This is a genomic window from Sphingomonas sp. SORGH_AS_0789, from assembly GCF_031453055.1.
In the GTDB taxonomy this organism is placed as follows: Bacteria; Pseudomonadota; Alphaproteobacteria; order Sphingomonadales; family Sphingomonadaceae; genus Sphingomonas.
The window spans coordinates 3,679,643-3,737,313 of record NZ_JAVIYV010000001.1 but is presented as its reverse complement, the minus strand read 5'-3'; the positions used below and the strand labels follow the sequence as shown (position 1 = coordinate 3,737,313).

Annotated in this window: 47 protein-coding genes and 1 tRNA gene (2 of these 48 running past the window's edge); 24 read left to right on the top strand and 24 right to left on the bottom strand. The window is 68.1% G+C overall.

All coding sequences use genetic code 11. From position 1 onward, the window contains the following. Both QE360_RS16855 and QE360_RS16850 read left to right on the top strand, forming a co-directional pair. Nucleotides 1–709: the 3' portion of a DUF3857 domain-containing protein gene (locus tag QE360_RS16855; RefSeq protein WP_309704219.1), read on the top strand. The gene continues 2,060 nt to the left of window position 1, outside the view; 709 of the gene's 2,769 nt are visible here — the last part of the coding sequence; its start codon lies off the left edge, out of view; it ends in the stop codon at nt 707–709. Between the two features lie 203 nt (nt 710–912). Beyond that, entirely contained in the window at nt 913–3,852 is a 2,940-nt protein-coding gene (locus tag QE360_RS16850) for a TonB-dependent receptor domain-containing protein (RefSeq protein ID WP_309703426.1), read from the top strand. Between the two features lie 117 nt (nt 3,853–3,969). Here QE360_RS16850 and QE360_RS16845 read toward each other — a convergent pair whose 3' ends face one another. The 3 genes from QE360_RS16845 to QE360_RS16835 form a co-directional block, all read right to left on the bottom strand. Continuing rightward, on the bottom strand, nt 3,970–7,116 hold the full coding sequence (locus tag QE360_RS16845; protein WP_307098017.1) for a TonB-dependent receptor: 3,147 nt from the start codon (nt 7,114–7,116) through the stop codon (nt 3,970–3,972). Then, the gene (locus QE360_RS16840) at nt 7,113–7,268 is read right to left on the bottom strand and encodes a hypothetical protein (protein WP_309703423.1); all 156 of its coding nucleotides are present in this window, start codon (nt 7,266–7,268) and stop codon (nt 7,113–7,115) included. The genes QE360_RS16845 and QE360_RS16840 overlap by 4 nt, the downstream gene beginning before the upstream one ends. A gap of 308 nt (nt 7,269–7,576) precedes the next feature. Then, a complete protein-coding gene (locus tag QE360_RS16835; protein ID WP_309703421.1) occupies nt 7,577–9,670 on the bottom strand; it encodes an alpha-glucuronidase family glycosyl hydrolase in 2,094 nt (697 codons plus the stop codon). Nucleotides 9,671–9,872: 202 nt separating this feature from the next. On the opposite strand from QE360_RS16835, the gene manD reads away from it, so the two are divergent. The 3 genes from manD to QE360_RS16820 all read left to right on the top strand — a co-directional run bounded on the left by manD (nt 9,873) and on the right by QE360_RS16820 (nt 13,604). After that, complete coding sequence (gene manD, locus QE360_RS16830) at nt 9,873–11,084, top strand: D-mannonate dehydratase ManD (RefSeq protein WP_309703419.1); 1,212 nt, start codon at nt 9,873–9,875, stop codon at nt 11,082–11,084. 10 nt (nt 11,085–11,094) lie between these two features. Continuing rightward, nucleotides 11,095–12,411: an MFS transporter gene (locus QE360_RS16825; RefSeq protein WP_309704216.1), complete on the top strand. Its 1,317-nt coding sequence runs from the start codon at nt 11,095–11,097 to the stop codon at nt 12,409–12,411. Between the two features lie 137 nt (nt 12,412–12,548). Beyond that, nucleotides 12,549–13,604 (top strand): patatin-like phospholipase family protein, encoded by a 1,056-nt coding sequence (locus tag QE360_RS16820; RefSeq protein ID WP_309703415.1) that lies wholly within the window; start codon nt 12,549–12,551, stop codon nt 13,602–13,604. A gap of 31 nt (nt 13,605–13,635) precedes the next feature. Here QE360_RS16820 and QE360_RS16815 read toward each other — a convergent pair whose 3' ends face one another. Beyond that, nucleotides 13,636–14,424, bottom strand: a complete 789-nt coding sequence (locus tag QE360_RS16815) for a DUF1206 domain-containing protein (protein WP_309703413.1) — start codon at nt 14,422–14,424, stop codon at nt 13,636–13,638. A 252-nt stretch (nt 14,425–14,676) separates the two neighbouring features. Between QE360_RS16815 and QE360_RS16810 the strand changes: the two genes are divergently transcribed. The 4 genes from QE360_RS16810 to katG all read left to right on the top strand — a co-directional run bounded on the left by QE360_RS16810 (nt 14,677) and on the right by katG (nt 20,207). Continuing rightward, nucleotides 14,677–15,453, top strand: coding sequence for a response regulator transcription factor (locus QE360_RS16810; protein WP_309703411.1), 777 nt, complete (start codon nt 14,677–14,679; stop codon nt 15,451–15,453). Beyond that, on the top strand, nt 15,437–16,786 hold the full coding sequence (locus QE360_RS16805; protein WP_309703409.1) for an ATP-binding protein: 1,350 nt from the start codon (nt 15,437–15,439) through the stop codon (nt 16,784–16,786). Before QE360_RS16810 ends, QE360_RS16805 begins: the two co-directional genes overlap by 17 nt. An 89-nt stretch (nt 16,787–16,875) precedes the next feature. Beyond that, nucleotides 16,876–17,757, top strand: a complete 882-nt coding sequence (locus QE360_RS16800; protein WP_309703405.1) for an intradiol ring-cleavage dioxygenase — start codon at nt 16,876–16,878, stop codon at nt 17,755–17,757. A 224-nt stretch (nt 17,758–17,981) separates the two neighbouring features. Next, complete coding sequence (gene katG, locus QE360_RS16795) at nt 17,982–20,207, top strand: catalase/peroxidase HPI (RefSeq protein ID WP_309703403.1); 2,226 nt, start codon at nt 17,982–17,984, stop codon at nt 20,205–20,207. 117 nt (nt 20,208–20,324) lie between these two features. Here katG and QE360_RS16790 read toward each other — a convergent pair whose 3' ends face one another. From QE360_RS16790 to QE360_RS16770, 5 genes are read right to left on the bottom strand one after another with little or no spacing between them, the layout of a single operon-like run. After that, the gene (locus tag QE360_RS16790; RefSeq protein WP_309703401.1) at nt 20,325–20,981 is read right to left on the bottom strand and encodes an alpha/beta fold hydrolase; all 657 of its coding nucleotides are present in this window, start codon (nt 20,979–20,981) and stop codon (nt 20,325–20,327) included. Continuing rightward, the gene (locus QE360_RS16785; RefSeq protein WP_309703399.1) at nt 20,978–21,667 is read right to left on the bottom strand and encodes a YjbE family putative metal transport protein; all 690 of its coding nucleotides are present in this window, start codon (nt 21,665–21,667) and stop codon (nt 20,978–20,980) included. The genes QE360_RS16790 and QE360_RS16785 overlap by 4 nt, the downstream gene beginning before the upstream one ends. Nucleotides 21,668–21,671: 4 nt before the next feature. Beyond that, complete coding sequence (locus QE360_RS16780; protein WP_309703398.1) at nt 21,672–22,973, bottom strand: CitMHS family transporter; 1,302 nt, start codon at nt 22,971–22,973, stop codon at nt 21,672–21,674. Nucleotides 22,974–23,005: 32 nt separating this feature from the next. Next, a complete protein-coding gene (locus tag QE360_RS16775; RefSeq protein ID WP_309703397.1) occupies nt 23,006–24,511 on the bottom strand; it encodes a porin in 1,506 nt (501 codons plus the stop codon). Further along, complete coding sequence (locus QE360_RS16770) at nt 24,508–25,590, bottom strand: ABC transporter substrate-binding protein (RefSeq protein ID WP_309703396.1); 1,083 nt, start codon at nt 25,588–25,590, stop codon at nt 24,508–24,510. Before QE360_RS16770 ends, QE360_RS16775 begins: the two co-directional genes overlap by 4 nt. A gap of 97 nt (nt 25,591–25,687) precedes the next feature. Here QE360_RS16770 and QE360_RS16765 point away from each other — a divergent pair, with 97 nt between their 5' ends. Both QE360_RS16765 and QE360_RS16760 read left to right on the top strand, forming a co-directional pair. Then, on the top strand, nt 25,688–26,353 hold the full coding sequence (locus QE360_RS16765; RefSeq protein ID WP_309703395.1) for a response regulator transcription factor: 666 nt from the start codon (nt 25,688–25,690) through the stop codon (nt 26,351–26,353). Continuing rightward, a complete protein-coding gene (locus tag QE360_RS16760) occupies nt 26,343–27,758 on the top strand; it encodes a sensor histidine kinase N-terminal domain-containing protein (protein WP_309703393.1) in 1,416 nt (471 codons plus the stop codon). Before QE360_RS16765 ends, QE360_RS16760 begins: the two co-directional genes overlap by 11 nt. Here QE360_RS16760 and QE360_RS16755 read toward each other — a convergent pair. The 7 genes from QE360_RS16755 to QE360_RS16725 all read right to left on the bottom strand — a co-directional run bounded on the left by QE360_RS16755 (nt 27,746) and on the right by QE360_RS16725 (nt 38,191). Continuing rightward, nucleotides 27,746–28,600: a MipA/OmpV family protein gene (locus QE360_RS16755; RefSeq protein ID WP_309703391.1), complete on the bottom strand. Its 855-nt coding sequence runs from the start codon at nt 28,598–28,600 to the stop codon at nt 27,746–27,748. The genes QE360_RS16760 and QE360_RS16755 overlap by 13 nt on opposite strands. A gap of 16 nt (nt 28,601–28,616) precedes the next feature. Further along, nucleotides 28,617–30,041, bottom strand: coding sequence for an efflux transporter outer membrane subunit (locus QE360_RS16750; protein WP_309703389.1), 1,425 nt, complete (start codon nt 30,039–30,041; stop codon nt 28,617–28,619). After that, entirely contained in the window at nt 30,034–33,075 is a 3,042-nt protein-coding gene (locus QE360_RS16745; protein ID WP_309703387.1) for an efflux RND transporter permease subunit, read from the bottom strand. The genes QE360_RS16750 and QE360_RS16745 overlap by 8 nt, the downstream gene beginning before the upstream one ends. Before the next feature lie 3 nt (nt 33,076–33,078). Further along, entirely contained in the window at nt 33,079–34,161 is a 1,083-nt protein-coding gene (locus tag QE360_RS16740) for an efflux RND transporter periplasmic adaptor subunit (RefSeq protein ID WP_309703384.1), read from the bottom strand. 96 nt (nt 34,162–34,257) lie between these two features. Then, nucleotides 34,258–35,319, bottom strand: coding sequence for an AraC family transcriptional regulator (locus QE360_RS16735; RefSeq protein WP_309703381.1), 1,062 nt, complete (start codon nt 35,317–35,319; stop codon nt 34,258–34,260). A gap of 328 nt (nt 35,320–35,647) precedes the next feature. Next, nucleotides 35,648–37,645 carry an EAL domain-containing protein gene (locus QE360_RS16730; protein WP_309703378.1) on the bottom strand — a complete coding sequence of 666 codons (1,998 nt, stop codon included), beginning with the start codon at nt 37,643–37,645 and terminating at the stop codon, nt 35,648–35,650. Between the two features lie 456 nt (nt 37,646–38,101). Then, nucleotides 38,102–38,191: transfer RNA gene (locus tag QE360_RS16725), tRNA-Ser, on the bottom strand. A 159-nt stretch (nt 38,192–38,350) separates the two neighbouring features. On the opposite strand from QE360_RS16725, the gene QE360_RS16720 reads away from it, so the two are divergent. The 4 genes from QE360_RS16720 to QE360_RS16705 are packed head-to-tail and all read left to right on the top strand — an operon-like array spanning nt 38,351 to nt 42,229. Then, nucleotides 38,351–39,394: a lytic transglycosylase domain-containing protein gene (locus tag QE360_RS16720; protein ID WP_405052634.1), complete on the top strand. Its 1,044-nt coding sequence runs from the start codon at nt 38,351–38,353 to the stop codon at nt 39,392–39,394. Then, entirely contained in the window at nt 39,378–40,046 is a 669-nt protein-coding gene (locus QE360_RS16715; protein WP_309703376.1) for a septal ring lytic transglycosylase RlpA family protein, read from the top strand. The genes QE360_RS16720 and QE360_RS16715 overlap by 17 nt, the downstream gene beginning before the upstream one ends. 31 nt (nt 40,047–40,077) lie before the next feature. Then, on the top strand, nt 40,078–41,250 hold the full coding sequence (locus tag QE360_RS16710) for a D-alanyl-D-alanine carboxypeptidase family protein (RefSeq protein ID WP_309703374.1): 1,173 nt from the start codon (nt 40,078–40,080) through the stop codon (nt 41,248–41,250). Between the two features lie 4 nt (nt 41,251–41,254). Then, a complete protein-coding gene (locus QE360_RS16705) occupies nt 41,255–42,229 on the top strand; it encodes an AAA family ATPase (protein ID WP_309703372.1) in 975 nt (324 codons plus the stop codon). A 121-nt stretch (nt 42,230–42,350) separates the two neighbouring features. Here the strand turns inward: QE360_RS16705 and QE360_RS16700 are convergent, their stop codons facing one another. Both QE360_RS16700 and purF read right to left on the bottom strand, forming a co-directional pair. Beyond that, entirely contained in the window at nt 42,351–43,061 is a 711-nt protein-coding gene (locus tag QE360_RS16700) for an SDR family NAD(P)-dependent oxidoreductase (protein WP_309703370.1), read from the bottom strand. Further along, complete coding sequence (gene purF, locus QE360_RS16695; protein WP_307098048.1) at nt 43,061–44,512, bottom strand: amidophosphoribosyltransferase; 1,452 nt, start codon at nt 44,510–44,512, stop codon at nt 43,061–43,063. The genes QE360_RS16700 and purF overlap by 1 nt, the downstream gene beginning before the upstream one ends. A gap of 144 nt (nt 44,513–44,656) precedes the next feature. Between purF and QE360_RS16690 the strand changes: the two genes are divergently transcribed. From QE360_RS16690 to QE360_RS16675, 4 genes are read left to right on the top strand one after another with little or no spacing between them, the layout of a single operon-like run. Further along, entirely contained in the window at nt 44,657–44,908 is a 252-nt protein-coding gene (locus tag QE360_RS16690; protein WP_307098049.1) for a Rho termination factor, read from the top strand. 41 nt (nt 44,909–44,949) lie between these two features. Beyond that, the gene (gene hisI / locus QE360_RS16685) at nt 44,950–45,312 is read left to right on the top strand and encodes a phosphoribosyl-AMP cyclohydrolase (protein ID WP_309703368.1); all 363 of its coding nucleotides are present in this window, start codon (nt 44,950–44,952) and stop codon (nt 45,310–45,312) included. Beyond that, a complete protein-coding gene (locus QE360_RS16680) occupies nt 45,309–45,818 on the top strand; it encodes a hypothetical protein (RefSeq protein ID WP_309703366.1) in 510 nt (169 codons plus the stop codon). Before hisI ends, QE360_RS16680 begins: the two co-directional genes overlap by 4 nt. A 33-nt stretch (nt 45,819–45,851) precedes the next feature. Then, the gene (locus tag QE360_RS16675) at nt 45,852–46,262 is read left to right on the top strand and encodes a MerR family DNA-binding transcriptional regulator (protein WP_309694627.1); all 411 of its coding nucleotides are present in this window, start codon (nt 45,852–45,854) and stop codon (nt 46,260–46,262) included. A 234-nt stretch (nt 46,263–46,496) separates the two neighbouring features. On the opposite strand, the gene QE360_RS16670 is transcribed toward QE360_RS16675, so the two are convergent. Genes QE360_RS16670 through QE360_RS16660 form a run of 3 tightly spaced genes read right to left on the bottom strand, consistent with a single transcriptional unit; the run spans nt 46,497 to nt 50,034 of the window. Next, nucleotides 46,497–47,768, bottom strand: coding sequence for a cell wall hydrolase (locus QE360_RS16670; protein ID WP_309703364.1), 1,272 nt, complete (start codon nt 47,766–47,768; stop codon nt 46,497–46,499). Continuing rightward, nucleotides 47,765–48,685, bottom strand: a complete 921-nt coding sequence (gene cysK, locus QE360_RS16665; protein ID WP_294235727.1) for a cysteine synthase A — start codon at nt 48,683–48,685, stop codon at nt 47,765–47,767. The genes QE360_RS16670 and cysK overlap by 4 nt, the downstream gene beginning before the upstream one ends. After that, a complete protein-coding gene (locus QE360_RS16660) occupies nt 48,682–50,034 on the bottom strand; it encodes an MFS transporter (protein WP_309703362.1) in 1,353 nt (450 codons plus the stop codon). Before QE360_RS16660 ends, cysK begins: the two co-directional genes overlap by 4 nt. Nucleotides 50,035–50,205: 171 nt before the next feature. Here QE360_RS16660 and pdhA point away from each other — a divergent pair, with 171 nt between their 5' ends. The 4 genes from pdhA to QE360_RS16640 all read left to right on the top strand — a co-directional run bounded on the left by pdhA (nt 50,206) and on the right by QE360_RS16640 (nt 54,228). Continuing rightward, the gene (gene pdhA, locus QE360_RS16655; RefSeq protein ID WP_294235726.1) at nt 50,206–51,249 is read left to right on the top strand and encodes a pyruvate dehydrogenase (acetyl-transferring) E1 component subunit alpha; all 1,044 of its coding nucleotides are present in this window, start codon (nt 50,206–50,208) and stop codon (nt 51,247–51,249) included. 1 nt (nt 51,250) lies between these two features. Continuing rightward, nucleotides 51,251–52,681 (top strand): pyruvate dehydrogenase complex E1 component subunit beta, encoded by a 1,431-nt coding sequence (locus tag QE360_RS16650; RefSeq protein WP_309703360.1) that lies wholly within the window; start codon nt 51,251–51,253, stop codon nt 52,679–52,681. Between the two features lie 88 nt (nt 52,682–52,769). Continuing rightward, a complete protein-coding gene (locus QE360_RS16645) occupies nt 52,770–53,462 on the top strand; it encodes a squalene/phytoene synthase family protein (protein ID WP_309703358.1) in 693 nt (230 codons plus the stop codon). Nucleotides 53,463–53,742: 280 nt separating this feature from the next. Further along, complete coding sequence (locus QE360_RS16640; protein WP_309703355.1) at nt 53,743–54,228, top strand: EF-hand domain-containing protein; 486 nt, start codon at nt 53,743–53,745, stop codon at nt 54,226–54,228. Here QE360_RS16640 and trmFO read toward each other — a convergent pair. Next, nucleotides 54,140–55,531, bottom strand: a complete 1,392-nt coding sequence (trmFO, locus tag QE360_RS16635) for a methylenetetrahydrofolate--tRNA-(uracil(54)-C(5))-methyltransferase (FADH(2)-oxidizing) TrmFO (RefSeq protein ID WP_309703352.1) — start codon at nt 55,529–55,531, stop codon at nt 54,140–54,142. The two genes, QE360_RS16640 and trmFO, sit on opposite strands and share 89 nt — an antisense overlap. Before the next feature lie 75 nt (nt 55,532–55,606). Between trmFO and QE360_RS16630 the strand changes: the two genes are divergently transcribed. Beyond that, complete coding sequence (locus QE360_RS16630) at nt 55,607–56,041, top strand: DUF488 domain-containing protein (RefSeq protein WP_309703347.1); 435 nt, start codon at nt 55,607–55,609, stop codon at nt 56,039–56,041. Here the strand turns inward: QE360_RS16630 and QE360_RS16625 are convergent, their stop codons facing one another. Beyond that, nucleotides 56,042–57,325 carry a methyl-accepting chemotaxis protein gene (locus QE360_RS16625; RefSeq protein WP_309703345.1) on the bottom strand — a complete coding sequence of 428 codons (1,284 nt, stop codon included), beginning with the start codon at nt 57,323–57,325 and terminating at the stop codon, nt 56,042–56,044. Nucleotides 57,326–57,412: 87 nt separating this feature from the next. Further along, on the bottom strand, nt 57,413–57,671 hold the 3' portion of the coding sequence (locus QE360_RS16620; protein ID WP_309704214.1) for a DUF952 domain-containing protein. Its footprint extends 47 nt past the window's final position; 259 of the gene's 306 nt are visible here — the last part of the coding sequence; its start codon lies beyond the right edge, outside the window — the gene reads right to left on this strand; the stop codon is at nt 57,413–57,415.

Below are 57,671 nucleotides of genomic sequence, written 5' to 3'. Positions count from 1 at the left end.
CCGCCAGCAGGCGCTGGCCGACTGGAACAAGGCGATCGCCATCCAGGCGAGCGCGCCCTATCTCTTCGACCGGGCCAATGTGCATCTGGCGCTGGGCGATCGGGCGGCGGCCATCGCCGACCTGAAGGCGGCGCGCGATCTGGACCCCGGCAATATCGGTTATCTCCAGCGTCTGGGCCTGGTGATGGCGCGGGCGGGGCAGGGCGATGCCGCGCTCGCGATGATCGAGCCGCAGGTCGAGGAAGGCGGCGAGAACCTGACCGGCGTCCTGATGGCCAAGGCCGAGGTGCTGGCGGCGGCGGGCAAGGGCGACGCCGCGCTGGCCGCGATCGACCAGGCGATGGAGCGCGAGCCCGACAATGGCCGCCTGCTCAACGAACGCTGCTGGACGGCGGGGACGCTGAACTTCGGGCTGGAAACCGCGCTGGCCAACTGCAATCGCGCGATCGAGATGGGCGGACAGATCAGCGCGATGGCGCTCGACAGCCGGGCGATGGTGTATTTCCGCCAGAACGACCAGGCGCGCGCGCTGACCGACCTGAACGCCGCGCTCGACCAGCGTCCCGAGAGCGCGGAGAGCCTGTTCATGCGCGGCGTCGTCCTGACCCGGCTGGGCAAGGCGAGCGAGGCCGCCGCCGATCTGCGCGACGCCCGGCTGCTCGATCCGCAGGTCGATGCGACCTATGCCCGCTGGGGGATCAAGCCCTGAACCTGAAACAGCGGGTCGGGCCTCCGCCATCGACCCGCCCCGCAACGCCGACAGCGTTTCTTCCAAGCCGGACGGTCCGCCGTCCGGCTTTTTTCGTGCATTCACCAATAAATAAAGAAATTTTCGATTGACTGAATATCGTATAATGTAGTTGGCAGAAACGGGAGAACAGACGCAAAATTGCTCGGAAGGGGGCATCTAACATGGTATATGGCAGAAACTGGCGGCGATCGGCCGCTTTGGTTGCGCTGGCGACCGGATTGGTGACGGCGAACGGCGCGGCGGCGCAGCAGACGCGGTTGAGCAATCCCGATGACGCGGCGGCGGGCGAGGACGTCGTCGTCACCGGCACGCGCATCAAGCGCCCGGACCTGACCAGCAACAGCCCGCTGACCAGCGTCAGCTCGCAGGAACTGACCCTTCAGGGCACCAACAATATCGAGAACGCGCTGAACCGCCTGCCGCAGTTCACGGCGGACGCGAACGAGAATGTCTCGAACGGGTCGAACGGCACCGCGCAGATCAACCTGCGCAACCTCGGCTCGAACCGCGTGCTGACGCTGGTCAACGGCCAGCGCCTGTTGCCGACCCAGGCGATGGACCTCAACTTCATCCCCTCCGCCATCGTGGAGCGGGTCGATGTCGTCACCGGCGGCGCGTCGGCGGTCTATGGTTCGGACGCGCTGTCGGGCGTGGTCAATTTCATCCTGCGCGACAAGCTGGACGGCTTCCGCCTGGATGCGCAGACCAGCATCGCCGACCACACCAACGACAACCAGTTCCTGCGCGGGATCGTGTCGGCGCGCGGCTATCAGACCGCACCCGAACATGTGTTCGACGGCGCCAAGCAGGACATCAACGCCGCGTTCGGCAAGACCATGCTCGACGGGCGGCTGAACATCACCGTCTTCGGCGGCTATCGCCATACCGAGCCGGTGCTCCAGTCGACCCGCGACGTGTCGGCCTGCGCGCTCAACAGCGAACTGACGACCTTCAGCTGCGGCGGGTCGAGCAACACACCCTATGGCACCTTCACGCCGCTCGCCGGTCCGCTGGCGGGGCAGAAGCTGACCAACAGCAAGGACGGCACCAAGACCTGGGTGCCCTATGACAACAGCTACACCTATAATTACGCGCCGCTGAACTATATCCAGCGCAGCGGCGAGCGGTACAATGCCGGTGCGTTCCTCCACCTCGACATCTCGAAGGCGGCGGAAATTTATGGCAGCTTCATGTACATGGACGACCGCAGCTTCTCGCAGGTCGCGCCCTCGGCGCTCTGGTTCGGCCAGACCTATGCCGTGACCTGCAACAACCCGCTGATGAGCGCCAGCCAGCAACAGGCGCTGTGCGGCGCCGCCGCCGGCACCGCGACGACGCAGAACACGCTGGTCGGCTATCGCCTCGGCGGCAGCGGCACCCTGCCGCGTCGCGACGACCTCCAGCATCATTATTACCGCTCGATGGTCGGCGTGCGCGGCGATATCGGCCACGGCTTCAACTATGACGTCAGCGTGCTGCGCTCGGCCGCGCATTATGACGAACAGTATATGAACGACGTCAATGTCGTGAAGGCGCAGCGCGCGCTGCTCGCCGTGCCGGACGGCAAGGGTGGGGCGGTCTGCCAGTCGGTGCTCAACGGCACCGATACGGCCTGTACTCCGATCAACGTCTTCCAGGCGGGCGGGCTGACCGGCCAGCAGGCGCAGTATCTCTACGCGCCGACGACGACCTGGGGCCGCTATGGCCTGAACGTCGTCTCGGGCTCGATCTCGGGCGATCTGGGTACGTTCGGCATCACCAGCCCCTGGGCGCAGGACGGCGTCGGCATCGTGCTGGGCGGCGAGCATCGTCGCGAGACGCTGTACTTCACCGGCGACGAGGTGGCCAAGCAGGCGGGCACGCAGGACTCGGACGGCATCATCGCGGTCAATGAGGGCTTCGGCGAGATCGAGGTTCCGATCGCGCAGGACTCCGCGATCGGCAAGTCGCTGACGCTGAACGGCGGTTTCCGCTATTCGGCCTATAAGAACAACCAGCGTTCGACCGGCTATTCGTCGCGGTACAATGCCTTCACCTACAAGGGCGAGCTGAGCTGGCAGGTGATCGATCCGATCCGCCTGCGCGCCAGCTTCAACCATGCGATCCGCGCGCCCAATATCAGCGAGCTGTTCTCCAACCTGTCGCTGGGCAACGTCAACGCCCAGGACCCGTGCGCTGGTGCGAAGCCGACTGCCTCACTGTCCGCCTGCCAGCTGACCGGCGTGACCGCGGCGCAGTATAACAGCCGCCTCGTGATCGAATGTCCGTCGGACCAGTGCACCGGCCAGTCGGGCGGCAACCGCAACCTGAAGCCGGAATCCGCCGACACCTATACGGCGGGCATCGTCCTGACGCCGGGCGGCGGGCGTAACCTGTCGGTGTCGATCGATTACTTCAACATCAAGGTGAAGGACTATATCGGCACGATCGATACGAACACGATCATCAGCCAGTGCTTCTCGACCGGCAGCCCCTATTATTGCGGGCTGTTCCACCGCGATCCGCTGACCGGTTCGATCTTCGGCACGGGCTATGTCACCTCGACGACGCTCAACACCGGCTATCTGCGCACCTCGGGTCTCGACCTGGCGGCCAATGCGATGGTGCCGATCGGCAATCTGGGTCGCCTCTATGCCGACTTCATCGGCACCTATCTGTTCGAACAGGCGACGCAGCCGCTGCCGACCGGCGACAGCTATGACTGCAAGGGGCTGTTCGGCTATGCCTGCGGCCAGCCCAATCCGGTCTGGCGGCACAATCTGCGCGTGACGTGGAAGCCCGACGCCAAGACCAGCCTGTCGTTCAACTGGCGCTACATCGACAAGACCAAGCTGTCGACGACCTCCAGCAACAGCTTCCTGACCGGCGCGGCCGATCCGATCGACTCGCGTCTGCCCGCCTATAGCTATTTCGACCTGACGGCGGGGGTCGAGGTCGATCGCAACCTGACGCTGCGGATCGGTGCGAACAACCTGCTGGACAAGAGCCCGCCCGCCCTTGCTTCGGGCGTGCTGAACCTGTTCGGCAACGGCAACACCTATCCGGGCGTCTATGACGTGCTGGGCCGCCGCATCTTCGTGGGGGCGACCGTCAAGTTCTGACGATCGTCTTTGCCGGAATAAGAACGGGCTCCTTCCACCGATGTGGAAGGAGCCCGAAGTTTGTCGGGAGAGGATGGCGGAGCCGATCGGCTCCGCCGGGCCTGCCGAAGCAGAGGGTCAGAACGTTCCGCGCAGACCGATCAGGAACTGGCGGCCGGGCTTGTACTGGGTGAAGGTGGCGTTCTCGAACTGGAAATAGGACCGCAGCGTCGCGTTGGTGAAGTTGGCGACGTTGATGGTCAGCTGCGGCGCGCCGGGCATGCCGAACAGCTTGTCCAAGTCGAAGGACGACGAGAAGTCATAGGTGGTGAAGTCGGTGCCGAACAGCGCGGCATTGGGAATGCCGTTCTGCGCCGCGCCGCTGTTCTGCGCGCCCTGACGCGAGGTGGTGGCGACGCGCAGCATCACGCCGTTCTTCTCGTAATAGCCGGTGATGTTGTAGGTGAAGGGCGCGACGCCGAACGCCACGGCGGGGCCGTCGCTGCGCTGGTCGACGATGGTGGCGTTGGCGTTGAAGCCGAAGCCGGTGATGCCGATCGCACGGGTCAGGAAGTCGAGCGGCTGGACCCACTGGAATTCCAGGCCGTTGATGGTCAGCTTGTTGGGCACGTTGACCTGCGAGGTGACCTGCACCTGCGCCTGGTTGGGCCCGCCGCGCGCGTTGATCGCGATCTGCTGCGTCGAGTTCAGCGTGTCATAGGTGATGCCGTACTGCGCCAGGTTCGAGAAGGGCACCGTCGAGATCGCGGTCGTCGTGAAGCCCTCGATCGACTTGCGGAAGGCGTTGAAGCTGATCACGCCCTCCCGCCCGGTATAATATTCGAAGCCCAGGTCCAGATTGGTCGACAGATAGGGCGCCAGCGCCGGATTGCCGATCGAGGCCTGGTCGGCCGAGGGCGCGCCGAAGTTGACGCCCGGCAGCTGCGCCGAGGGATCGGGGCGGGTCATCGTCCGCGAGCCCGCGACACGCACCACCGCATGCTCGCCAATGTCATAGGCCAGCGTCGCGGCGGGCAGCCATTCCGAATAGACGTTGCGCGTGTTGGCGATGTTCACGATGCTGGGATAGCGGCTGCCATCGGGCAGCGAGGCGCCCGAGGCGGTCGTGTTGCGCGGATCGGGCAGCGAGACGCGGCCCGAAATCGTCTGGATCGTGTTGACGTAGCGCACGCCGACATTGAAGCGCAGCGTGTTGCCGCCCAGTTCCTGCGCGCCGTTGACGGTCGCGAAGGCCGACTTGACGATCTCGCGGATATAGCCCGCGCTCGCGCCGGTGTTCGCGCCGCCATTTTCGGGGGCGTTGTCGTGATAGAATTGATAGTTGCTCGCCTTGGCGAAGGCGGGCCAGTTGACCGTCACGAACCCGGCCGGTCCCGGCATCAGATAGCTCGACGCCGCGCTGTTGGGGATCAGCGACCCGCCATAGCTGACCGGCCCGCTCATCCCTGCCGTATAGCCGGTGCCATAGCCCGGATAGGTGGGATAGCCGGCGGGGGCCGCGCCGGGCGCGTTCAGGCCCTCGCAGGGCGGCTGCGAATTGGGGGAGGGGACCGCGACGTTGGGATTGTTGCCGCACACCGCGTTCTGCCAATATTGGCTGTTGTCGAAGCCCCGGATGCGGCGCGCGGTATTGTCGAACGCACCGCCGATCTTCACGTTGAGCGCGGTGTCGCCCCAGGTCAGGTCGCCGCGCATCCCCTTGTTGATGTACAGCCGCCGCTCGTCCTGGAGGTTGACGCGGCTGCCCGCATTCCAGCCGAAATTCTTCGGATCGTTCAGGTCGAGCGCGCTGGTGATCGTCGGGATGCCGCCGTCGTTCGAATAGGTGACGGTGTTGCCAGCGCCCAGCGGCGTGGTCATGCCGACGGTCGGGCTTTCGCGGTGGAAGGTCGAGCGCGCGTAATTGCCCTGGATGTTCAGCTTGAGCTTGTCGTTGATCTCCCACTCGCCGCCGGGATTGACGCTGAACAGGTGCGTCGTCTCGGTATAGGGGCGGAATTCGTTGAAGAACTGGACATTGGCGAAGGTGCCGCCGGTCACGGTGCAGCCCGCGCTGCAATCCGCCTTGTCGAAGGTCAGGTTGGTCGGGATGATCGCGCCGTTGCGGACGATCCAGGCCATGTTCTCGCGCGTCAGCTCGTTCTTCTTGAAGCCGTACAGGCCGTCAATGTAGAAATGCAGCTGGTCGGTGGGGCGATATTCGGCGCTGACGATCGCGTTGATGCGGTCGCGCGGCCCGCGGATGCTGGTGACGCGGCCCAGGCGCGGCAGCAGGCCGTTGTCGATCTGCTGGATGGTCGCGCCCGGATTGTTGGCGAGCAGGAAGTTGCGGTCGATCGTCGTCCCCGCCACCAGACCGCCGCCCGCGCCCGCGGGCACGACCGACGGGATCGTCCAGTTGCCGCCGCCGGTGCTGTTGCATCCGCTGGTCGCGCCGCACTGCGCGGCGGTCAGCGCGGGGTTGGTATAGCCGATCGTCTCGAAGCCGCGCGTGTCGGTGAACAGCCGCTGCGCCGAGACGCCCGCCAGGATGCCGACGGTGTCGTTGCGCCAGCTGCCGATCAGCGATCCGCGCGCACCGATCCGGTCCTCGGGCGTCTGGTTGGACGCCTGGACGTTATAGGCGACGAACGAGGTCTGGCGATCGAAGGGCCGCGCCGAACGCAGGTCGATATTGCCCGCCGCGCCGCCTTCGAGCAGGTCGGCGGTATAGCTCTTGTTCACGGTCAGCTTGGTGAACAGGTCGGTCGGGAAGAAGCTGAGGTCGACCGAGCGGTCGGTGCCTTGCGCGTCGGTCGCGCCCGAGGAGGCGACGGCAATCGGCGCACCGTTCAGCGTGACGTTGGTGAAGTTAGACCCCAGGCCGCGAATGGCGACGTTGGTGCCTTCGCCGGTTACGTCGCGGGTGATGGTCACGCCCGGAATGCGGTTGAAGGACTCGGCGATATTGGTGTCGGGGAACTTGCCGATATCCTCGGCGAAGATCGAATCGGTAAAGCCGGTCGAGGCGCGCTTGGCGTTGGTCGACTTGGCCAGGCTCGAGCGATAGCCGGTGACGACGATGTCCTCGCTCGTCGTGCCCTGGGTCTGGTCGGTCTGCGGCGCGGGGGGCGTCGACGGGCCATTGTCCTGGCCGTCGGCGGGAACCTGTTCCTGGGGCGGCGGCACCGCCTGGGCAAGCGCGGTCGACGCGCTCATGGCACCGGCGGCGGTCGCGCACAGCAGGGCCAGGCGGCGCAGGCGGATGGGGGGCACAGTCCTCATGTCAGGTCCTCTCGGTCGGTCCGCTGCCCTTCGCCGGGACATGCGGCTATTCGAATGTTGATGGCGGTCGGGGCGATCAGGCGTCGGGCGAGCGGTGCGGCAAGGCGGCGGCCGATGATGCGGCCCGCGTGACGCCCGATCGGGTCGGGCATGATGATGCCATGGATGTCATTCCGCTTCCCCTCACAACCGTCTGATGCGGCTTCGTTGATAGCGGTATCGTCAGGCCTATTGGTCTGTAAGTCAAATGAAATTGGCTAGACCAAAGCGTCCCGGCGAAGATTCTTGCCCATCTGCAAGCTGTTATCGATTGCGGGCCGGCGTTCGCGGGTCCCTTGGTCGCGGTGCGGCCGTTACAGGAATCTGCAAGGCAGGCCGGTCATGCCGTCCGCTCGCGCCGACGCCCTACAGGCGGCCGGACCAAAGGCGTCGCGATGGTCCGGCCTCGCTCCGCCTCCGGTCAGTGCGCCTGGCCCGGCGCGTAGGGAAAGCTCCGCGCCTTGTACCAGGCCAGGTCATGCTCGGGCGCACGGACCCCGGCGGGGAGGGGGCGATGGTTGACCGACATCCAATAGGCCAGGCTCGCGTCGCGCCACCACCGGGCTTCCTTCTCCTGGATGGCGAGATAGGTCGCGGTCTTCTGCCAGCGTTCGGCATCGATTTTGGGACGCAGCGTGTCCCATTGCCGCTGCATCTGGCCGACATAGGCGACGCCGCGATCATAATGCGCGACCATTTCGTCCCACAAAGTGCGCCCGCTCGTCATGCGATGATCCCAGGGCAGGTGGTGGAACCAGAGCAGCATCGACTCGGGCGTCGTCGCCGGGTCGGCAAAGGTTCTGGCGACCGGCGCGGCATATTGGCCGACCGCGTTGCTTCCCTTCGCGGTCCGGTCGAAGCCGATACCGCTCGCGTCGGCGCGGTGATAATAGGCCGGGTTCCATTCGGGGCGCGCCAGATCGGCCACCCATGGCCCCGGCCCGTAATGATGGCCGGTCGCCATCAGATGCGCGAGGCCGAGCGGGCCGGTATAGTCGACCACCGCCTCGCGCGATCCCATCATCATCGCGGTGACCGTATCGACCACCTGGCGGTCGGTGCCGAAGGTCTGCTCGGTCCAGTCGCGCGCAATGGCCTGTGCCGACAGGTCGGGGTCCCAGGCGAGGCGGCCGAAGGCGTACCAATTGGCCTGGTTGAAGGTCGATCCGCTCCAGTCGCGGTCGCGCCCGATATTGGCGACGCCCGCCATGCCCGAAAGCGCATGATGCTCCGCCGCGCCGTCGACCACATCGGCGACCGTCTCGCCCGGCTTCCACCCGGTCTTCGCGTCGAGGACCTCGGTGAACAGCGGGCCGAGATAGGCGAGATGGGTCGCGAAGCCGAGATATTCCTTGGTGATCTGGAACTCGATCATCAGGGGCGTGCGCGGCATCGCGCCGAACAGCGGGTGGAAGGGCTCGCGCGGCTGGAAGTCGATCGCGCCGTTCTTCACCTGCACCAGCACATTGTCGGCGAACTTGCCGTCCAGCGGCTTGAACTCGGTATAGGCCTGTTTGGCGCGATCTTCGGGATCGGTCTCGGCATAGACGAAGGCGCGCCACATCACGATGCCGCCATGGGGTTTGACGGCGGCGGCCAGCATGTTGGCGCCGTCAGCATGGCTGGCCCCGTAATCGCGCGGGCCCGGCTGCCCCTCGCTATTGGCCTTGACCAGGAAGCCGCCGAAATCGGGGATGGCGCGATAGATTTCGTCCGCCTTGGCCTTCCACCAGGCCGCCACCGCCGGATCGCGCGGGTCGGCGGTCGTCAGTCCGCCCAGTTCGATCGGTGCGGAGAATTTGACCGAGAGATAGACACGGATGCCCCAGGGGCGGAAGACATCGGCCAGCGCCGCCGCCTTGGCGATATAGGGCGCGGTCAGGCTGTCGGCCTTGGCGTTGACGTTGTTCAGGACGGTGCCGTTGATCCCGATCGAGGCGTTGGCGCGGGCATAGTCGGTATAGCGCGGATCGCGGAAGTCGGGCAGCGTCCACCAGTCCCACAGCGACTGGCCCGCATAGCCGCGCTCGATCGAGCCATCGAGATTGTCCCAATGGTTCAGCACGCGCAGCTTCACCTTGGGCGCGGACCGCAGCTCGACCCGATCGGCCGTTCCGCCAGTGGCAAGATGGCGGAGCAGCGCGAAGGCACCATAGAGCGCGCCGCGATCGCTGTTGCCCGCGACCAGAAGCATGGTCCGGCCCTGCAACGTCACCGGGCGGACCAGATACCCTTCCTCGCCCAGCCCGCCGAAATTCAGCCGCAGCGTGCGCAGGGCCGGGTCCGATGCGGTTGCCACCATGACGGGCGGCGTGCCCGAGGGGAGGGCGCGCCTCAGTTCGGAGCCCGCCAGTTCCAGCGTCGGAGACGTGCCCGACACCCTGACATCGGCCTGCCCGACCGTCGGTGCGGCGGTGCGCAGCCACAGCGCATAGCCATCATCCGCCATCGCCGGAAAGGGCAACGCCACCAAGGATAGGGACAGCGCGGTGGCCCATGCGCGAATCCGTTTCATGCCATGCTCTCCCGATGTGTCGGCGATTGACAAGCCGACGCTTGACCCGCACGTTACCGCTATCAGACCAATTGGCAAGTCCGGTCAGACCGGCTGCCTGACAGGAGAGGGCCGTCATGAGCCGCAGGCATCGAATGATTCGCCATGCCGTTTTGCGCAGCCATCCTTCTGTCGCGCTTCTGGTCGCCTGAAGGACGCCGCCATGCCCAAGATCGTTTCCGCCCGCCTGATCGTGACCTCTCCGGGGCGCAACTTCGTCACGCTGAAGATCGAGTGCGACGACGGCACCACCGGCCTGGGCGACGCGACGCTCAACGGCCGCGAACTCAGCGTCGCCAGCTATCTGCAGGATCACGTCATCCCCTGCCTGATCGGGCGCGACGCGCACCGGATCGAGGATATCTGGCAATATCTCTACAAGGGCGCCTATTGGCGGCGCGGCCCGGTGACGATGACCGCGATCGCGGCGGTCGACATGGCGCTGTGGGACATCAAGGGCAAGATCGCCGGACTGCCCGTCTATCAGTTGCTGGGCGGCGCGGCGCGCGACGGCTGCCTCGTCTATTGCCACGCCAACGGCACCAGCATCGAAGATACGATCGCCACCGCGATCCGCCACCGCGACGAAGGCTATCGCGCGATCCGCCTGCAATGCGGGGTGCCGGGGCTGGCCTCCACCTATGGCGTCGCCAAGGCGGGACAGCGTTACGAGCCCGCCGATGCCGACCTGCCCAGCGAGAGCGTCTGGTCGACCGAGAAATATCTGCGCATCGTCCCCGAACTGTTCGCCGCCGCGCGCGAGGCGCTGGGCTGGGACGTGCACCTGCTCCACGACGTCCACCACCGGCTGACCCCGATCGAGGCGGCGCGGTTGGGCAAGGATCTGGAGCCCTATCGCCCCTTCTGGATCGAGGATGCGACCCCGGCCGAGAACCAGGACGCGTTCCGCCTGATCCGCGAGCATACGACGACGCCGATCGCGGTGGGCGAGATCTTCAACTCGATCTGGGACGCCAAACATCTGATCGAGAACCAGCTGATCGACTATGTCCGCGCCACCGTCGTCCATGCCGGGGGGCTGACCCATTTGCGCCGGATCGCCGCGCTCGCCGATCTGTATCAGGTCCGCACCGGCTGCCACGGCGCGACCGACCTGTCGCCCGTCACCATGGCGGCGGCGCTGCACTTCGGGTTGTCGGTGCCCAATTTCGGCATTCAGGAGCATATGCCGCACACGGACGAGACCGACGCGGTCTTCCCGCATCATTACCGGTTCGAGGACGGCATGATGCATCCGGGCGATGCGCCGGGGCTGGGCGTCGAGATCGACGAGGCACTGGCGGAAACCTATCCCTATAAACGCGCCTATCTGCCGGTGAACCGGCTGGAGGACGGCACCCTGTGGAGCTGGTGAGATGAGCGACATGGCCAACGCCGCCGCGACCGCCCCCGAAACCGCCGCGCACGCCGTGCCGCCGCCGCGCGGGCGGGTCCGCTGGGTGATTTGCGGCCTGCTCTTCGCCGCCGTGGTGCTCAGCTATATCGACCGGCTGGTGCTGGGCGTGCTCAAGCCGCAGCTGACCGCGCTCTATGGCTGGACCAATAGCGGTTACGGCGACATCACCGGCTATTTCCAGGTCGCCTATGGCATCGGCTTCCTGTTGTTCGGCTGGCTGATCGACCGGATCGGGCCGCGCGCCGGGTATCTGCTGGCGATGGGCAGCTGGACCATCGGGCATTTCGCGCAGACGCTGGTCACCTCGACCACCGGCTTCGTGATCGCCCGCATCCCGCTGGCCTTCGGGGAGGCGGGGACCTATCCCTCGGCGCTCGCCGCCGCGTCGCAATGGTTTCCCAAGAAGGAACGGGCGCTGGCCATCGGCATCTTCAACGCCGGGGCCAATGTCGGGGCGGTGGTGACGCCGCTGCTGATCGGCTTCATCGTCGCCGATCTGGTGCTCGACTGGCGCTGGGCGTTCATCATCACCGGGCTGTTCAACCTCGTCTGGCTGGCGGCCTGGTGGCGGCTCTATCACCCGCCCCATGCCCATCCGCGCATCACGCCCGAGGAGCGCGCCTGGATCGAGACCGAGCCCGCCGAGACGAGCGGCCGCGCCGGGTTTCTCACCGTCCTGCGCCACCGCGAGGCCTGGTCCTATATGACCGGGCGCTTTCTGATCGATCCGGTCTGGTGGACCTTCCTGTTCTGGCTGCCCGATTTCTTCCACAGCCGTTACGGCTATGATCTCAAGAGCTTCGGGCCGCCTCTTGTCGCCATCTATATCATGGCGGATGTCGGCGCGATCGTCGGCGGCTGGTATTCGTCGCGGCTGCTGAAGGCCGGGGTGGCGACCGGGCGGGCGCGCAAGCGGGCGATGTTCTTCTGCGCACTGTTCGCGCTGCCGGTAATGTTCGCGGCACAGGCGAGCAGCATCTGGATCGCGGTGGCGATGATCGGTCTGGCCTGCGCGGCGCATCAGGGCTTCTCGACCAACCTCTTCGCGCTGCCCGGCGACCAGTTCCCCCGTTATGCGCAAGGTACGCTGATCGGGCTGGGCGGTTTTGCCGGGGCGACCGGCGGCTTCATCGCGTCGAAGGCGCTGGGCATGTTGCTCGACCGGGTGGGCAGCTACCAGCCCTTCTTCATCGCCTGCGGCCTGGCCTATCTGGTCGCGCTCTTGGTCTTCCACCTGCTCAACCCGCGCTATCGGGACGTCCGGATCGGGAGGACACGCGACTGACGCGGGACGCGGCGTGACCGCCCCGGCCATGGGCCGGTTTCATGCTGCACTGCATCCAAATCCGGCGGCGTTCGTTGCATCCCCAAGCGGACCATGGGTCGTCGCAGACCCGTGAGGACGCCTTTCGGGAGCCCGCCATGACCGACACCGCATCGCCTTCGACCTCTTCCGCTCGTCCTCGGCTGGCGCTGGCCTTGCAGGGGGGCGGGGCGCACGGCGCCTATGGTTGGGGCGTGATCGAGCGTCTGCTGGAGGAGGAGATCGACATCGTCGCGGTCAGCGGGGCGAGCGCCGGGGCGTTGAACGGCACCGCGCTGGTCGCGGGACTGGCCATCGGCGGCCGGGACGGTGCGCTGGCGGGGCTGGAGCGGCTGTGGAGGGCGGTGTCGCACGGATCGCCGCTACGCGCCTTCGATCACCAATGGGGCGGGCCGCTGTTCGAGCCGTGGTTCCGGCGCTCGCTCGAAATGTCGAAGATGATGAGCCGCTATCTGGCGCATCTGTCTCCACAACTGCGCGAGATGCGGGCGCTGCGCCAGGTGGTGTCGTCGAGCATCGATCTGAGCGCCCTGACGCGCGACGGGGCGCTGCCGCTCTATATCGCCGCAACTGCGGTGTCGAACGGCGCGGCGCGTCTGTTCCGCAACGACGAGATCACGGTCGATGCGATCATGGCGTCGGCCTGCTTGCCCGATCTGTTCGCGGCGGTGACGATCGATGGCGAGGACTATTGGGACGGCGGCTTTTCCGCCAACCCCGCGCTGGAGCCGCTGATCTTCGACCATCATGGCGCGACCGACCTGTTGATCGTGCAGATCACCCCCTTCGGTGTGGACGAGGCGCCGACCTCGCTGGGCGGGATCATCGGGCGGATGAGCGATATCGGCTTCAACGCCTGCCTGTTGCGCGATCTGAAGGCACTGACCGAGGTGCAGGCCATTGCCCGCAGCGCGGGCTCGTCCGATCCGGCTATGCAGGCGCTGGCCGCGACCAATCTGCACATGATGGCCGCCCCGACCGCGCTGGCTGAACGCGGCTCGGCGAGCAAGCTCGACACCCGCTGGTCCAAGATCCAGGAACTGCGCGATCTGGGGCGGGCGACGGCGGCGGCGTGGCTGGATGAGAATGCCGGTCAGTTCCGCCGGTCCTCGACCCTGACCGATGACGACCTGCCCGAGGCGGTGGCGGCCTGATCCCCCCATCGCTGCGTGGGACGCGGACCGATCAATGCCAGCTGGTCGCCCGCCGGATCGCCGCGCCGACGGGCACGTCATGCAGCCGCCGATAGCGCGCCTCGACAAGGCTGAAGAGTCCGAACGCCAGCAACCCTGCGCCGACGATCAGGTCGAACGGGTTGGTCAGCCATGACAGGACCCGCGCCATGCCGCCGGCCTCGCCCGCCTGTTCCTCGATCCCGGCCCGTGCGAGCAGATAGCCGCTGATCAGGAACACCAGCCCGCGCGCGGCATATCCCGCGCGACCGCTCCACTGCACCCAGCGTTGCCGCGCGACCGAGGCGTCCAGATAGCGCAGGAAGGACCCCTTCGTCGCCTTGACCAGCTGGACCGCACCCAGCGCCGCCAGCACCACCGCCCCGACCAGCACGAGCGCCCAGCCGCCGGGCAGTTGAAGCGCCGTTCGCGCGCCTTCGCGCGTGCCGTCCCCGGACAGGGCCGCGCCCCGCATCACCGCGACGGCCTGCCACGCCAGGAAAAGGTGCACCACGCCGCTGACCCCCGCGCCGACCCGCTCCATCACGCCCTTGCGATCGGTGCCGTGACGCTCGATGTCGAGCGCGGCGTCGGCCAGGCGCCAGATGCCATAGGCCACCAGACCGACGGCGATGATCCCCAGCAGGATCTGGCCGCCGCCCCGCCCGAGATACGCGATGGCGCCGCTGGGGTCCTCGGCCCTGCCGGTGCGAAGGATGAGAAAAGCGATGACGAGATAGAGCAGGCCGCGCGTTGCAAAGCCGATCCGGGTGAGGGCGGTCAGGCGCGAATTGGCGTTCATGCGATCTCCTTTGCCCACGAAAACAAGGGCAAGGCGATCTCGTTCCCGGATCGGAACGACGTATTCGGGTCAGGGCGGCTCCAGCACTTACCCATCCTGACGACAGGGTGATCGAACGCTCCGGTCCGCGCCCCGCGACGAAGGTCGGGTCGGCCCGATCCCGGTGTGGCGCCCCGGCCACAGTCCGGTCCCGTTCTGGCGATGTTGCAGCGCTGCAATCCGCGCGATACACCGGGACGGCATCCGGGCGTCATGCAGACCGTCGCCCGTCCTGAACCGATCGAGACCATGGACCTCGAAACCCGCCTTCTCATCGTCGACGACGATCCCGGCATTCGCGAGCTGACGGCGGCGTTCCTCGCCGACCATGGCTATGTCGTCGATGTCGCCGAGGATGCGGCGGCGATGCGGGCGGCGCTGGTGCGCCATGCCTATGCGCTGGTCGTTCTCGACGTGATGATGCCGGGGGAGGACGGGCTGTCGGTGCTTCGCAGCCTCGACCGTGCGACCGCGCCGCCGGTCATCATCCTGTCGGTGATCGGCGAAGAGGTCGACCGGATCGTCGGACTGGAAATGGGCGCCGACGATTATATCGCCAAGCCCGCCAATCCCCGCGAACTGCTGGCCCGCATCCGCTCGGTCCTGCGTCGCAACCAGGGGCGGCCGGCCGCGATCGGCTCGGTCCAGACGGCATTGCCGGAGCGTGCGTATCTGCGTTTCGCGGGCTGGCGGCTCGATCCGTTGGGACGGCAGCTGTTCGATCCGGACGAGGTCCTCATCAACCTGTCCGATGGCGAGTTCCGCCTGTTGATCGTACTGGTCGAGCATCCGCGCCGCGTCCTGACCCGCGACTTCCTGCTCGACCAGTCGCGCGGGGCCAATGCCGAGCATTTCGACCGCGCGATCGACGTCCAGATCAGCCGGTTGCGCCGCAAGCTGCAACGATCCGACGGGCGCGGCGGCGACGATCTGGTCCGCACCGTGCGCAACGAAGGCTATCTGTTCACGGCCGATGTCGAGCGTCGCTGACCGGCGACGCGACCGGCGCGGGGCCTCGATCGCGGCGCCGATCTTCCTGCTGGTCATCGTCTCCGTCCTGGTGGCGACGGCGATCTCGTTCGTGGTCACCTTTTCCGGGCCGCCGCCCTTCGACTTTCCCAGCAGCCTGCGCTCGATCGCGATGACGCTGGAAGGCAAGGGGCCGCCGCCCTTCGACCGGGGCGGCCCGCCGCTCGGCGTGGCGCAAGCGGCCGATGGCCAGGATCCCGGACCGGGGCCGCCACGGCGTCGAAGGGAACGGGCCCCGCCCATGGCCCGTAGCGGGGAAGTCGCCGATCCCACCGCCCGTCGTCGCCTCGCTGCCGAGTTGGGCGTCTCGCCCGCCGCGGTCCTGGCCTTTACCGAAACGGCGGGCAAGACGGAGCGCGATGCCTTTGTCGGCAGCTTCACCTTCGCCTGGCATGAGGGAGCGGGCTGGTGGGTCGTGCGCAGCCATGTGCCGCCCTATCTGACGCGCTGGCACGTCCGCACCATGCTGGCGATGCTGGTCGCGATCCTGCTGCTGTCCCTGCCGGCATGGTCCATCGCCCGCGCGCTGACCCGGCCCCTGCGCCGCCTCGCCAGCGCCGCCGATCAGGCGGGCACCGGCGCTGCGCTGCCCGCGCTGCCGGGGGGCAGTCGTGAGGTGCGCGATCTGGCGCGTGCGGTGACGACGATGCACGCCCGTCTGGCGCACCATGCCGAGGCGCGCACCGCGATGCTGGCGGGGATCGCGCATGACCTCGGCACGCCGCTGTCGCGGCTCGCCTTTCGTGTCGAACAGCTGCCCGAGGACGCGCGCGCCCGTGCCGCCGCCGATATCGGCGAGATGCGCGCGATGATCGCCGCCACGCTGGCCTTCACTCGGGACGAGGCGGTCCAGGCCGACGCGCGCCGCCTCGACCTGGCCAGCCTGCTCGACAGTCTGGTCCAAGACATGGCCGATGCCGGTCAGCCCGTGACGCTGATGCCCGGCCCGCGTGCGGTCGTGCGCGGCGATACGGCGGCGTTGCGGCGGCTGTTTTCCAATCTGATCGAGAATGCGGTGCGCTATGGCGAGCGGGCGACGATCGGGTGGGAGGTCGCGGGCGGGAATGTCGGCATATGGGTGGCCGACGACGGACCCGGCATCGATCCGACGCAGGCGGAACGACTGTTCCAGCCATTCGTGCGCGGCGACCCCTCACGCAACCGCGCCACCGGCGGCACCGGGCTGGGTCTCGCCATCGTTCGGTCGATCGCGACGCGGCACGGCGGCGCGGCGACGCTGGAAAATGGCGATCGCGGCGCGATGGCGCGTGTGGTGCTGCCGCTGGCGAGCTGACACACGCTGCAACATCATGGCGGCATCCCGACATAGCCGGGCAATCCGCCACGCCGACATGCTCCTTCTGTCCGAAGGAGTATGAGTGCATGTCCGACCGCCATCCCGACCACGCCCACAGCCTGGCCGACGATCTGAAGGTCATGGAGACGCTGATGGCGCGCCGTCGCGCGCTAAAGTGGTTTGCCGGTGCGGGCACCGCCGCGCTGGTCGCGGGTTGCGGCGGCAGCGACGCGGCGCCGGGCAGCGTCGCGGTGGTGAGCGGCTCGACCGCCAGCGCCACCCCCACGCCGACCGCCAGCGGCACGAGCGCGGCGTGCATCGCCGACCCGGCCGAAACCGCCGGTCCCTATCCCGGCGACGGCACCAACACCGCCTCCGGGGGGACGTCCAACATCCTCACCGTGAGCGGCGTCGTGCGCAGCGACATCCGCCCCAGCTTCCTATCGACCACCACGGTCGCGACCGGCGTCCTGCTGAAGATCACGCTGACCCTGGTCGACGTCAACGCCACCTGCGCACCGCTGGCCGGTTATGCGGTCTATCTGTGGCATTGCGACCGGCAGGGGCTCTATTCGCTCTATACCGCCCCGGCGGAAAGCTATCTGCGCGGGGTCCAGGTGACCGATGCCAATGGCCAGGTCAGCTTCACCACCATCTTCCCCGGCTGCTATGACGGGCGCTGGCCGCATATGCATTTCGAGGTCTTCTCCAGCCTCTCCAATGCGCTGGGCGGTCGTTATGCGGTCCTGACCTCGCAGCTGGCGATGCCGAGCGCCGCCTGCTCGGCGGTCTATGCCGATGCCACGACCTATCCGTCGAGCGCCGCGAAGTTCGCGCGCATTTCGCTGTCCAGCGACGGCATCTTCGGCGACAACAGCGCGGCGCAGGTCGCGCAGCAGACGCCGGTGTTCAGCGGCAACGTCGCGGCGGGTTACGATGCGACCACTCTGATCGGTATCGCCCGCTGAACTTCGTCGTGCAAAAGCATTTGGCCGATGCTTTTGCACGCTATGCCGCAGCGGCTCCGGCGGGTCGAAGCCGGTCGCGGCGACAGGCATTGAGCCGAGAGGCGCGATACCGGTAGTGATCGAGTATCATGATCTATCCGTCCCGAATAATCGATTGGACAGATTGCCTGCGGGCGCGGCACTATCATGTGGTGAAGTGACATCGGTAGGAAGAGGACACCGAGATGGCCGATTACGAAAAGCCCAAGAGCGGCGGTTGCCCGATGGGTGGCAAGGGCGGCGGCGAGGTCAAGGCCCGGTCGCTGCTGGGACGGACCAACAAGGACTGGTGGCCCGACGCGCTGCCGATCGACATGCTGCACCAGCACGGCATCTCGCCCGACCCGATGGGCGAGGGCTTCGACTATGCCGAGGCGTTCAACGCGCTCGACTATGCCGCGGTCAAGGCCGACCTGCTCGCGCTGATGACCGACAGCAAGCCGTGGTGGCCCGCCGATTACGGCCATTACGGCCCCTTCATGATCCGCATGGCGTGGCACGCCGCCGGCACCTATCGCGTGACCGATGGGCGCGGTGGTTCGTCCTCGGGGCAGCAGCGTTTCGAGCCGCTGAACTCGTGGCCGGACAATGGCAATCTCGACAAGGCGCGGCGCCTGTTGTGGCCGATCAAGCAGAAATACGGCAAGCATATCAGCTGGGCCGATCTGTTCATCCTGGCGGGCAATGTCGCGATCGAGAGCATGGGCGGGCCGACCTTCGGCTTCGCGGGCGGCCGCAAGGACGTCTATGCGTCGGAGGGCGATACCTTCTGGGGCGCCGAGGAGCTGTGGGTCGATGAAGGCGCGCAGACCCGCATCACCGAGGAGACGCCCGAGCTCGAAGGACCGCTCGCCGCGATCCAGATGGGCCTTATCTACGTCAATCCCGAAGGGCCCGGCGGCAATCCCGACCCGCTGACCTCCGCGCGCGACATGAAGGCGACGTTCCGGCGGATGGCGATGAACTCCGAGGAGACGGTGGCGCTGACGGCGGGTGGCCATGCGTTCGGCAAGGCGCATGGCGCCAAGCCCGCCCCGCACTTCAAGAACCCGGCGGCGGAAGCGGTGCACCAGCAGGGGCTGGGCTGGCTGACCGACAGCGAGGAGATCGGCCAGGGGCATATCACCACCTCCGGCATCGAGGGCGCATGGTCGAACAATCCGACCAAGTGGACCGGCGACTATCTGCGCCTGCTGTTCAAATATGACTATGAACTGACGCAGAGCCCGGCAGGCGCCAAGCAGTGGACTCCGGTCAATCCCGACCCCGAGGACATGGCCCCCGACGCGCGCGATCCCAACAAGCGCGTGCCGACCATGATGACCACCGCCGACATGGCGCTGAAGATGGACCCCGAGTTCCGCGAGATCGCGCTGCGCTTCCGCGAGGATCAGGCGGCGCTGGACGACGCCTTTGCCCGCGCCTGGTTCAAGCTGACCCATCGCGACATGGGTCCCAAGATCCGCTATCTCGGCCCCGAAGTGCCCGAAGAGACGCTGATCTGGCAGGACCCCGTGCCCGAAGGCACCATGCCGTCGGATGCGGCCGTGGCGGCGTTCAAGGAGGCGGTGCTCTCCAGCGGGTTGACGGTCGGACAGTTGGTCAAGACCGCCTGGGCCTCGGCCTCGACCTATCGCCGGTCGGACCATCGCGGCGGCGCGAACGGCGCGCGCATCGCGCTGGCCCCGCAGAAGGACTGGGCGGTCAACGAACCCGAACAGCTTCAGCAGGTCCTGGCCAAGCTGAACGAGCTGCGCGGCGACATGTCGCTGGCCGATGCGATCGTGCTGGCGGGTTCGGCGGCGGTCGAGAAGGCGGCGCGCGATGCCGGGTTCGACGTGGCGGTCCCGTTCCTGGGCGGTCGCGGCGACGCGACGCAGGAATGGACCGATGTCGAGAGCTTCATCTGGATGGAGCCGCAGGCCGATGGTTTCCGCAACTATCTGAAGACCCGCAACCCGGTGAAGACCGAGGAGCTGCTGCTCGACCGGGCCTCGCTGCTCGGGCTGTCCGCGCCGGAAATGACGGTGCTGGTGGGCGGCCTGCGCGTGCTGGGCGCGAACTTCGGCGATGCGCCGGAGGGCGTGCTGACCGACCGTCCGGGGCAGCTGACCAACGACTTCTTCGTCAACCTGCTCGACAATGACACCTTCTGGGATCTGGTCGATGCGTCGAGCGACGAGAAGTTCATCGGTTACGACCGTGGCGGCCGCCAGGAAAAGTGGCGCGCGACCCGGACCGACCTGATCTTCGGTTCCAACTCGCAGCTGCGCGCGACCGCCGAGGTCTATGCCGAGAACGGGCACGAGGAGAAGTTCGTGCGCGACTTCGTGCGGGCATGGGTGAAGGTGATGAACGCCGATCGCTTCGACGTGACCGCCAAGCCGGTATCGGCCAACCAGGCCAGCTAATCACACTTAGGGCGACAAAGGGGGCGCGGTGCCCGGACTCAGGTCCGGGTCGCCGCGCCCCTTTTTCATGTCGTCCGGATCGCGCGGCCGTGCCGCACCGGCGGCGTGCCGGACCGTTCAGCCTTGCAGCCAGTCCCGCAACAACTGGGTGACCTCGCCGGGGCGCTCCAGCGGGGCCAGATGCCCGCAATTGCGGATCTCGTGGAGCCGCGCGCCCGGAATCCGGTCGGCCAGCTCGCGCGCCTCGGCGGGCAGGCATATGCGGTCATATTCGCCCACCGCCACCAGCGTCGGCACCCGCACCGCCGCGATGGCCGCGCTGATGTCCGGCCGGGCGAGCATGGCGCGCTGCTGGCGTTCGAACACGGCCGCGCCGACGCGCTCGGTCATCGCCTGGACGGGGCCGCTGACGATCGGGGTCAGCGTCGGGTCGGCATGGGGTGCGGTGGCGAGCAGGCCCTGCTCGGCGACGGTGCGTGGGCGCATCCGCATCGACGCGCGGGTGCCGAACAGCGCCACCCGCTGCACCCGCTCGGGGGCCTGGCGGATCACCTCCAGCGCGACATAGCCGCCCAGGCTGACCCCGGCGACCGCGAAGCGCGGCGGGGCATGGGCCAGCACCCGCGCGGCCATCGCCTCCAGCGTGTCGTCGACGGTCAGATCGCCGAGCATCGGATGGGTGACGTCGCTCAGGTCGATCACCTGCCTGGCCCAGAGTTGGCCGTCGCAACCCATGGCGGGCAGCAGGATGAGGGGCGGCGCGTGGCGGATCATGGCAATCTCTCCCGATAAGGGGGCGTGGGGTGGGATGGGTCAGGCGAACAGGTCAGCAGTCCGCGCGCCGGGTCGGTCAGGCCTTCCCAGATCATCTTGCCCGCGACCCACAGGATGACGAGCAGCCCGACATAGGCGAGCCAGCGATAGCGCTCGATCACGCGGGCGAGGATATTGGCGGCCAGCCCCATCAGCGCGACCGACAGGATCAGACCGATGGCGAGGATGCCGGGATGGTCCCGCGCGGCCCCCGCGACCGCCAGCACATTGTCGAGGCTCATCGATATGTCGGCGACCGCGACCGCCCAGGCGGCGGCCCAGAAGCGGCGCGGGGCCTGGTGCGCCAGCGCATCGTCGTCGCCATAGCCACCGCGCAGTTCGCGCCACATCTTCCACGCGACCCAGACCAGCAACAGCCCGCCCGCCAGCACTAGTCCGACGACCTGAAGCAGCTGGGTCACGACCAGCGCGAAACCGATGCGCAGGACCAACGCGGCGACCACGCCGACGAGAATCACCTTGCGCCGCATCGCCGGGGGCAGCCCCGCCGCCAGCGCGCCGACGACGATGGCGTTGTCGGCGGCGAGCAGCACGTCGATCAGGACGACCTGGGCAAAGGCCGCCAGCGCTGCTGGCGTGCCGATCGCGGCGAAGTCGGCGACGATATGCTGCCAGAGCGTCTCCATCGGATCAGCCCATCAGCGGGAAGGCGAGCACCGCCATCCCGACCAGCGTCATGACCGCGCAGACCATCGCGGCGGGGACCAGGGTGAAACGCTGGTGATCGGCCAGGTCGACGCCCGCCAGGCTGACCAGCAGATAGGTCGACGGCACCAGCGGGCTGAGCAGATGGACCGGCTGGCCCATCAGCGAGGCGCGGGCGATCGCTATCGGCGACACGCCATAATGCGTCCCCGCCTCGGCCAGGATCGGCAGCATGCCGAAATAGAAGGCGTCGTTGGAGATGAAGAAGGTGAAGGGCAGGCTGAGCGCGGCGGTGATCGGCGCCATATACGGCCCCAGCACCGGCGGAATCCAGCCGACGACCTCCTTGCTCATCGCCTCGACCATGCCGGTGCCCGACAGGATGCCGGTGAAGATGCCCGCCGCGAAGATCAGCGAGACGACCGACAGGACATTGCCCGCATGGGCGGCGATCCGCTCCTTCTGCTCGGCGACCTGCGGATAGTTGACGATCATGGCGACCGCAAAGGCCAGCATCATCAGCACCGACAGCGGCAGGATGCCCGAGACCAGCCCCGCGATCAGCGCGATGGTCAGCGCGGCGTTGAACCCGCGCAGGTGCGGGCGGCGCGCCTCGGGAAATTGCGACACGGCCATGCCGGTGAAGGCGGTCGGCTCATTGGCCTTCACATGGCCGATGCGGCGACGCTCCTTGCGGCCGAACCAGATCGCCAGCCCGATCAGGAAGGCGAGCCCGGCGATCATGCCGGGGATCAGCGGCAGGAACAGCGTGGCGGGGTCGAGCTTCAGCGCGCTCGCGGCGCGGGCGGTCGGGCCGCCCCAGGGGGTCAGGTTCATGATCCCGCTGGTGCTCATCAGCAGGCAGCACAGATACAGCCGGTTCATGTCGTACCGCTTGTAGAGCGGCAGCAGCGCGGCGATGGTGATGATGTAGGTGGTCGACCCGTCGCCATCCAGGCTGACGATCGCGCACAGCACAACCGTGCCGATCAAGATGGCCAGCGGATCGCCGTGCACCACGCGCAGCAGCCGGTTGACCAGCGGATCGAACAGCCCGGTATCGGTCATGATCGAGAAGAACAGGATCGCGAAGAGCAGCATGACGCCGGTCGGCGCGAGATTCTTGATGCCGTCGATCATCATGTCGCCCAGGCCGGAGGCGAAACCGGCGATCAGCGCGAAGGCGGTCGGCACGACGATCAGCGCGACCAGCGGGGTCATCCGCTTCGTCATGATGAGCGTCATGAAGGTGGCGACCATCAGGAAGCCAAGCAGGGCAAGATCCATCGAAGGATGCTCCGTGAGGGGAGGAGGGTGTCTTAGAAGGTGACGGCGATGCGCGTGCCGATCGTCTCGCCGCTGTCGGGGCCGGTGAAGGCGCCTGCGCGATTGTCGGTGTCCCAATGGACCCAGTTGAACTGGAGCCGGGTGAAGCTATTGAGGTACCAGTTGGCGCCGACCGTCGCGGCCCAGCCGCGCCCGCCGGTCAACAGGCTGGTATAGTCCAGATTTTCGTAGCGCGCGGTCAGCTCGATCGCGCCGGGTCCGCCCTCGAAGATCGGTTTCAGCACGCGCGGCTGGCCGAAGCTGCCCAGGCGCGGGTTATAGGGGGGCAGGTCGCCGGTGACGAACCAGCCGCCCGACAGGCTCCATGCCTTGCTGAGAAAGTCGGGGCGGTCGCCGGTCAGGCGCGCGCGCCGCTCGCCCGCCTCGGCCATGACCCAGACCGGGCCGACATAGCCGCCCAGCTCCGCGCCATAGCCGGTGGTGCTGCGCCCGCCGAGCAGGGCGCCGGTCGACACCCGCAACGCGCCGTTGAAGCGGCCGCCGATCACCGTGTTGCGGGTCAGGGTGGTCGCCGCCGAGGACAGCGCCTCGTCAAAGCCCCACAGGCCGACATGGAGGACCGAACGCTCGCCCTTGATCGGGTTCCAGTGCGCGCGGGCCAGCACGGTGCGGCTGTCATTGGCGGCCTGGCTGCCGTCGATCCGGTCGCCGGTCAGCGTCAGCGAGGCGTGGCCCGTCTTCCAGAACAGGCGCGGCATGATGCCGACGCCGTAGAAGCCGCGCTGCGGGATGATCGCGGTGGCGACGACGGTGCGTTCCATGAATGGCGTCGAGTCCGATCCGGTCGAGCCCTCGAACCCGCGATCGTTGAACAGATGCCCGGCGCGCAGGTCGTAATCCAGGCCCGGCCGGATACGGTTACGCCACCCGATGAAGGCGGTGACGATGTCGACGTCATTTTCGGAAAAGTCGGTTTCGAACTGGTAGAAGAAATGGGTGCCGACCCCGCCTTCCAGGCCCAGGCGCAGCGCGCGCATGCCGGTCGTGGTGATGTTGCGCCCGTCATAGCGCGACCCGAAGCTGGAGCTGACATCGGCCAGGATGCGGCCGCGCGGCTTGAAGGTGTAGATGCCGTCCGCCGAGTGGAAGACGGGCAGCCCCGCCCCCCATTCGGTCGTCACGCCCGCCGCATTGGCCTGCCGCGCCTGCGCCACGTCGCGCTCGGCGGGGCCGGGAGGGACGAGCTGCGGCGCGAAGGGGCGGGTGACGGTGTCGCGGCCGGTCGTGTCGTTCTGCGCCAGTTGCGATGCGGGCGTCGCCGCCGCTGCCGCCGGGGTGGTGGTGGCGGGCATGGTGCCGGCGATCGGGGCGGGGGCCTGCGTCCCCTCCAGCCGGTCGAGCCGGGCGCGCAGCGTCGCGATCTCGGCGGCCTGCTGGCGGACCAGCGCGGCGAGGTCGTCGTTGCTGGGCGTCTGGGCCAGCGCGGGGGTGGCGGCCAGCAGCGCGACCAGCGCGGTCGCGGTTCGGTACGGGATCATCGGGTTCGGGCCCCTTCGGCTAGAGTGGCGCGCCAGTCGGCCAGGAAGCGGCGGCGCTTGATCGTATCGAGATTGACGAGAAGCTGCGGCCCGACGCGGATCGGGCGTTGCTGTTCGGACGACAGGCGGGGCGCGCGGACATCGCTGCGCACCGGCAACAGCCATTGCCGCGCGAGGAGCGTCTGTCCGGTGCGCGACAACAGGAAGTCGAGGAACAGCCGCGCCGCCGCCGGATGCCGCGCATCGCGGGTGATGAAGGCGACGCGCGAGGCGATGATCGTATAGTCGCGCGGAAACACCACCCGGATGCGCGGGTCGCGCAGCGCGCGGGTCAGCGCATAGGGGCCGACCACATTATAGGCGATGGCGATCCGCCCCGCCGCCACCGCGTCCAGCATCGGCTCGGTGGTGCGCGACAGCATCGGCCGGGTCGCCGCGATCGCCTGGACCAGCGAACGGGTGTCGCGGGTGATCGCATGATCCTCGATCAGATAGAGATAGCCGACATTGGACCGGGCGGGGTCATAGGTGGCGACCTTGCCCGTCAGCGCGGCGCGACGGCCGCGCAGCAATTGCTCGAACGCCTCATGGGTGCGCGGCACCTGTGCCGCCGGGATGAGGCGGCGGTTGACGACGAAGGCGACCGGCTCGGCGGTGACGCCGTAGCCCATGTTCTTCCAGACGGCCGTGGCGGGCAAGGCGGGCTTTTCGGGGCTGAGATAGCCTTGCGCATAGCCGTCGTTGATCAGCTTGGCCTGGAGATCCATCGCCGAGGACCAGACCAGATCGGCCCCCGCCGTGCCTTGCCGCGCCTCGGCGACGACGCGGTCGTAGATGGTGCTCGATTCCAGGTCGTCATAGCGGACCGTGACGCCGGGATAGGTGCGGCGAAAGGCGGCGATCAGTGGCTGCATCGCGGCGGTGTCGGCATTGCCATAGACGCGCAGGCCGCCCTCGGCGCGCGCATCGGCGACCAGCGCGTCATAGGAGCGGGGATAGCCGACCGGGCGATGCGGCGCGCTGCCTTGCGCGAACGCCGGGGCGCCCAGCAGCAGCATCGATAGAATCAGGATTCGCATCGTTCAGGTCCTCTCGCTTCCCGCCTCTGAGTTCGGGTAAGCTCATGGACATGAACTATGCCGGCAAGCTGTCATCCACCTTTCACCGGGCGGTGCGATGCGGATTCTGATCGTCGAGGACGATGCGGCGCTGGCGCGCGGGATCGTCGCGCTGCTGCGGGCCTCTGGCCATGCGGTCGATCACGTCGCCAGCGGCGAGGATGCGCTGATGGTGATCGCGGACGAGGCCTATGCGCTGGTCGTGCTCGATGTCGGGTTGCCGGGGATGGACGGTTTCTCGGTGCTGGAGGCGCTGCGGCGGCGAGGTGCGCGCGTGCCGGTGCTGATGCTGACCGCCCGCGACGCGCTGGACGACCGGGTGCGCGGGCTGGACCTGGGCGCGGACGATTATCTGCGCAAGCCCTTCGCCCCCGCCGAGCTGGAGGCGCGGATCCGCGCGCTGGGGCGGCGGCGCGGCGGCGATCCGACCCCGGCGCTGGTCGTCGGCGCGCTGGTGCTTGACCGTTCGCGCGGCGAGGCGCGGGTCGGCGAGCGGGCGCTGGACCTGCGCCGCCGCGAATGGGCGGTGCTCGACTCGCTCGCCACCCGCGCCGGACAGATCGTGCCGCGCGAGACGTTGCAGTCCGAGGTGTTCGGCTATGACGAGCCGGTCGGCCCCAATGCGATCGAGGTGAACATCACCCGCCTGCGCGGCAAGCTGGCCCCCGACGGCCCGGCGATCCGCACGGTGCGCGGGGTCGGCTATATGCTCCATGCCGATTGAGCGCGCGCGCGGCGGCGCGCTGGCGCTGCGCACCCGGCTGCTCGCGGCGATGCTGGCGCCGATGCTGGCGATCGCGGTGCTGCTGGGGCTGGCGGGGGCGACGCTGATCGCCGATGTCGTCCGCCGCACCAACGACCGCGTGCTCGGCGGGGCGCTGGGCGCGGTGGCGGAGACGGTGCAGGTCGAGCGGGGCGAGGTGACGCTAGACCTGCCCGCCGCGGCATTCGGGATGCTGGAGAATAGCGAGCGCGACAATGTCTATTACCGGATCGCGGTGGGGGGGCGCCTGCTGACCGGCTATGGCGACCTGCCCGCGCCGCATGTCGCGGAACTGGCGCTCGACACGCCGCGCTTCCGCTTCGCCCGCTATCGCGGCCAGGATATCCGCGTCGCCGAGGTGCGCCGCGCGCTGCCCCGCATCGACGCGCCGGTGGTGGTGCAGGTGGCCGAGACCCTTGACGGTCGCCGGGCGCTGCAACGGCGGTTGGTGATCGCGCTGGTGCTGGGCGAGATCCTGCTGGTGGGGGTCGCCATGCTGCTGATCCGCCCGGCGCTCGCCTGGAGCCTGCGCCCGCTGGCGGGCCTGCGGGGGGCGGTGTCGGCCCGCGACCGGCGCGCGACGCCGGACCTTTCGCCGCTGGATACCGGCCCCTTGCCGGTCGAGCTTCGTTCGCTGGCCGATGCGTTCAACCATCTGCTCGCCCGGCTGGACAGCGCGACGGCGGGAATGCGGCGCTTTACCGCCGATGCCTCGCACCAGATGCGCACCCCGCTGGCGGTGCTGAAGGTGCAGGTCGCGCTGGCCAGGCGCGGCAGCCCGACCGCCATGGGCGAGATCGCCGATGCGGCCGACCGACTGGAACATCTGGTGACGCAGCTGCTGGCGCTGGCCCGTGCCGAGGAAGCGGGCGTCGCGCCCCCGCGCGAGCGGGTCGACCTGCGGGAAGTCGCGGTCGCCGTCATCAACCGCCGGATCGCGCAGGCGATCGAGGCGGGGGTCGAAATCCATCTCGATGCCCCGGCCGATCTGGTGATCGCCAGCCATCGCACGCTGGTTTTCGAAATCCTGTCCAACCTGCTCGATAATGCGATCCGCTATAATCGTCGCGGCGGCCAGGTGATGATGACCATCTCGGGCGAGCAAGGGACGGGGGCCAGGATCGTGGTGGCCGATGACGGCCCCGGCCTGCCCGATGCCGACCTGGCCCGTCTGGGCGAACGCTTCACCCGCCTTTCGACCGCGCGCGACAGCCAGGGCAGCGGCCTTGGCCTCGCCATCGTCCGCTCTGCGGCGTCGCGCCTCGATGCGTCGCTGGAGATCGTCAGCACCCGACCCGGCCTGCGGGTCACGCTGGGCTTCGGGGCGGCCGGAATGATCGGCAGCGACGGCGATCAGAAGCTGTAGGCCAGCCCCAGCGCCCCCAGCCATTGCTGGCGCGACCCCGCCTGCGCGACGATCGGGCTGTCGCCGATGCTGCCGATCATGCCGCCAAAGGTGCCGAGCGCGACGAGGTGCACGCCGTGCAGCAGATCGCCGTGCAACGTGCGAACCCCGACAAGGCCGATCGTCCAGTTCTCAATCCCGCCCTTGGCATCGTAGACGGGCAGGCCGCTGCGGAGGCTTTGGGCGGGCGAGACGCTGTAATAGGTTCGCGCATAGCGATCCTCGGCTATGTCGACCGCCGCCGTGAACGCCACCGCCATATGAAGCGATAGCGGCGTGAAATAGGTCAGGCCGGGCTGCCACAGCCCCGCATCATGGATTCCGGCTACATCGTGCCGATAGGACAGGGTGAGGGACAGCGTGTCATAGGGGCTGGTCACGACGCCCGTTTTCTGGACCCCGACATAGCCGCCCAGTTCGATGGCGGTGCCCAGCGCGCCGAGCGCGCGGACGCGGGGATCGTGGATGCCGCTAAGCGTGCTGCGGTTGAAATTGACCTGGGCGACGGGCCCGCCCTGAAACCGCCAGCCCGGCCCCGGCCGGTCGCGGAGCAGGTCGACGCTCAACTGGTTGCCCGCAAGGACGAAGGAATGTCCCTCGACCGAACCGATCGCGGCCGGGGCGACGACCGGGCTATAGTGATCCGAGCCCTCATAATCGGGAATGACGGCCAGACCGGCCCCCAACGCGACCCGGTCCCGGTCGAAGGGGGAGGGCTCGGGATGGGATTGGGCGGAGACCTGCGCGGGTAGCGGCGCTGCGATCAGCCCGGCCGCCGCGACCATGAAACGGAATGTCGACATGCGATCGTCCTTTCGATCAGCTGCCCAGGGCGACCTGCAACTGGATACGCGCCAGCGCGCTGGCGGTGGTGTGATGGAGAAGGGCGCGCTCGGCGGCGATCTGCGCCGCCTGCGCGTCGATGAGCGGCCCGGCGGCGATGTCGCCGCGCCGATACCGCGCCTCGACCGCCATGACGGTCTGCCGCCGGGCATCGCTATCCGCCGCCGCCAGGCCCCGTCGCCGGTCGAGCGCGCGGACCAGGGCCAGCGCATCGTCCACCTCGCGCCAGGCATTGCGCACCGTCTGCTGATAGGCCAGCGCGGCGCTGCGCTCTTCGGATCGGCGCAGCGACAATTGGCGTTGCAGCCGCCCGCCCGCGAAGATCGGGATCGACAGCACCGGCCCCGCCCCGGTGGTGCGCGCATCCCATCCGAAATCGGCCAGGTTCAGGACGTCGATCCCGAACAGCCCGGACAGGTTCAGGCTGGGATAGAAGTCGGCCTGTGCGGCGCCGATCGCGGCGGTCGCGGCGTGGAGCGCGGCTTCCGCGTCCAGAATGTCCGCGCGACGACGGGCGAGATCGCTGGGCAGCCCCGGCGCGGGCTCGGCCAATACAGGCGCGGCCGGTCGGCCTGCGACGTCCGGCGGCGGCGTATCGGGATTGTCCCCGACCAGGATCGCCAGGGCGCGGGCGGCGCGGGCGATGTCGGTGTCGAGCGCGAGCAGGGCGTCCTGTCGTGTCCGCTGCTCGCTTTCCACCGCGCGGGCATCGATGCCGCTGGCCAGCCCCCGTTCCCGGAGCGCGGCGGCGATGGCCAGCCTGCGCTCGCCCAGCGCGCGGTCGCGCTCGGCGAGGCCGCGCTCCGCGATCAGCCCGCGCCATTGCCAATAGGTCTGCGCCACCGCCGCCTCGACCGACAGGCGGGCGGCGCGGGCGGCGGCGTCGGCCTGCGCGATCCCGGCGGTCGCGACCTCCACCTCGCGGCGATGCTTGCCCCACAGGTCGATGGCCCATGTGGCGCTGATATCGGCCTGGTAGAGATCGAAGGCATAGCCCTTCGGGATGGCGCCCTCCGTCTCGCTGGGCGGCTGACCGAGCAGCGGCGCCAGCACCCCGGCCAGGCCCGCCGTGCCGATGCGGTTGCGACTATAGCCGAGCTGCCCGCCGATCTGCGGCAGGCTTTCGCCCCGTTTGGCGTCGCGCGCGATCCGCGCCGCCACCAGCCGTTCCTCCGCCATGCGCAGGTCGAGATTGGCGGTCAGCGCGCGTGCCTCCAACCCGTCCAGCGCCGGATCGCCGAAACTGCGCCACCAGGGCTCTGACGGAGAGGTCTGCGATGCGGTGGCCCCCTGCCACCGCGCGGGCAGATCGGCGACGGGCGGATGGAAATCCGGGCCGACCGTACAGCCGCCCAGCAGCAGGCCGAGCAACCCCGTGCCGACGATGCGACGGTCAATCATGGGCGGTCTCCCTGGACGCATCCTCGCGCCCGAACAGCAACAGGTAGAAGGCGGGCAGGGCGACCAGCGTCAGGATGGTCGCGCCGATCAGGCCGCCGATCATCACGATCGCCATCGGACCCCAGAAGATGTTGAAGCATAGCGGGATGAAGGCCAGCACGGCGGCCAGCGCGGTCAGCACGACCGGGCGTGCCCGGCCGGTCGTCGCATTCACCACGGCGTCGCGCACCGCCATCCCGTCGGCTCGGTATGATTGCACCTGATCGACCAGGATGATGGTGTTGCGCATGATCATCCCCGCCAGCGCGATCAGCCCCAGCAGCGCGACGAAGCCGAACGGCGCGCCGGTCAGCAGCAGCGCCGCCACCGCCCCGATGATGCCCAGCGGCGCGGTCGCCAGCACCAGCAGCGTTCGCGAGACGCTCTGCAACTGGATCATCAGCAGCACGAGCATGATCCCGATCGTCAGCGGCAGCAGGCGATAGATCGCCCGATTGGCATCAGCGGACAATTCGCCGTCGCCGCCTTCCTCGAGCCGATAGCCGGGGGGCAGGGCGGCGCGGATCGCGGCGATCCGGGGCGCGGCGGCCTGAACGATCTCCGACGCCTGGACATCGCCGATCATGTCGGCCTGCACGGTCATGGTCGGCGCGGCATTGCGGGTCCAGACGACCGGCTGTTCGGTGGCGGGGTGCAGCGTCGCCACCTGGCCCAGCGGCACCATGCCATGGGACGTGGCGACGGGCATGTCGATCAGGCCGCCCAGATCGTGCCGATCCTCGGCCCGGCCGCGCACCATGATGCCGATCTGCTTGGTCCCGTTCAGCACCGCGCCCCCCGGCGCGCCCGACAGGATGGCGGCGAGGTCGCCCGCAACCTGCGCGCGGTCCACCCCCAGCGCCGCCGCCCGTTCCGGATCGATCGCATAGCGTGCGACGGGCGCGGCGATGCCCCAGTTGATCTGAACGGCGGTGGTCGACGGGGTGGCGCGCAGCACGGCGGCGATCCGCTCCGAGATCGCACGCAGCCGCGCCGGATCGCTCCCCACCACCCGGTACTGTACCGGCGCACCCAAGGTCGGCCCAAGCGACAGGCGACGCACATGCAGGCTGGCTCCGGCGATGCCCGGCATGCGCTCCAGCTTGCGGATCAGCGCGTCGCGTGCGGCCAGGTCGGTCGTGACCAGCATCACGGTCGCCGTCGCCGGATTGGGCAGCGCCGGACCATAAGGCAGATAGAAGCGCGCCGCACCGCGCCCGACATAGCTGTCCATGCTGCGGATACGGGGATCGCCGCGCAGCACGTCCTCCAGCCGCTTGACGGCGGTTTCGGTCGCCTCGATCGATGCTCCCGGTCGCATCGCGACGTCGACCATCACCTCGGAACGGTCGGAATTGGGGAAGAATTGCTGCCGCACGAGCATCGCCCCGGCCAGGCTGACCGCCAGCAGCGCGACCGTGACGCCGACGATCAGCCAGCACCGGTCGAGCGCCCAGTCGATGGCGCCGCGCAGATATCGATAGGGCCCGGAAGGACTGGCGTCATGCCCATGGGCCCGCACCGGCTCCGGCAACAGCTTCACCCCCAGGAACGGCGTGAAGACCACCGCGACGATCCAGCTGACCAGAAGCGCCGACCCCGTCACCCAGAAGATGCCCCCCGCATATTCGCTGGTCGTCGACTGGGCGAGGCCGACCGGCAGAAACCCGACGATGGTGATCAGGGTGCCGGTCAGCATGGGAAAGGCGGTGTGGGTCCAGGCATACGCCGCGGCCTCGCGCCGGTCGACGCCCTGTTCCATCTGGACGACCATCGCCTCGACGCTGATGATCGCATCGTCGACCAGCAGGCCGAGCGACAGGATCAGCGCACCGAGCGAGATTCGCTCCAGCCCGATCCCGGCGACCCCCATGTACAGGGCGACGATCGCCAGCGTCAGCGGCACCGACAGCGCGACGACGATCCCCGTCCGCCAGCCCAGCGTGACGAAGGCGACGACCAGCACCACGGTCAAGGCGCAGAAGAACTTGACGAGGAAGGTGTTCACCGCCTCGCGGATATTGGCGCTCTGATCCTCCACCTGCGTCAGTTGCGCCCCGGCGGGCAGCGTCCGGCGGACCTCTTCGGCCGCCGCGCGGATGGCGTCGCCGAAGCCCAGGCCGTCCGCGCCCGGCGTCATCGACACGGCGAGGATGACCGCCTGGCGTCCGTCATGGCGCACCAGCGCGTCGGGCGGATCGGCATAGCCGCGTGCCACCTGCGCGATATCCCCCAGTCGGACCGCACCGGCGGCGGTCGGGATCGCGGCGCCCTCCAGATCGCGGACATCGTCCACCTGGCCCTCCAGCCGCACCGGCGTCTGCATCGTGCCCTGGACCCCGCCCGCCGGGCCGACCGCCTGGCGCTGGGCCAGCGCCTGCGCCACGCGACCGGGCGACAGGCCCATGGCTGCAAGCCGCCGGGGATCGACGTCGACGAACAGACGCCGGGGCAGTTCGCCGATGATCTCGGCCTTGCCCGCCCCCGGCACGCGCAGCATCGCGTCGCGCGCCTGCTCGGCCAGCCGAACCAGGCGGGCATTGTCCGCCCCGGTCAGCGCGAAGACATAGCCATAGACATCGGCATTGTCCTCGCTCGCCGCCAGCGACGCGCCGCCGGGCAAGGCGGGCTCGACGTCCTTCAGCTTGCGCCGGACCTGCCGCCAGACTTCCTTCACCTGGCCGGGCGGCGCGGCATCCTTCAGTTCGACGGTGATGAGGCAGGCGCCCTCCAGGCAATAGGTCTGGAGATAATCGAGATGGTCGATCCCGCGCAGCGTCTGTTCGACCGGATCGGCGACCTGCGCCCGCATCTGCGCCGGGCTGGCGCCGTCCCAGCGGGCGGAGACGATCATCTCCTTCAGGGTGAAGCCGGGGTCCTCGTTGCGGCCCAGCGACAGGAACTGGAACGCCCCCGCGACGAAGAGCAACGCGATCAGGAAGCCGACCAGCGCGGGGTGACGGATGGCCCATCGGGACAGGTTGAAACGGTCCATGGATCAGTGGAATCCCGACTCGATACCGGCCGCGACTACGCTTTGTCCGTCGACCAGCGTATCTGCGGCGGTGGCGACGACCGACTGGCCATCGTGCAGTCCGGTGACCAGCGCATCCTGTCCGATCCATTCGGTGATCCGGACCGGCTGTCGCCGGATGCGCCTGTCCGGCAGGATCGTCCAGACATAGGGTCGCCCGGCACGATCGGCGATTGCGGACAGGGGCACGCGGATCCGCTGGGCCGGGACCGACGCTCGCAGGCTGAGCGTCACCATGCTGTTATAGGGCGGCGACCCCGCTCCGTTCAGCCTGAAGCGGGCGTCGCGCAGATGCGAGGCCGGATCGCCCTCGGGCGATACGAGGCGCAACCGGGCGGTGACCGCCATGGCCTGGCCGGGGCTGCGGACATCGGCCATCATGCCGGGCGTCAGGCGGACATCGGCGGGGGCGTGGATCTCCACCTCGGACGGGCCGCTCGCCAGCTTCAGGACCGTGGTGCCCGCATCGACGACGCTGCCCGGTTCGGTCAGCCTGGCGGTGATGACCCCATCCTGCGGCGCGACGAGCATGGCGTCGGACCGCATATCCCGGCTGCGTCGGACGGCGGCGGCGGCGACCGCCACTTTGGCGTCGGCGGCGCGGGCGGTCAGAGCCCGCTGACGGACCTCGGCGCTCGACAGCGCGCCCAGGCCGTCCAGCCCCTGCGCACGGTTCGCCGCGTCCCGCGCGCCTTGCGCATCGGCGGTGGCGGCGGCCAGCTCGGCCGAGGCTTGCGCCACCCCGGCATCGGCTTCGCCCCGGCCCAAGCGACCGAGCACCTGCCCGGCGCTGACGCGATCGCCGACCCGGACCGTCAGCGCGAGCACCCGGCCCGGCCGCTTGAACGCCAGCATCGTCTCGCCATAGGGGCGCACGACGCCGCTGAACTGGCGCAACGCGTCGCCTGCGGCATGGACCGGGATTATATCGACGATCGCCACGTTGCGATCGGGCTGGCGCGGCGGCGGCGAGGAACAGCCTCCTGCCACCAGGGCGGATATGGGAAACAGCATCGCGACGATGCGATGCGTGCGGGCAAATGGCATGGCGGCCCCCTCGGGATCGGAATGGGGGTGCCATGGCGAGGAAGCGGCGCGGCGCCTCCCGGATTTCGGATTTCGACCGATCGATTTCGAAATCGATCAGTCGGACGGGGGCGTCGTGTCCAGATGGCGGCGGCGATAGGCGCTGGGCGTCTCCCCCTGGCGCGCCTTGAAGCTGCGATTGAAGACCGCCAGGCTGCCAAAGCCCGCATCCATCGCGATGGTCAGGATCGGCACCTCGGCCTGATCGGGGTCGGCCAGCGCGGCGCAGACCTCGGCCACGCGCAGGCCGTTCAGATAATCGCTGATGTTGCGATGACCGAACCGGCCGTTGACCAGCCGACGGACCCGATATTCCGGCACCCCCAGATGCGTGGCGATGGCGCCGATGGTCAGGTCGGGTGCGCGGTACAGCCGCTCCTGCGTCATCGCCATGTCCAGCGCACGCGCGAGCGGCTCGTCCAAGTCCTGGGGCGGGGAGGGATCGGCGGCGACCGGCAGGGACGGCGCGCGCTCGGGCGAGGCGGATGCGAACATGTCCGGGTGGCGCAACCCGAACAGCAGCAGCGCCAGCCCGAATATCCCCGTCAGCATGCCGATCGCGCCGACGATACCGGCCATGGCGAAACCGCCCAGCGCCCGTCCGATGACCTCCGCACCGATCGTCCAGAGGATGACCATCGTGACGATGACGATGAAGGCGACCCGCGCGCGCAGCCGCGCCTCCACCAGATCGCTCGCCCGGTTCCGCCAGGCATGACGCAGCGTATCGACGGCAAGGGCGACCCCGGCGATGTAGAGCAGGCCGTCGAGCGGATGCAGCGCCGCCTGCGCCGCATGCTCGCCACCGATCACCGCCGCACTCAGGCCGAGATAGCCCAGCGCACATGCCAGTTCCGCGACGCCGGGCCGGAAATTGTCGTCGAACCACGAACGGGCGAACAGCCAGAATAGCGGCAGGCTGGCCGATCCCGCGACCCGCAGCACCGTGGCCAGCATCGGCCGGTCCTGCACGAAAGGCAGCCCGGCCAATTCCGCCAGCAGCGCGGCCAAGGCCAGCGCCGCGCCATAGCGGCTGGGCCGGGTCGGCGCCTCGCTGAGAAACAGCGCGACCGCCAGTCCGAGCAACGTCACGATGCCGCCGTGCAGCCAGGCTTCCATGATGCGCGAGCGGGTCTTTCCTGGAGGATAGGGGGCGAGGGGCAAAAATGCCCTATCGACCCGTCGATAGAAAGCGGCGGGGCGATGGTGTCAATAGGAAGGGCTGGCTTGGGGGCAGGACTCGTTGATCACAGCCGGAAGGTGACGGTGGCAGCGAGGGCGCCGGCGGAGAAGAAGAGGGTTGGACAGCGATCGCGACCTCTTCATACCATCATCAGATCCGACCAGGGGGCAGATGATCCGCTCCCGGCAATATCTGATCTTCGCGCCTCCGAACCCTGTAGAAAATCAGCCTGTATCGCCTGCGGTATGAAGCGGAGGCTATCCATCACCCGAAAGGTTCGGTCTCACGGGCCAGGAGATAATCCAGCAAGTCGGATTCAGGCACGGGGCGGGCCAGATAATATCCCTGGAAGAGGTGGCCGCCCAGACCCTGTATCATCGCATAATCCTCGCGCGTCTCGATGCCTTCGATGACGACTTCGAGGTCAAATTTCCGACCATAATCGATGATGGCGCTGACCAGATGCTGGTCCTCGGGCGACCGGGTGATGTTGGATACGAAGCTTCGATCGATCTTGATGCGATCAACCCGGCGATGGCGCAGAGCCTCCAGCGACGAATAACCCACGCCGAAATCATCCAGGCTGATCGTCACGCCCGCCTTGGACAGCGTTTGTATCTTGTGCTGTATGGCCTTGGTCTCGAAGGCGGTCTCCTCCGTGATTTCAACGTCGAGTAAGGGAGGCGCAAGGCCGAGCGCCTCGAAATGCTCCAGGATGATGGTGTCGACGGACAGTTGCGCCATCTCGCGCGGCGATATGTTGATCGCGACCTTGATCTCCTTCAGTCCGGCTTGGACCAGGGCCTCCAGAAGTTGACTGGCACGGTGCAGCACGAAACGGAGCAGAGGTTCGGCGTGTCCGTTGATCGCGGCCAGGCGGACCACATTTTCCGGGGAGATCCAGCCGTGCTGCGGATGCTTCCAGCGCAGCAGGGCTTCGATCGTGTTCGGCAGGCTGTGGCCGAGCGCGAAGATCGGCTGGAACCAGACATCCAGCGATCCGTCCTCGAGATGGCGTGGAAGGTCGCGTTCGAGGTCGCGGCGCATCTCCAGTCGTTCGCGCAGCTCGTTGTCGAAGACGTGATAGCGGTTCCGGCCTCCATTCTTGGCGGCGTAAAGGGCTTCGTCGGCACAGGCCAGGACATCGGCCAGGTCCGCCTGAAGGCCCATGACGATCCCGATGCTGGCCCCCAGCGCGCCCGTATCGACGCCGTCCATGTGAACCGACAGGGCCCCAATGACAGCCTGTGCGAGGTCGGTGGCCTCTTGAAATGCCGCGACGGGGAGGAAGATGGCGAACTCGTCGCCGCCCATGCGCGCGAGAAGGCTTTTGCCGTGGGTCTGGGCCTGAAGGCGCCTGGCCGCCTCTATCAGCACCTGGTCGCCTTTGCGGTGACCATAGACGTCGTTGACGGCCTTGAAGCCGTCAAGGTCGATGAACATCAGGCAATAGGCATCCGGCCCCGCCTTCATGTGTTCCTCTACCTCGGTGAGAAAACCGGATCGGTTGAGCAAGCCCGTCAGGTCGTCATGCGTTGCGCGATGTCGCATGATGTCGATGATGTGCAGCGAATGTTCGTGCGCCGCGGAAAGGGCCGCAGCGTTCGTCGTGGCTTCGTGCTTGGCGCGGCTGAGCGCTTTGAACGTTCTTTCGGCGCGAATGGAACTGCGCGAGAGGGCGGCCATGTAAACGATCGTGGTGAAGGCGATGCAAGCCCGCTCGAACCCTCCTGCCACCAACAGGCAGATGACGACGGATGCCAGAGCCGGGAGGATGAAGCATAGGGGCGTGCGGGCATCGGGCGTGCCGTGCGTGACGGCCCCTGCGGTGACGCCGCATACGACGGTCAGATAGAAGAGCGCCTGCGGCGAGGTGTAGCCGGCGCACAGGATCGGAACCCAGGCCCATACCAGTCCCGAAAGCAGCGCTCCCGTCCACATCAGATATCTCTGCACGGCGATCGATCGCAGCGGCGACCGCCGGCCGGAAACCTTTCCCACGTCCGGGGCCGGCAGATAGCAAAGATAGAGACGCACGAGGTTCACGGTGAGCGAGGCGACGAACCAGACGATGCCGTAAAGCGCGAGGTCGCTCCTGATCGCGACCAGAAGGTTGACCATGCCGAGCATCATATTGACCGGTATGGCGACCCGGACGCAGCTCTTGATCTCGGCAATCTGGTCCAGAACGATAGGCGCAGAAAGCTCGTCTGGGATTTTCGCCACAGGGAGATCAAATTGCGCGCGGCGGGAGGAGGGCATGGGCAATCACCGTGACGAACTCGGAATAGATGCTTCGTTTCGCATGTGTAAGGTATATGCTGTGCTAACAGTGGCCGAAACTGAGCGAAATGTTGTGAAATGGCCCCGGTTTTGACCGAAAGTTTAGGCTTGGGATCCTAGCTGAAAATTGAGTCGAACCATTTCAACGACTTGCGGTTGGCCGAGAGTGAGGTGCAGGTGATTACAGCGACCGGGGGCGGGGGGCCCTTGGCCCGCCGCCACGAACGTCAGCAGCTTCACCTTGCCGTCGACCCGGAATTTCATGCGTCTGCATTTCGACCCGGTTCGGGCATAGGCCGCTTGAACTGGCCATCCCGTATGGCTTCCCGCGTCGCTCCGCCGTGTCGATCAAAGTGATCTGCCCCGCCATGCATCCACGACAACCCCGCGTTTACGAGGGGATGGAGACGTTAGGAGCGTATCGATGCAGGGTCATGGCGGAAGAGGTGGGATTCGAACCCACGGATGGCTTGCACCATCGCCGGTTTTCAAGACCGGTGCCTTAAACCGCTCGGCCACTCTTCCGGATCGGCGGAAGGGGCCTGTACGCCAAGCCGGGCGGCGAATCCACCCTTGGATTTAAGCCCGCCAGGATGGGACAATCCCGCCATCCGCGGGTGATCCGTGCCATGCGCGCGGTGACGCGAGGTTCCGGTTCCGCCGTCGCTATGGCAAACAGGCCGCATGTGGGGGGACATTACCCGGCGCGTGAGGCGCCTCGGCATTTCTTCGGCTCTGGCACTGCTGGTCGGCAGCACGCCCGCGCTTGCGCAGGACGAGGCGGGTTTCCAGAGCTATCTGCAACAGGTGCGCGGCACCGCGAGCGCGCAGGGGGTCAGCCGCGCGACGCTGGACGCCGTGCTGCCGACGCTGACGCTCAACACCCGTGTCATCGAACTCGACCGTCGTCAGCCGGGCGGCCCGAGCAATACCGGCTTCAGCCCCTTTGCTCCCTATAAGGCCGCGCATGTCGATGCCGCGCGGATCGGCCGGGGGCGCAGCAAATATCTGGCGCAGCGCCCGCGCCTGTCGCGGATCGAGCGCGAGACGGGCGTGCCCGAATCGATCATGGTCGCGATCTGGGGCCATGAGACCAATTATGGCGCCTATACCGGCAATTTCGACCTGCTGCGCTCGCTCGCCAGCCTGGCCTATGAGGGGCGGCGCCGCCCGCTGTTCGAGGGCGAGTTCATCGCCGCGCTCAAGATGATGGACCGGGGCGTCAGCCGCGAACAGCTGAAGGGCAGCTGGGCCGGGGCGACCGGCAATCCGCAATTCCTGCCGTCCATCTATCTGCGCCTCGCGCGCGACGGCGACGGCGATGGCCGCGCCGACATCTGGAACAGCGAGGCCGATACGCTGGCCTCGATCGGCAATTATTTCGTCAATGCCGGTTGGCGGGCGGGCCAGCCCTGGGGCTTTGCGGTGACGGTGCCAGCCGGGTTCGATCAGTCGCAGGTCCGCAACCGGCTGGTCAGCCCGCGCTGCCCGCGGGTGTTCGAGCGGCATAGCGGGTGGCGGACCATGGCCGAATGGCGCGCGCTGGGCATCGTGCCGCAGGGCACCGCCTGGCCCGGCGATCAGGTGCTGGCCACGCTGATGGAGCCCGACGGGCCGGGGCGGACCGCCTATCTGCTGACCGGCAATTACCGCGTGATCCTGGATTACAACTGCTCCAACTTCTATGCCTTGTCGGTGGGCCTGCTGGCCGATGCGATTGCGGGCTGAGATCCTGGCCCTGGCGGCGCTGGTCGCCGGGTTCGCCGCGCCGGTCCGGGCGGAGGAGGCGCCGCGCTACGGCAGTTATCAGGCGAGTGGCCATGCCAGCTGGTACGGCCATGAACTGGCCGGGCGGCGGACCGCGACGGGGCGGCGGTTCGATCCCGACGACGTGATGATCGCGCATCGCAGCCTGCCGCTGGATTCGATGGTCGAGGTGACCGACATCGACACCGGCCGGACGATCGTGGCGCGGATCGGCGATCGCGGGCCGGGCCGCGCCGACCGGCTGGCCGACCTGTCGCTGGGCGCGGCGCGGCTGCTGGGGACGAACCGGCGGGCGGTGGCCCATATCCGGCTGCGCGCGCTGCGGACCGGCGCGGACAATCCCGGCCTGGTGCTGGTGGGGGCCAGCGCGGTGCCGCCGGTCGCCAAGCCCCTCTCGCTCGATCCGCAGGCGCGCTACCGCGTTCAGATCGCCAGCTTCTCCAGCCAGCCTCGGGCCGAAGCGCTGGCCCGCCGCTTCGATGCGCGGGCGCACCGGGTCGGCCGGGTCTGGCGCGTCGAACGGTCGTCACTGAATGCCGATTCCGCCAAAGCCCTGCGTGACGCGGCGGCACAGGCGGGTTATGACGACGCCCGCATCCTGCATCAGGATTGACCTCCTACCTCCCTTTGGTCACGGAACATCCATGAAGACCCTGTTCGCATCGCTCGCCGCCCCGCTCGCTCTCGTCGCGCTGGCCTATCCCTCGATCGCGGCCGCGCCGCAGTTCGATACCCCCGCGCCGGTCGCGTTCATGAAGGACCTGTCGTCGGGCGCGGTGCTGTTCCAGCGGGACGCCGATCGCCGGATGCCGCCCGCCTCGCTGGCGAAGATGATGACGGTCTATGTCGCCTTCGACCTGGTGAAGAAGGGCCAGCTGAAGCTGGACGACATGGTCACGGTCCAGCCCGAGACCTGGAAGAAGTGGCATGGCCCGCAGGCGGGGTCGACCATGTTCCTGTCGCCCGGCGAGCAGGTCAGCGTCGCCAACCTGCTCTATGGCATCGTCACCCTGTCGGGTAACGACGCCTGCGTCGTGTTGGCCGAGCATATCGCGGGGACCGAGCCGAACTTCGTCGAGCGGATGAACCGAACCGCCAAGCAGATCGGGCTGACCAACAGCCATTTCGGCACCTCGAACGGCTGGCCGGACGGCGGCGTGACCTATGTCACCGCGCGTGACCTGGCCAACCTGGCCGAGCACACGATCGAGGACTTCCCCAAGCTCTACAAGCAATTCTATTCGCGCCGCGATTTCTCCTGGGGCAAGACGATGGGCGGCAACGCCATCACCCAGGCGAACCGTGATCCGCTGCTGGGTCGCGTCGCGGGGGCCGATGGCCTGAAGACCGGGCATACCGAGGAAGCGGGTTACGGCTTCACCGGATCGGCCGAGCAGAATGGCCGCCGTCTGGTGATGGTCGTCGCCGGGCTGAACAGCTTCGGCGCTCGGGCCGAGGAATCGGTGAAGTTCATGAACTGGGGCTTCCGCGCATGGCAGGCCAAGCCGGTCGTGGCGCAGGGCAAGAAGGTCGCCGATGCCGAGGTCCAGATGGGATCGTCGAGCAGCGTCGGCCTGGTCGCGCCGCGCCAGCTGACCGTGACGCTGCCCGCCGGGCTCGACCCGCAGCTGAGCGCCAAGGTCGTCTATCAGGGCCCGATCAAGGCCCCGATCAAGGCGGGCCAGCATATCGCCGACTTGGTCGTCAGCTCGCCCGACATGCCCGCCCAGCGCCTGCCGCTGGTCGCGGACAAGGATGTCGGCGAAGCCGGGTTCTTCGGACGTGCCTGGGCCGGGCTGACCTCGTTCTTCGGGTGATCGCATGAACCTGCCGGTCGGCAATGCGGCGGCGCAGGCCGCCTTTGCCGCCGCGCTGGGGGGCGCCAAGCTGCACCATGCCTGGCTGCTGGCCGGGCCGGAGGGCGTGGGCAAGGCGGCCTTCGCGCGCGCGGCGGCCAGGCGCGTCCTGGCTCGGGCGGGCGGGCAGGGGGGCTTGCCCCCCGGCCTCGCCGTGCCCGACGATCATCCGACCGCCAGGCTGATGGAGGCGGGGTCGCATCCCGATTTCCGTGTGCTGGCGCGGCTGCCCAAGGATGCGGACAAGCCCGACCAGGATCTGGCGCGGTCGATCACCATCGCGCAGGTCCGCACGCTCCAGCCGATGTTCGCGACCGCGCCTGCCATGGGCCCGGCGCGGGTCGTCCTGATCGATGCGATCGACGATCTGGAGCGGGGCGGCGCCAATGCGCTGCTCAAGAATCTGGAGGAGCCGCCCGCGGGCACCCTGTTCCTGCTGGTCAGCCATGCGCCGGGACGGTTGCTGCCCACCATCCGGTCGCGATGCCGCTTGCTACGCTTCGAGCGGCTGTCGGACGGCGAGGTCGCCACGGTGCTGCGCGGACAATTGCCCGAGGCGGAGGAGGACGAGATCGCCGCGTTGGTCGCCGCCGCCGATGGCGCGCCGGGCCGTGCGCTGCGCTTTGCCGGGCTCGACATTGCAGGGCTCGACGCGGCGATCGCGCGCATTGCCGAGAGCGGCGATCCGGGCAATGCCGAGCGGGTCAAGCTGGCCAAGGCGCTGGCGGGCAAGGCCGCACAGGCGCGCTACGAAGCGTTTCTGGACCGGGTGCCTGCGTTCATCGCGGGTCGGGCGCAGACGCGGTCTGGGCCTGCCCTGAAGGTGGCGCTGGATGCCTATGCCGCTGCGCAGGATCTAGCGGGCGCGGCGCGCGGGCTGTCACTGGATGCGCAGGGCACGGTGTTCGAGATGGCGGGGATCATCGCGACCTTGCGGTGAGGGTTGCCCTTGGGCTTCGACTTCGCTCAGCCCGAACGGAGGTCGAGGCACGCCCTTTCCCGCCAGCCGTTCAGGCTGAGCGAAGTCGAAGCCTACGCATCACCGCCAGCCAAATGGCCTGTTACAGACCCACCCGCTCGAAATGCCCCGGCGCGAAGCCGTCGATGGCCAGCGCGGTGATCCGCTCCGCCACCGTTTCGGGCGCCTTGACCGATGCCGGGTCTTCGCCAGGATAGGCCTTGGCGCGCATCTGGGTACGGGTCGCGCCCGGATCGACGATGGCGGTGCGGATCGCGCTGATCTCGGCCGTCTCGTCGCCATAGGCACCGAGCAGCGTCTCGAACGCCGCCTTGGAGGCGCCATAGGCCCCCCAATAGGCGCGGGGACGGCGTCCGACCGAAGAGGTGACGCCGATCACCCGCGCGCCCTTCGACCGGCGCAGCATCGGGTCGAAGGCGGAGATCATCGCCGCCTGCGCGCTGACGTTCAGGGTCAGGACGCGGGCGAATTCCTTGGGATCGATGGCGGGCACGGCGGCCAGCGACCCCAGCATCCCGGCGTTCAGTACGAGGATGTCCAGCGCCTGCCAGCGTTCGCCGATCGCCCCGGCCAGCCGGCCGATCGACTCATTCTCCGTCAGGTCGAGCGGCGCGATGGTGGCCGATCCGCCCGCGTTGAAGATGGTCTCCTCGACCTCTTCCAGCCCCTTGGGGGTGCGCGCGGTCAGGACGACATGGGCCCCTTGCGCGCCGAGCGCGATGGCCGTGGCGGCACCGATCCCCCGGCTGGCGCCAGTGACCAGCGCCAGCTTGCCCGACAGCGCGCCCGTCATCAGGCGACCCGCTCGGCCAGCATCTGGAACTGGTCGACCGGCGCCGTCTCGTCATGGTCGGTCAGCGTGGTGGGATAATCGCCGGTGAAGCAGGCGTCGCAATAGCTGGGCTTGCCGTCGCGCGCCGCGTTCAGCGCCTTGTACAGCCCCTCGATCGACACGAAGGACAGGCTGTCGGCATGGATGAAGTCGGTCATCCCGCCCAGGTCGAGCTTGGCGGCCAGCAGCTTGGCCCGCTCGGGCGTGTCGACGCCGTAGAAGCAGCTGTGGCGGGTCGGGGGCGACGCGATGCGCATATGCACCTCGGCCGCGCCCGCCTCGCGCATCATCTGCACGATCTTCAGGCTGGTGGTGCCGCGCACGATCGAATCGTCGATCAGCACGATCTTCTTGCCCTGGATCAGCGCGCGATTGGCATTGTGCTTCAGCTTGACGCCCAGATGGCGGACCTTGTCGCCCGGCTGGATGAAGGTGCGGCCGACATAGTGCGAGCGGATGATGCCCAGTTCGAACGGAATGCCCGACTGCTGGGCATAGCCGATCGCGGCGGGGACGCCCGAATCGGGGACCGGGATGACCAGATCGGCATCGACCGGCGCTTCGATCGCCAGCTGCGCGCCGATTTCCTTGCGCACCGAATAGACCGACTGGTCGCCCGCGATCGAATCGGGGCGGCTGAAATAGACCCACTCGAAGATGCAGGGGCGCGCATCGACCGCCTGGAAGGGGCGGATCGAGCGGATTTCGGTGCCCTGCACGATGACCAGCTCGCCCGGCTCGACCGCGCGCTCGAAGGTCGCGCCGCACACGTCGAGCGCGACCGTCTCCGAGGCAAAGATCACCGCGCCGTCCAGGCGACCCATGACCAGCGGCCGGATGCCCAGCGGATCGCGGCAGGCGATCATGCCCTCGGGCGTCATGACGATCAGCGAATAGGCGCCCTCGACCTGCTTCAGCGCGTCGATGAAGCGGTCGAGCAGGGTGCGATAGTTCGAGGTCGCGACCAGATGGATGATCGTCTCGGTATCGCTGGTCGACTGGAAGATCGAACCGCGACGGACGAGCTCGCGACGCAGCTTCATCGCATTGGAAATATTGCCGTTATGCGCGATGGCGAAGCCGCCGGTCGACAGGTCGGCATAAAGCGGCTGGACGTTGCGCAGCGCGGTCTCGCCGGTGGTCGAGTAGCGGACATGGCCGCAGGCGACATCGCCCGGCAGGCCGCGGATCACGTCGTCGCGGTCGAAATTGCCCGCGACATGACCCATTGCGCGGTGGGTGTGGAACAGCGCGCCGTCGAAGCTGGTGATGCCCGCGGCTTCCTGCCCGCGATGCTGGAGCGCGTGCAGGCCGAGCGCGGTCAGCGCGGCCGCGCCGCTGGCGCCGGACACGCCGAAGATGCCGCATTCCTCGCGGAGTTTGTCGTCGTCGAAAGGATGGGTGGTCAGCATGGGAGAGGCGCTCGCAACGTTCGCAACTAAGGGGCAGACGGGGCGCATATAGGAACGTCATCCGCGTTTGTCGCCTGTTTGTCATGGTTGACGGGATCATTTTCGGGGAGGCTGCGTTTCGGCACCGAAAACAGGAGATGTCATATGGCGCGCGACCACGGACCCCAGGTCAAGGATGACGCCCTGTACGAGGAGCTGCGCAAGCAGGGCCAATCCAAGGAAAAGGCGGCAAGAATCGCCAATGCCAAGGCCAAGGGCAGCCTGGACCACCGTGCGACGCATCTGGAGGACCGGACCAAGGATGACCTGCTGAAGGAAGCCCGCAGGATCGGCATTGCGGGCCGGTCGAAGATGGACAAGGCGGCGCTGATCGCCGCGATTCGGGATCACGGCTGACGGGTTGGAAGGCGGCGCGGTTGCGGCTAGACCATGCCGCCATGGCCGACCATCGTGACACCGGGCTGACGCTCGACCCCAAATTCGACGCCAACGGATTGCTGACCGCGATCGCCACCGACCGGGCGAGCGGCGACCTGCTGATGGTCGCGCATATGAATGCCGAGGCATTGGAAGCCACCCGGACCACCGGCGAGGCGCATTTCTGGTCGCGCAGCCGGGGACGGTTGTGGAAGAAGGGCGAAAGCTCGAACCATGTCCTGCGCGTCGTGGAGATGCGGATCGACTGCGACCAGGATGCACTCTGGCTGATCTGCGATCCCGCCGGACCGGCCTGTCACACGGGCGCGCGCAGCTGTTTCTTCCGGCGGATCGAGGGCGACGGGCTGGTGCCGGTCGCGTGAGACGGGGCTGGGCGGGCCTGATGCTCGCCGTCGCGCTGGCGGCCTGCGGTTCGGGCGCCGACGATGCCGACAATGCAGCGGGCGAGCAACTGGAGGCCGCCAGCATCGCCGCAGGCCTCGTCGCCGATCCGGCGGCCGTCCCGCTCGAGGGCATGTGGGTGCGCGATTCGGATCGGATGTGCATCCTGCCGCCCGGCGATGGCGGGTCGGACGCATCTTGGCGGATCGGCGTGATGCTCGATTATGGCGAGGGGCAGGGGTGCACCGCGCGCGGCACGCTCAGACGGTCGGGGCGCGACTTGGCCGTGACGCTGGGCGGCTGTCGCTTCACCGCGCGGTTCGACGGCGACGATATCCAGTTCCCCGCGACGCTGCCCGCGCCCTGCGCCTCGCTGTGCACGGGACGCGCGAGCCTGTCGGCGCTGATCGTCGAACGGATCAGCCGGTCGGTGGCGGAGGCGCGGACGCTGCGCAGTGCGGACGGCGCGGCGCTTTGCGGCGATTGACGTTGACGTAAACGGACCCTAGCCTCCGGCATCATGGCCAAGGTCGCTGCCCATCCCGTGTCCCCGCCCGAACCCGACCGCGACACGTACAGCATCACCGAATTGTGCGGCGAGTTCGGCGTGACCGCCCGCGCGCTGCGCTTCTATGAGGACGAAGGGCTGATCTCGCCCGAGCGGCGGGGGACGCAGCGCATCTATTCGCCGCGCGACCGCGCGCGCCTCGCCTGGATCCTGCGCGGCAAGCGGGTGGGGTTCAGCCTGGCCGAGATACGCGAGATGATCGACCTGTACGATCTGGGCGACGGCCGCCGCCAGCAGCGCGAGGTGACGATCGCCCGCTGCACCGCCAAGATCGAGGCCCTGCAGGCGCAGAAGCACGACATCGATGCCGCGATCGCGGAACTGGCGGAGTTCGTGACGCTGGTGGAAACGCATCGCGACTGAGGGCGAGGGACAGGCGGGCGCGATACGGCGGCCGTCCCCCATTTACCAACCTCCGTTCAGCCTGAGCGAAGTCGAAGGCCACGTCCGGCGCTCGCCGCAAGCGATTTCACGTGGCCCTGAAAAGCGGGCCGTCGTCCCATGGTGGCGTCGGAGAGGTTTTCCCTTGGCCTTCGACTGCGCTCAGGCTGAACGGGGTGGGGGGAGCGGGGTTGGGGCTGGACGGACCCTGGCGTCCTACGGTTTTCCCTCGGGCGATGGCCCACTGGCGCGCCTCACGCCGCCGAGTTCGCCCGGCGCTGGCGTCGCGGCGGGCTGGGGCGTTGGCGTCGCCGCGGGCACGGGCATGACGGTCAGCGTCTGCCGCTTCATGCAGCGCGACCCCCGCATCGCCGGATAGAGGGCGCAGTTCCACAGCGTCCGCTCCAGCCCGGTGGCGGGATCGCGCAGATAGCTGAACGCCATCGTCTCCAACTGCGTCGGGGCCAGCGGCACGGCGCGCGGGGTGGCGGCGGTGTCGCGCCAAGCCATGACCGTGCAATGCTTGCGCTCGCCGCACAGGGTCAGCGCGAAGGCGGCGAAGCCCTCGGGCGCCAAGCCGGTGGGCAGGGTGACGAGGAACATGTCCGGGTCGCTCGCCAGCGGGGCCAGCGTCCCGCCCGCCACCGCCCCCTCGGCCAGCGCGGCCCCTGCTTCGTCGGTCGCGTCGGTGCCCGCCCGATGCGGCGGCGAGAAGGGGGCGAGGGCTTCGATGACCGGCTCGCCCGCGACCTGGTGCCGGTTGAAGGCGGGCGGGGTGCCCCACCAGCCCGCCCAGCGGAAGAACAGATGCGATCCGACCCGCGCGACCTTGTCGAGGCTGGCCTGCCAATAGGGGACGACCCAGTCGGTATGGTAATGGGTGGCATGGCCCACGGGGCGGAAGACCTTGCCGTTCAGCGCCATTGCGGCGATCTGGCGGGCGCGGGTCCAGGCCGCCTCGGGCGCTTGCCACTTGGTCAGCGCGCCGTCGCAGGTGAAGGTGAACTGACAGCCGGTGCTGCGCTCCTGCCCCTCGAACACCACGCCGCACACCGTCTTGGGGAAGGCCGGGTGACGCAGCCGGTTGAGCACGACCTGCGCCACCGCCTGCTCGCCCTTGGCATCGTCGCCTGCCTCGTACAGCACGCCCGCCGCCAGACAGTCGAGCGCCCGCGCCTTGTCCTCCGCCGTGCCCCGAAAGACGAAGGGGCGGGCGGCCGGGTTGGGATCGGTCGAGAAGGGGACGCCTTCGTTATAGGCGCGTGCCTCGTCGGGCGTCATGTCGATAAACGACACGGGTTCGACCGGGGGAAGCTCGGCGGGCGGCACCACGCGCGGGACCTGCCGTAGCCGCTCGGTGGCGGTGCGGTGCGTCTTCGGAATGGCGGGGGCGTTCGCCACGAGCAAAGCCGGTACGACGCTGGCCGTACCGGCGATGGCAAACAGCGCCGCGCGAATGCCGCCGCGCGGCCGGGACAGATCGCTCACTGTTCGGGCAGGAAGTCCGGCACCGACAGATAACGCTCGCCCGTGTCATAGTTGAAGCCGAGCACGCGAACGCCTTCGGGCAGGTCGGGCAGCTTCTGCAGGATCGCCGCCAGCGTCGCGCCCGACGAGATGCCGACCAGCAGCCCCTCTTCGCGGGCCGAGCGGCGGGCCATGTCCTTGGCGACATTGGCATCGACCTCGATCACCCCGTCGATCGCCTGGGTGTGGAGGTTGGCGGGGATGAAGCCCGCGCCGATGCCCTGGATCGGGTGCGGGCCCGGCTGGCCGCCCTGGATGACCGGCGAGGCGGCGGGTTCGACCGCATAGACCTTCAGCTGCGGCCATTCCTTCTTCAGCGTCTCGGCGACGCCGGTGATATGGCCGCCGGTGCCGACGCCGGTGATGATGACGTCGATCGGCGAATCGCGGAAATCGTTCAGGATTTCCTGCGCGGTCGTGCGGACATGGACGTCGATGTTCGCGGGGTTCTCGAACTGCTGCGGCATCCAGGCGCCCGGCGTCTCGCGCACGATCTCCAGCGCGCGCTCGATCGCGCCCTTCATGCCCTTTTCACGCGGGGTCAGGTCGAAGGTCGCGCCATAAGCCAGCATCAGGCGGCGACGCTCGATCGACATGGACTCGGGCATCACCAGGATCAGCTTATAGCCCTTGACCGCCGCGACCATCGCCAGGCCGACGCCGGTATTGCCGCTGGTCGGCTCGACGATGGTGCCGCCGGGCTTCAGCTCGCCGCTGGCCTCCGCCGCTTCGATCATGGCGAGCGCGATGCGGTCCTTGATCGAGCCGCCGGGGTTGGAGCGTTCCGACTTGATCCAGACCTCCGATCCGGGGAACAGCCGCTGGATCTTCACATGCGGCGTGTTGCCGATCGTTTCCAGGATGGTGTTGGCCTTCATGGCTTGGCTTCTCCGTGGGTTGGTTCGGTTGCAAGGATTTCAGGCGGATCAAAGGTTCGCGCCCGCCGGAGTTCCGGGAACAGCCGCGACCAGAGCAGGGTGACGCCGATCGCGCCCAGCCCGCCGAACACCACCGCGCCGACGGGGCCGAGGATCGAGGCCATGACCCCGCTCTCGAATTCGCCCAGTTCGTTGGAGGCGGAGATGGTCAGTTGCGACACCGCGCTCACCCGCCCGCGCATCGCATCGGGGGTGTGGAGCTGGATCAGCGACTGGCGGACATAGACCGACACCATGTCCGCACCGCCCGCGCAGATCAGCGCGGCGAGGCTGAGCAGGAAGGCGGGGTGGACGAACAGGTTCACCCCGCCCAGCGCCACCGTGCCGCTCTGGAGCCCCAGAGCGCCGGTCACATGGCTGGCGATGCCGAAGGTCAGGATCGACAGGCCGAAGACCACGACGGCGATCAGCATCTTGACCCCGACATTGCTGGTCATCGGCTTGAACGAGAACCAGATCGCGGTGGTCGCCGCGCCGATGCCCATGCCCGCCGCCAGTACGCCGAGCCCTTGCGACCCGACATGCAATATGTCGCGCGCATAGACCGGCAGCAGCGAGGTCGCGCCCGCGAGCAGCACCGCGAACAGGTCCAGCGTGATCGCCGCCTGGACCAGCCGGTTGCGGCGGACATAGCTGAACCCCTCGACGATTCGGGTCAGCGGGCGGCGGTCGGTCTGCGCGGGCGGCTGCGGCACCGGGCCGATCAGGAAGATGCAGAGCAGCGCGACGGCGAACAGCAAGGTGGCGACGCCATAGGCGAATTCGGGATGGATCGCATAGAGCAGCCCGCCGACGCTCGGCCCGGCGATGGTGCCGACCTGCCACGCGATCGAACTGACCGCGATGGCGGTGGGCAGGCTCTCGCGCGGGACCAGATTGGGGGCGAGCGAGGAATAGGCCGGTCCCGAAAAGGCCCGCGCGATGCCGAACGCGACTGCGGCGGTGAACAACGCCCCCAGCGTCAGATGCCCCGACCAGGTCAGGAACCAGAGGCTCGCGGCAGTCAGCACCAGCAGCCCGGTCGTCGCGCGTACGATCCAGCGCCGGTCGACGCTGTCGGCGACGAGGCCGGTGATCGGGGTCAGCAGGAACAGCGGCACGAACTGCGCGAAGCCGATCATGCCCAGCATGAAGGCCGCCTGCCGGACGTCCATCGTCTCGCGCGCCAGATTGTACACCTGCCATCCGATGACGATCGACATGGCGGATACCGCGATGGTCCCGCTGAACCGCGACAGCCAGTAGCTGCGGAAATTGGCGATGCGGAACGGGTGTTTGGGTCTATCCATGGTCGGCGAGCGTTGTAGGCTGCGGCGCGCCGTCAAGGCAACCGAGGCAAAGCTATTCTCCGCTAAATTCCTTCTGTCCGAATGGGAATTAAGAGGGGGAATTGAGTTTCATGACAAAGCACGCCAATAGGCGTCCATCCTTCCCTAACGGAAACAAAGGTGTTCCCGACTGTGGCAAAAGCTCCAAGCCGTACCAGCGAGCCCCCCATTCCCAATCGGGAGCGTCCCGCCGAACCGCAACCGTTCCAGGCTACCAAGGAACAGTTGCTGGATTTCTACAAGCAGATGCTCCTGATCCGCCGCTTCGAAGAAAAGGCGGGCCAGCTCTATGGCCTCGGCCTGATCGGCGGTTTCTGCCACCTGTATATCGGCCAGGAGGCCGTGGCGGTGGGCCTCCAGTCGGCGCTCGACGGCGACAAGGACTCGGTGATCACCGGATACCGCGACCATGGCCATATGCTGGCGTACGGCATCGATCCCAAGGTCATTATGGCCGAGCTCACGGGGCGTGCCGCCGGCATCTCCAAGGGCAAGGGCGGGTCGATGCACATGTTCTCGACCGAGCATAAATTCTATGGCGGCCACGGCATCGTGGGCGCGCAGGTGTCGCTGGGCACCGGCCTGGCGTTCGGGCACAAGTACAGCAATGACGGCGGCGTCTGCCTCGCCTATTTCGGCGACGGCGCGGCCAATCAGGGCCAGGTGTACGAAAGCTTCAACATGGCCGAGCTGTGGAAGCTCCCGATCATCTTCGTGATCGAGAACAACCAGTATGCCATGGGCACGGCCGTGAACCGCGCCTCGTCCGAGGATCAGCTCTATCGCCGTGGCGAGAGCTTCCGCATCCCCGGCATCCAGGTCGACGGCATGGACGTCCTGGCGTGCCGTGGCGCGGCCGAAGAGGCGCTGGCCTGGGTCCGTGCGGGCAAGGGTCCGGTCATCCTCGAGATGAAGACCTATCGCTATCGCGGTCACTCCATGTCCGACCCCGCCAAGTATCGCAGCCGCGAGGAAGTGCAGGGCGTGCGCGACAAGTCGGATCCGATCGACCACGTCAAGAAGCTGCTCGAAGCGCAGGGCGTGACCGAGGCCGATCTGAAGGTCCTGGAGCAGGACATTCGCAAGCAGGTCAACGAAGCGGCCGATTTCGCCGAGCAGACCCCCGAGCCCGATGTGGCTGAACTCTACACTGAAGTGCTGGTGGAGCGTTACTAAGATGGCGATCGAGATCAAGATGCCGGCCCTTTCGCCGACCATGGAAGAGGGCACGCTCGCCAAGTGGCTCGTGAAGGAAGGCGATACGGTCAAGTCCGGCGACATCATGGCCGAGATCGAGACCGACAAGGCGACGATGGAGTTCGAGGCGGTAGACGAGGGCGTGATCGCCAAGATCATCGTCGCCGAGGGCACCGACAATGTGAAGGTCGGCACCGCCATCGCGCTGCTGGCCGAAGAGGGCGAGGACGTCGCGACCGCCGCCGCGTCGGGCAGCCGTTCGGGCGAGGCCGCCAACGCCGCGCCGAAGAACGAGGCGACCGACTCCAATTCGCCGCCGATGCCCGAGGGCGCCGCCGCCGCCGAGCAGGAGAGCGGCACGCAGAAGCTGGTCGCCGCCGCCGAGCAGGAAGCGCCCGCCTCGCCGGAAATCCCGGAAGGCACCGAGATGGTCAAGCTCACCGTCCGCGAAGCGCTGCGCGATGCGATGGCCGAGGAAATGCGCGCCGACGACCGCGTCTTCGTGATGGGCGAGGAAGTCGCCCAGTATCAGGGCGCGTACAAGGTGACGCAGGGCCTGCTGGACGAGTTCGGCGACCGTCGCGTCATCGACACGCCGATCACCGAATATGGCTTTGCCGGTGTCGGCACCGGCGCCGCGATGGGTGGCCTGCGTCCGGTCATCGAGTTCATGACGTTCAACTTCGCCATGCAGGCGATCGACCACATCATCAACTCGGCCGCCAAGACCAACTATATGTCCGGCGGCCAGATGCGCTGCCCGATCGTGTTCCGTGGTCCCAACGGTGCCGCCAGCCGCGTCGGCGCGCAGCACTCGCAGAATTACGGCCCGTGGTATGCGTCGGTCCCCGGCCTGATCGTGATCGCGCCCTATGACGCGGCCGATGCCAAGGGCCTTCTGAAGGCGGCGATCCGTTCGGAAGACCCGGTCGTCTTCCTCGAAAACGAGCTGATGTACGGCCGTTCGTTCGACGTGCCCAAGCTCGACGATTTCGTCCTGCCGATCGGCAAGGCGCGGATCATGCGCGAGGGCAAGGACGTCACGCTCGTCTCCTACTCGATCGGCGTGGGCGTCGCGCTCGAAGCCGCCGAGAAGCTGGCCGCCGAGGGTATCGATGCGGAGGTCATCGACCTGCGCACGCTGCGTCCGCTCGACACCAAGACGGTGCTGAAGTCGCTCGCCAAGACCAACCGCCTGGTCGTGGTCGAGGAAGGCTGGCCGACCTGCTCGATCGCGTCGGAAATCACCGCCGTGGTGATGGAAGAAGGGTTCGACGACCTCGACGCGCCGGTGCTGCGCGTGACCAACGAGGACGTGCCGCTGCCCTACGCCGCCAACCTCGAGAAGCTGGCGCTGGTCGACGCGAACAAGGTCGTCGCGGCGGTCAAGAAGGTCACCTATCGCGGCTGAGCTGCGGATTGCCTTATGATTTGAGGAGGGCCTTCCGGGAAACCGGGAGGCCCTTTTTCATGGGGTTCATTCGTGCGAAGGGCAGGGGATGACCGACGCCCCCGCCACCTCGACGCCCCCGCCCGCCATCGAAGCGGTGATGCGCGAACAGGCGCTGGCGGTGGGCTATGCGCCCGCCGCCGCGCGCGAGGGGTTCGCGGCGCTGCTGGACGTCGATCATCAGCTCGCCTCGATCCTGCAAAGCACGACCGAGCCGATGATCGGCCAGATGCGGCTGACCTGGTGGTATGAGGCGCTGGAAAAGCTCGACCGCGAGCCCGCGCCTGCGCATCCGGTGTTGCAGCGTCTGGCGGCATCGGTCCTGCCCGCCGGAGTGCTGGGGGCGGATCTGGCGCCGATGATCGAGGGGTGGGAGGCGCTGCTCGATGATGGCGAAGCGCTGGATGACGAACGTGTCACCCGCCATGCGCAGGCGCGCGGGGGCGTGTTGTTCGCTTCGATCGGGCGGTTGCTGGGTGGCGAGGGGTGGGAGCCTCTCGGGGTTGCCTGGGCGAAGGCCGATCTGGCCGGGCATATCAGCGACAAGCCGTTGGCGGATCGAATGGGCGCACAGGCCCTGGGCGAGCTGGACACCGCGCTGTCGCCGAAGCGGGCGCGAGGGGCACGGGGATTGAGCGGCCTGAGCGTCCTGGCCCGTGAAGGTCTGCGCCACCCGGACCGCCTGCCGGGCCATCCCCTCCGCGCGGCGCGGCTGGCGTGGCATGGTTTGACGGGGCGCTGACGTCCTTTGCATTGCGACGTAGGCGTACCCCGGCGAAGGCCGGGGTCCAGTTGTAATGCCCTATCGACGGCGCGGGACCTTTGCCTCCCCCTCCGATCCTTGGCGCTCCACGGGCTGCACAGAAACTGGACCCCGGCCTTCGCCGGGGTACGCCTAGCATTGGGAATGGCGCTCCCTCCCACCGTTCAGCCTGAGCGAAGTCGAAGGCCAAGGGAATCCCTTGCCGCCCGCATATAACCCCGTTTAACCATAAGCCCGTCTGACGGGGGAGACGGAACCGATGTGGCGCTATCTGGCCGGAGGGTTGGGCACACTCGTGCTGATGGGGGCAGGGCTGTTCCTCTGGGGCAGCCGCCCCGACACACCGTCCCCGCTCCCGGCCGCCAGTGCCGCGACCGCTCCGCAGACCGCCGAGAGCGACGACGCCCCGCTCCCCGAAGCCTCCGCCCGCACCCGCGAGCAGAAGCGCTTCGACCGCTATGACAAGGACCGCGACGGCAAAATCACCCGTGAGGAATATCTCGCCGCGCGGCGCAAGGCTTACGCCAAGCTGGACCGCGACGGCGACGGCAAGCTGTCGTTCGACGAATGGGCGGTGAAGGCGACGACCAAATTCGCCACCGCCGACCGCGACAGGTCCGGCGCGATGAACGCGGCGGAGTTCGCCACCACCGCCGTCAAGCGTCGACCGGCTCGGGCGAACTGTCCTCCGGCGCGAACGGCACCGGCTGAGGCGCCGGAGGCGGCCCCGGCGGAAGAGAGTTGAGCCAGCCGGGCAGCGCCTCGCGCGCGCGGTCGGTGTACATCTTCTTGCGATCGGCCTTCTTGGTCCGGCCGGGAATGGGCGGGAACAGGCCGAAATTGACGTTCATCGGCTGATAGGTCTCGGCCTCGGCCAGCCCGGTGATATGACCCAGCAGCGCGCCCAGCGCCGTCTCGACCGGCGGCGGGGCGATAGTCTTGCCGGTCAGCTCGGCCGCCGCGAAACGCCCGGCGAGCAGGCCGATGGCGGCGCTCTCGATATAGCCTTCGCACCCCGTGATCTGGCCCGCGAAGCGCAGATTAGGCCGCGACTTCAGCCGCAGCGTCGCGTCGAGCAGCTCGGGCGAGCGGATGAAGGTGTTGCGGTGCAGCCCGCCCAGCCGCGCGAACTCGGCCTTTTCCAGCCCCGGAATGGTGCGGAAGATGCGGATCTGCTCGGCATATTTCAGCTTGGTCTGGAAACCGACGATGTTCCACAGCGTGCCCGCTGCATTGTCCTGGCGCAGCTGGACGACGGCATAGGGCCAGCGTCCGGTGCGCGGATCGTCCAGCCCGACGCCCTTCATCGGCCCGAAGCGCAGCGTGTCGACCCCGCGCTCGGCCATCACCTCGACCGGCATGCAGCCGTCGAAATAGGGCGTGTTCTTCTCCCACTCGCGGAATTCGGTCTTCTCGCCGTCGAGCAGCGCCTGATGGAAGGCCAGATACTGGTCCTTGTCCATCGGGCAGTTGATGTAATCCTTGCCCGTGCCCTTGTTCCAGCGGCTCTGGAACCAGGCGACGTCCATGTCGATCGATTCGCGGTGGACGATGGGGGCGATCGCGTCGAAAAAGGCCAGCGCCTCGGCGCCGGTCGCCTCGCCGATGCCGCCCGCCAGCGACGGCGCGGTCAGCGGGCCGGTGGCGATGATCGCGGGCCCCTCCGGCAGCGCATCGATCCGCTCGCGAACGATGGTGATGTTGGGATGCGCTGCGAGCGCGGCCGTGACCCCGGCCGAAAAGCCGTCGCGGTCCACCGCCAGCGCCGAACCGGCGGGCACGGCATGGACGTCGCCCTTGGCCATGATGATCGAGCCGAGCGCGCGCATCTCCTGATGGAGCAGGCCGACCGCGTTGGAGGTCGCATCGTCCGAGCGGAAGGAATTGGAACAGACCAGCTCGGCCAGGTCGCCGCCATGATGGGCGGGCGTGGTGTCCGCGCCGCCGCGCATTTCGGACAGGCGCACCTTCAGCCCCGCTTCCGCAAGCTGCCACGCGGCTTCCGAGCCCGCCAGCCCGCCGCCGATCACATGAATGTCATAGGTCATCGCGTCGCCTTAGACCCGGAAGCGCCGGGGTGGAAGCACTTGCGCCGATGCGGCACCGCCGCCACCTCATGGACCATGACGACCATCTTCACCATCGGCTATGAGGGCGCGACCGTCGACGGGTTCCTCGCGACGCTGAAACAGGCGGGGGTCGCGCGGCTGATCGACGTCCGCGCGCTGCCGCTGTCGCGGCGGCCGGGCTTTTCCAAGTCGCCGCTGGCCGCCGCCTTGCGCGAGGTCGGGATCGACTATGTCCACCTCAAGGATCTGGGCACGCCGAAGCGCGGGCGGGATGCGGCCAAGAAGGGCGATGTGGGCACGTTGCGCGACGTCTATGACGATCAGCTGGCGCTGCCGGAGGCGCAGGCGGCGGCGGCGCGGATGCTCGATCTGGCGGACGAGATGCCGTCCGCCTTGCTCTGCTACGAACGCGATCCCTGCCATTGCCATCGCACCCTGTTGCTGGAGGCGGTGGGGCAGGGGATGACGGTCATTGACCTCTATGTCTGATCAGACCGCGACCAGGTCCACGAAGCTGGCCGTGCGGTCGCGCAGCGCGCCGATGGTTTGGCCCAAAGCCTGCGCCAGCCCGTGGAGCGCGCCCGCTTCCTGATCGATCCGGGTCGCATCCTGCTGGATCTGCGCGACCTGTCGCCCGATCTGGTGCGCGGCCGTCACCGACTGTTCGACATTGCCCGCGATCGCGGTGGTCGCGACGCCCTGCGCCGCCACCGCCAGGTCGATCGCCTGCGAGATGGCGCCGATCGCCCCGACCGCCTCGCAAAGCTGGCCCTGTTCGGCGACGAGGGCGTGGAGGTTGGTCTTGACCTCGGCGATGTTGCGCGCGGCGTCCTGCGCGGCCTCGCGGGTCTGGCTGGCGAGCGCCTTGACCTCATGCGCGACGACCGCGAAGCCGCGTCCGGCCTCGCCCGCGCGCGCGGCCTCGATCGCGGCGTTCAGCGCGAGCAGGTTGGTGCGGGCCGATACCGCCTCGATCAGCGCGAGCAGCGCGTCGATCGCGGTGGCGCTGTCGGCCAGGGCATCGGCGCGGAGGCCGGTGGCGGCGATCCGGTCGCCGACCGTGCGGCGGATATCGCGCGCCTTGTCCATGTCGCGGGTGATCGAGGCGAAGGCATCGGCCAGGCCCCGTCCGCGCGCCGCCGTGTCACCCAGCGCCGAACGGCTTTGCTCGACCGCCTCGGTCATGCATGTCGCGCCCGTCTGGGTTTCGCCCGCATAGCGCGCCAGATCGCCCGCCACGCGGCCCATATCCCCGGTCGCGCGGGCCAGCGTGTCCGACAGGATGGCGATATCGGCCAGGAAGCCGTGCGCCGCGCCGTCGATCCGACGCGCCCGCGCCATTCGCTCCTGCGCCAGCGCGATCTGCGCATCGGCCGCCTGCCGCGCGATCGTGGCGGCATCCAGCGTGCCTTCGAAAACACCCTTCTTCGTCAGGATCAGCGCGTCGGGGGCGCCCCAATCGGCATGGAGCGCCAGCTTTTCGGCGATGCTTGCCCCGACCTCGCAACAGGGATGGGCGCGAACATAACCATCCAACGTCGCGCCGAAATCGGGATTTTGCAGCAGTGCATGGCCGAAGGGATTGTAGAGCAGCCCCTTCACGTCCCGCTCGCGGATCGCGCCGACCGGGCGGCGCTCGGCGTCCAGCACCGGCAGCAGCCGCATGTCGGGATGCTGCCGGAACAGGCCGATCGCCGCCGTCAACGACGCATCGGCGTCGATCACCGGGGCTTGGGGCTCGGCGACCCCGGAGGAGAAGACGGGCGGCTTCATCGCCTCCGTCCCTAGGTCATCAACCGTAAACGCCGTGTTAGGAATTGATGACGTTTTCGTGACGCAACGCCATCAATTTCCTTGCGATCACCCCGAAACGGGCAGGCGGACCGTCCCGTCCGTATCGCGCTTCATCGGGCCATAGGCCAGCACCGCCGTCAGCGGCAGCGGCGCATAGAGATGCGGGAAGAGCTGGCCACCCCGGCTCTCTTCCCACTTCACCGCCCCGCCCATCGCCGCCAGATCGACCGCCGCGATGTGCAGGTCGTCCTGGCCGGCGAAATGCTTGTCGACCGTCTCGGTCAGCTGGGCGGCGGTGGACAGATGGATATAGCCATCGGCCATA

Coding starts and splice junctions, on each gene's coding strand:
- QE360_RS16850 (WP_309703426.1), top strand. CDS start 913: ATGGTATATGGCAGAAACTGGCGGCGATCGGCCGCTTTGGTTGCGCTG.
- QE360_RS16845 (WP_307098017.1), bottom strand. CDS start 7,116: ATGAGGACTGTGCCCCCCATCCGCCTGCGCCGCCTGGCCCTGCTGTGC.
- QE360_RS16840 (WP_309703423.1), bottom strand. CDS start 7,268: ATGCCCGACCCGATCGGGCGTCACGCGGGCCGCATCATCGGCCGCCGC.
- QE360_RS16835 (WP_309703421.1), bottom strand. CDS start 9,670: ATGAAACGGATTCGCGCATGGGCCACCGCGCTGTCCCTATCCTTGGTG.
- manD (WP_309703419.1), top strand. CDS start 9,873: ATGCCCAAGATCGTTTCCGCCCGCCTGATCGTGACCTCTCCGGGGCGC.
- QE360_RS16825 (WP_309704216.1), top strand. CDS start 11,095: ATGGCCAACGCCGCCGCGACCGCCCCCGAAACCGCCGCGCACGCCGTG.
- QE360_RS16820 (WP_309703415.1), top strand. CDS start 12,549: ATGACCGACACCGCATCGCCTTCGACCTCTTCCGCTCGTCCTCGGCTG.
- QE360_RS16815 (WP_309703413.1), bottom strand. CDS start 14,424: ATGAACGCCAATTCGCGCCTGACCGCCCTCACCCGGATCGGCTTTGCA.
- QE360_RS16810 (WP_309703411.1), top strand. CDS start 14,677: ATGCAGACCGTCGCCCGTCCTGAACCGATCGAGACCATGGACCTCGAA.
- QE360_RS16805 (WP_309703409.1), top strand. CDS start 15,437: ATGTCGAGCGTCGCTGACCGGCGACGCGACCGGCGCGGGGCCTCGATC.
- QE360_RS16800 (WP_309703405.1), top strand. CDS start 16,876: ATGTCCGACCGCCATCCCGACCACGCCCACAGCCTGGCCGACGATCTG.
- katG (WP_309703403.1), top strand. CDS start 17,982: ATGGCCGATTACGAAAAGCCCAAGAGCGGCGGTTGCCCGATGGGTGGC.
- QE360_RS16790 (WP_309703401.1), bottom strand. CDS start 20,981: ATGATCCGCCACGCGCCGCCCCTCATCCTGCTGCCCGCCATGGGTTGC.
- QE360_RS16785 (WP_309703399.1), bottom strand. CDS start 21,667: ATGGAGACGCTCTGGCAGCATATCGTCGCCGACTTCGCCGCGATCGGC.
- QE360_RS16780 (WP_309703398.1), bottom strand. CDS start 22,973: ATGGATCTTGCCCTGCTTGGCTTCCTGATGGTCGCCACCTTCATGACG.
- QE360_RS16775 (WP_309703397.1), bottom strand. CDS start 24,511: ATGATCCCGTACCGAACCGCGACCGCGCTGGTCGCGCTGCTGGCCGCC.
- QE360_RS16770 (WP_309703396.1), bottom strand. CDS start 25,590: ATGCGAATCCTGATTCTATCGATGCTGCTGCTGGGCGCCCCGGCGTTC.
- QE360_RS16765 (WP_309703395.1), top strand. CDS start 25,688: ATGCGGATTCTGATCGTCGAGGACGATGCGGCGCTGGCGCGCGGGATC.
- QE360_RS16760 (WP_309703393.1), top strand. CDS start 26,343: ATGCCGATTGAGCGCGCGCGCGGCGGCGCGCTGGCGCTGCGCACCCGG.
- QE360_RS16755 (WP_309703391.1), bottom strand. CDS start 28,600: ATGTCGACATTCCGTTTCATGGTCGCGGCGGCCGGGCTGATCGCAGCG.
- QE360_RS16750 (WP_309703389.1), bottom strand. CDS start 30,041: ATGATTGACCGTCGCATCGTCGGCACGGGGTTGCTCGGCCTGCTGCTG.
- QE360_RS16745 (WP_309703387.1), bottom strand. CDS start 33,075: ATGGACCGTTTCAACCTGTCCCGATGGGCCATCCGTCACCCCGCGCTG.
- QE360_RS16740 (WP_309703384.1), bottom strand. CDS start 34,161: ATGCCATTTGCCCGCACGCATCGCATCGTCGCGATGCTGTTTCCCATA.
- QE360_RS16735 (WP_309703381.1), bottom strand. CDS start 35,319: ATGGAAGCCTGGCTGCACGGCGGCATCGTGACGTTGCTCGGACTGGCG.
- QE360_RS16730 (WP_309703378.1), bottom strand. CDS start 37,645: ATGCCCTCCTCCCGCCGCGCGCAATTTGATCTCCCTGTGGCGAAAATC.
- QE360_RS16720 (WP_405052634.1), top strand. CDS start 38,351: ATGTGGGGGGACATTACCCGGCGCGTGAGGCGCCTCGGCATTTCTTCG.
- QE360_RS16715 (WP_309703376.1), top strand. CDS start 39,378: ATGCGATTGCGGGCTGAGATCCTGGCCCTGGCGGCGCTGGTCGCCGGG.
- QE360_RS16710 (WP_309703374.1), top strand. CDS start 40,078: ATGAAGACCCTGTTCGCATCGCTCGCCGCCCCGCTCGCTCTCGTCGCG.
- QE360_RS16705 (WP_309703372.1), top strand. CDS start 41,255: ATGAACCTGCCGGTCGGCAATGCGGCGGCGCAGGCCGCCTTTGCCGCC.
- QE360_RS16700 (WP_309703370.1), bottom strand. CDS start 43,061: ATGACGGGCGCGCTGTCGGGCAAGCTGGCGCTGGTCACTGGCGCCAGC.
- purF (WP_307098048.1), bottom strand. CDS start 44,512: ATGCTGACCACCCATCCTTTCGACGACGACAAACTCCGCGAGGAATGC.
- QE360_RS16690 (WP_307098049.1), top strand. CDS start 44,657: ATGGCGCGCGACCACGGACCCCAGGTCAAGGATGACGCCCTGTACGAG.
- hisI (WP_309703368.1), top strand. CDS start 44,950: ATGGCCGACCATCGTGACACCGGGCTGACGCTCGACCCCAAATTCGAC.
- QE360_RS16675 (WP_309694627.1), top strand. CDS start 45,852: ATGGCCAAGGTCGCTGCCCATCCCGTGTCCCCGCCCGAACCCGACCGC.
- cysK (WP_294235727.1), bottom strand. CDS start 48,685: ATGAAGGCCAACACCATCCTGGAAACGATCGGCAACACGCCGCATGTG.
- QE360_RS16660 (WP_309703362.1), bottom strand. CDS start 50,034: ATGGATAGACCCAAACACCCGTTCCGCATCGCCAATTTCCGCAGCTAC.
- QE360_RS16650 (WP_309703360.1), top strand. CDS start 51,251: ATGGCGATCGAGATCAAGATGCCGGCCCTTTCGCCGACCATGGAAGAG.
- QE360_RS16645 (WP_309703358.1), top strand. CDS start 52,770: ATGACCGACGCCCCCGCCACCTCGACGCCCCCGCCCGCCATCGAAGCG.
- QE360_RS16640 (WP_309703355.1), top strand. CDS start 53,743: ATGTGGCGCTATCTGGCCGGAGGGTTGGGCACACTCGTGCTGATGGGG.
- trmFO (WP_309703352.1), bottom strand. CDS start 55,531: ATGACCTATGACATTCATGTGATCGGCGGCGGGCTGGCGGGCTCGGAA.
- QE360_RS16630 (WP_309703347.1), top strand. CDS start 55,607: ATGACGACCATCTTCACCATCGGCTATGAGGGCGCGACCGTCGACGGG.
- QE360_RS16625 (WP_309703345.1), bottom strand. CDS start 57,325: ATGAAGCCGCCCGTCTTCTCCTCCGGGGTCGCCGAGCCCCAAGCCCCG.